This window comes from Pseudomonas sp. URMO17WK12:I9 (assembly GCF_900230165.1).
Taxonomy (GTDB): Bacteria; Pseudomonadota; Gammaproteobacteria; order Pseudomonadales; family Pseudomonadaceae; genus Aquipseudomonas; species Aquipseudomonas fulva.
Map to the genome: position 1 here is coordinate 1 of NZ_OCMQ01000004.1, position 55,920 is coordinate 55,920.

55 protein-coding genes and 2 pseudogenes (1 of these 57 only partly in view) are annotated in these 55,920 nt (G+C 62.3%); 33 read left to right on the forward strand and 24 right to left on the reverse strand.

From position 1 onward, the window contains the following. The 3 genes and pseudogenes from CRP40_RS22100 to CRP40_RS10215 all read left to right on the forward strand — a co-directional run. Positions 1-268 (forward strand): annotated as a pseudogene (locus CRP40_RS22100) (hypothetical protein); the annotation flags it as partial. Between the two features lie 183 nt (positions 269-451). Beyond that, positions 452-1,348, forward strand: a complete 897-nt coding sequence (locus CRP40_RS10210) for a formate/nitrite transporter family protein (RefSeq protein ID WP_027915309.1) — start codon at positions 452-454, stop codon at positions 1,346-1,348. A 238-nt stretch (positions 1,349-1,586) separates the two neighbouring features. Beyond that, positions 1,587-2,684, forward strand: a complete 1,098-nt coding sequence (locus CRP40_RS10215) for a diguanylate cyclase (protein WP_050587338.1) — start codon at positions 1,587-1,589, stop codon at positions 2,682-2,684. On the opposite strand, the gene CRP40_RS10220 is transcribed toward CRP40_RS10215, so the two are convergent. From CRP40_RS10220 to CRP40_RS10235, 5 genes and pseudogenes are all read right to left on the reverse strand, one after another. Then, positions 2,665-3,012 (reverse strand): DUF2025 family protein, encoded by a 348-nt coding sequence (locus CRP40_RS10220; RefSeq protein ID WP_027915310.1) that lies wholly within the window; start codon positions 3,010-3,012, stop codon positions 2,665-2,667. The two genes, CRP40_RS10215 and CRP40_RS10220, sit on opposite strands and share 20 nt — an antisense overlap. A 169-nt stretch (positions 3,013-3,181) precedes the next feature. Beyond that, positions 3,182-3,298: a cytochrome c oxidase subunit CcoM gene (gene ccoM / locus CRP40_RS22345; RefSeq protein WP_023535213.1), complete on the reverse strand. Its 117-nt coding sequence runs from the start codon at positions 3,296-3,298 to the stop codon at positions 3,182-3,184. Between the two features lie 135 nt (positions 3,299-3,433). Further along, entirely contained in the window at positions 3,434-3,592 is a 159-nt protein-coding gene (locus CRP40_RS22000) for a hypothetical protein (protein WP_088523537.1), read from the reverse strand. Positions 3,593-3,657: 65 nt separating this feature from the next. Then, complete coding sequence (locus CRP40_RS10230) at positions 3,658-3,993, reverse strand: hypothetical protein (RefSeq protein WP_027915311.1); 336 nt, start codon at positions 3,991-3,993, stop codon at positions 3,658-3,660. Between the two features lie 61 nt (positions 3,994-4,054). Continuing rightward, positions 4,055-4,746: pseudogene (locus CRP40_RS10235) on the reverse strand (hypothetical protein). 159 nt (positions 4,747-4,905) lie between these two features. Between CRP40_RS10235 and rapA the strand changes: the two are divergent. Beyond that, positions 4,906-7,752: an RNA polymerase-associated protein RapA gene (gene rapA, locus CRP40_RS10240; protein WP_027915312.1), complete on the forward strand. Its 2,847-nt coding sequence runs from the start codon at positions 4,906-4,908 to the stop codon at positions 7,750-7,752. A 94-nt stretch (positions 7,753-7,846) separates the two neighbouring features. On the opposite strand, the gene CRP40_RS10245 is transcribed toward rapA, so the two are convergent. Next, entirely contained in the window at positions 7,847-8,740 is an 894-nt protein-coding gene (locus CRP40_RS10245; protein ID WP_027915313.1) for an NAD(P)-dependent oxidoreductase, read from the reverse strand. Between the two features lie 197 nt (positions 8,741-8,937). Beyond that, complete coding sequence (locus CRP40_RS10250; RefSeq protein WP_027915314.1) at positions 8,938-9,237, reverse strand: DUF2288 domain-containing protein; 300 nt, start codon at positions 9,235-9,237, stop codon at positions 8,938-8,940. Between the two features lie 355 nt (positions 9,238-9,592). On the opposite strand from CRP40_RS10250, the gene CRP40_RS10260 reads away from it, so the two are divergent. The 7 genes from CRP40_RS10260 to CRP40_RS10290 all read left to right on the forward strand — a co-directional run bounded on the left by CRP40_RS10260 (position 9,593) and on the right by CRP40_RS10290 (position 17,098). Beyond that, a complete protein-coding gene (locus tag CRP40_RS10260; protein ID WP_027915315.1) occupies positions 9,593-10,708 on the forward strand; it encodes a branched-chain amino acid ABC transporter substrate-binding protein in 1,116 nt (371 codons plus the stop codon). Between the two features lie 185 nt (positions 10,709-10,893). After that, positions 10,894-11,817 (forward strand): high-affinity branched-chain amino acid ABC transporter permease LivH, encoded by a 924-nt coding sequence (livH, locus tag CRP40_RS10265; protein ID WP_023535272.1) that lies wholly within the window; start codon positions 10,894-10,896, stop codon positions 11,815-11,817. Beyond that, a complete protein-coding gene (locus CRP40_RS10270; RefSeq protein ID WP_023535261.1) occupies positions 11,814-13,070 on the forward strand; it encodes a high-affinity branched-chain amino acid ABC transporter permease LivM in 1,257 nt (418 codons plus the stop codon). Before livH ends, CRP40_RS10270 begins: the two co-directional genes overlap by 4 nt. Beyond that, a complete protein-coding gene (livG, locus tag CRP40_RS10275) occupies positions 13,067-13,834 on the forward strand; it encodes a high-affinity branched-chain amino acid ABC transporter ATP-binding protein LivG (protein ID WP_023535212.1) in 768 nt (255 codons plus the stop codon). The genes CRP40_RS10270 and livG overlap by 4 nt, the downstream gene beginning before the upstream one ends. Further along, positions 13,835-14,536, forward strand: coding sequence for an ABC transporter ATP-binding protein (locus CRP40_RS10280; RefSeq protein ID WP_023535231.1), 702 nt, complete (start codon positions 13,835-13,837; stop codon positions 14,534-14,536). Positions 14,537-14,712: 176 nt separating this feature from the next. After that, positions 14,713-15,387: a membrane protein gene (locus CRP40_RS10285; RefSeq protein ID WP_027915316.1), complete on the forward strand. Its 675-nt coding sequence runs from the start codon at positions 14,713-14,715 to the stop codon at positions 15,385-15,387. A gap of 103 nt (positions 15,388-15,490) precedes the next feature. Continuing rightward, entirely contained in the window at positions 15,491-17,098 is a 1,608-nt protein-coding gene (locus CRP40_RS10290) for an NAD(P)/FAD-dependent oxidoreductase (RefSeq protein WP_027915317.1), read from the forward strand. A gap of 72 nt (positions 17,099-17,170) precedes the next feature. Here the strand turns inward: CRP40_RS10290 and CRP40_RS10295 are convergent, their stop codons facing one another. Then, a complete protein-coding gene (locus tag CRP40_RS10295; RefSeq protein WP_027915318.1) occupies positions 17,171-17,635 on the reverse strand; it encodes a glycine zipper 2TM domain-containing protein in 465 nt (154 codons plus the stop codon). Positions 17,636-17,781: 146 nt separating this feature from the next. Here CRP40_RS10295 and CRP40_RS10300 point away from each other — a divergent pair, with 146 nt between their 5' ends. Beyond that, complete coding sequence (locus tag CRP40_RS10300; RefSeq protein WP_027915319.1) at positions 17,782-18,015, forward strand: hypothetical protein; 234 nt, start codon at positions 17,782-17,784, stop codon at positions 18,013-18,015. 38 nt (positions 18,016-18,053) lie between these two features. On the opposite strand, the gene pdxH is transcribed toward CRP40_RS10300, so the two are convergent. From pdxH to dinG, 5 genes are all read right to left on the reverse strand, one after another. Beyond that, positions 18,054-18,701 (reverse strand): pyridoxamine 5'-phosphate oxidase, encoded by a 648-nt coding sequence (pdxH, locus tag CRP40_RS10305; protein ID WP_027915320.1) that lies wholly within the window; start codon positions 18,699-18,701, stop codon positions 18,054-18,056. A gap of 18 nt (positions 18,702-18,719) precedes the next feature. Beyond that, on the reverse strand, positions 18,720-19,721 hold the full coding sequence (locus CRP40_RS10310; RefSeq protein ID WP_027915321.1) for an OmpA family protein: 1,002 nt from the start codon (positions 19,719-19,721) through the stop codon (positions 18,720-18,722). A 99-nt stretch (positions 19,722-19,820) separates the two neighbouring features. Continuing rightward, entirely contained in the window at positions 19,821-20,966 is a 1,146-nt protein-coding gene (locus CRP40_RS10315) for an EstA family serine hydrolase (protein ID WP_027915322.1), read from the reverse strand. 85 nt (positions 20,967-21,051) lie between these two features. Further along, positions 21,052-23,298 carry a beta-galactosidase gene (locus CRP40_RS10320; RefSeq protein WP_027915323.1) on the reverse strand — a complete coding sequence of 749 codons (2,247 nt, stop codon included), beginning with the start codon at positions 23,296-23,298 and terminating at the stop codon, positions 21,052-21,054. A gap of 78 nt (positions 23,299-23,376) precedes the next feature. After that, positions 23,377-25,521: an ATP-dependent DNA helicase DinG gene (gene dinG / locus CRP40_RS10325; RefSeq protein WP_027915324.1), complete on the reverse strand. Its 2,145-nt coding sequence runs from the start codon at positions 25,519-25,521 to the stop codon at positions 23,377-23,379. Between the two features lie 98 nt (positions 25,522-25,619). Here dinG and CRP40_RS10330 point away from each other — a divergent pair, with 98 nt between their 5' ends. After that, the gene (locus CRP40_RS10330; protein WP_027915325.1) at positions 25,620-26,084 is read left to right on the forward strand and encodes a CopD family protein; all 465 of its coding nucleotides are present in this window, start codon (positions 25,620-25,622) and stop codon (positions 26,082-26,084) included. A gap of 15 nt (positions 26,085-26,099) precedes the next feature. Here the strand turns inward: CRP40_RS10330 and CRP40_RS10335 are convergent, their stop codons facing one another. From CRP40_RS10335 to CRP40_RS10345, 3 genes are all read right to left on the reverse strand, one after another. Continuing rightward, complete coding sequence (locus tag CRP40_RS10335) at positions 26,100-26,858, reverse strand: hypothetical protein (protein ID WP_027915326.1); 759 nt, start codon at positions 26,856-26,858, stop codon at positions 26,100-26,102. Beyond that, positions 26,851-27,126: a DUF1145 domain-containing protein gene (locus CRP40_RS10340; protein WP_027915327.1), complete on the reverse strand. Its 276-nt coding sequence runs from the start codon at positions 27,124-27,126 to the stop codon at positions 26,851-26,853. The genes CRP40_RS10335 and CRP40_RS10340 overlap by 8 nt, the downstream gene beginning before the upstream one ends. A gap of 177 nt (positions 27,127-27,303) precedes the next feature. Further along, complete coding sequence (locus CRP40_RS10345) at positions 27,304-28,008, reverse strand: OmpA family protein (protein ID WP_027915328.1); 705 nt, start codon at positions 28,006-28,008, stop codon at positions 27,304-27,306. A gap of 158 nt (positions 28,009-28,166) precedes the next feature. Here CRP40_RS10345 and CRP40_RS10350 point away from each other — a divergent pair, with 158 nt between their 5' ends. From CRP40_RS10350 to CRP40_RS10365, 4 genes are read left to right on the forward strand one after another with little or no spacing between them, the layout of a single operon-like run. Beyond that, positions 28,167-28,661: a DUF6231 family protein gene (locus CRP40_RS10350; protein ID WP_027915329.1), complete on the forward strand. Its 495-nt coding sequence runs from the start codon at positions 28,167-28,169 to the stop codon at positions 28,659-28,661. A 2-nt stretch (positions 28,662-28,663) separates the two neighbouring features. Next, on the forward strand, positions 28,664-29,140 hold the full coding sequence (locus tag CRP40_RS10355) for a YchJ family protein (RefSeq protein ID WP_027915330.1): 477 nt from the start codon (positions 28,664-28,666) through the stop codon (positions 29,138-29,140). Positions 29,141-29,142: 2 nt separating this feature from the next. Continuing rightward, positions 29,143-29,619, forward strand: coding sequence for an LEA type 2 family protein (locus CRP40_RS10360; protein WP_027915331.1), 477 nt, complete (start codon positions 29,143-29,145; stop codon positions 29,617-29,619). A 7-nt stretch (positions 29,620-29,626) separates the two neighbouring features. Further along, positions 29,627-29,830 (forward strand): SEC-C metal-binding domain-containing protein, encoded by a 204-nt coding sequence (locus tag CRP40_RS10365; RefSeq protein ID WP_027915332.1) that lies wholly within the window; start codon positions 29,627-29,629, stop codon positions 29,828-29,830. 37 nt (positions 29,831-29,867) lie between these two features. Here the strand turns inward: CRP40_RS10365 and CRP40_RS10370 are convergent, their stop codons facing one another. Continuing rightward, positions 29,868-31,085, reverse strand: coding sequence for an MFS transporter (locus CRP40_RS10370; protein ID WP_027915333.1), 1,218 nt, complete (start codon positions 31,083-31,085; stop codon positions 29,868-29,870). A gap of 131 nt (positions 31,086-31,216) precedes the next feature. Here CRP40_RS10370 and CRP40_RS10375 point away from each other — a divergent pair, with 131 nt between their 5' ends. The 7 genes from CRP40_RS10375 (at position 31,217) to pdeM (ending at position 42,443) form a co-directional block, all read left to right on the forward strand. After that, a complete protein-coding gene (locus tag CRP40_RS10375; RefSeq protein ID WP_027915334.1) occupies positions 31,217-32,557 on the forward strand; it encodes a PLP-dependent aminotransferase family protein in 1,341 nt (446 codons plus the stop codon). A gap of 190 nt (positions 32,558-32,747) precedes the next feature. Beyond that, positions 32,748-35,189, forward strand: coding sequence for a penicillin acylase family protein (locus CRP40_RS10380; RefSeq protein WP_027915335.1), 2,442 nt, complete (start codon positions 32,748-32,750; stop codon positions 35,187-35,189). A gap of 114 nt (positions 35,190-35,303) precedes the next feature. Beyond that, positions 35,304-36,320 carry a ligase-associated DNA damage response exonuclease gene (locus CRP40_RS10385; RefSeq protein ID WP_023535285.1) on the forward strand — a complete coding sequence of 339 codons (1,017 nt, stop codon included), beginning with the start codon at positions 35,304-35,306 and terminating at the stop codon, positions 36,318-36,320. Beyond that, a complete protein-coding gene (locus CRP40_RS10390) occupies positions 36,317-37,975 on the forward strand; it encodes an ATP-dependent DNA ligase (RefSeq protein WP_027915336.1) in 1,659 nt (552 codons plus the stop codon). Before CRP40_RS10385 ends, CRP40_RS10390 begins: the two co-directional genes overlap by 4 nt. A 115-nt stretch (positions 37,976-38,090) precedes the next feature. Further along, positions 38,091-39,206 carry a succinylglutamate desuccinylase/aspartoacylase family protein gene (locus CRP40_RS10395; protein WP_027915337.1) on the forward strand — a complete coding sequence of 372 codons (1,116 nt, stop codon included), beginning with the start codon at positions 38,091-38,093 and terminating at the stop codon, positions 39,204-39,206. A gap of 65 nt (positions 39,207-39,271) precedes the next feature. Next, complete coding sequence (locus CRP40_RS10400; RefSeq protein ID WP_027915338.1) at positions 39,272-41,716, forward strand: ligase-associated DNA damage response DEXH box helicase; 2,445 nt, start codon at positions 39,272-39,274, stop codon at positions 41,714-41,716. Positions 41,717-41,789: 73 nt separating this feature from the next. After that, positions 41,790-42,443, forward strand: a complete 654-nt coding sequence (gene pdeM / locus CRP40_RS10405; RefSeq protein ID WP_027915339.1) for a ligase-associated DNA damage response endonuclease PdeM — start codon at positions 41,790-41,792, stop codon at positions 42,441-42,443. 6 nt (positions 42,444-42,449) lie between these two features. Here the strand turns inward: pdeM and CRP40_RS10410 are convergent, their stop codons facing one another. Together CRP40_RS10410 and dcd are read right to left on the reverse strand one after the other, a co-directional pair. Further along, positions 42,450-42,674 (reverse strand): hypothetical protein, encoded by a 225-nt coding sequence (locus tag CRP40_RS10410; protein WP_027915340.1) that lies wholly within the window; start codon positions 42,672-42,674, stop codon positions 42,450-42,452. 95 nt (positions 42,675-42,769) lie between these two features. Further along, positions 42,770-43,336, reverse strand: coding sequence for a dCTP deaminase (dcd, locus tag CRP40_RS10415; protein ID WP_023535255.1), 567 nt, complete (start codon positions 43,334-43,336; stop codon positions 42,770-42,772). Positions 43,337-43,684: 348 nt separating this feature from the next. On the opposite strand from dcd, the gene CRP40_RS10420 reads away from it, so the two are divergent. Continuing rightward, positions 43,685-43,894 (forward strand): cold-shock protein, encoded by a 210-nt coding sequence (locus tag CRP40_RS10420; RefSeq protein WP_016488765.1) that lies wholly within the window; start codon positions 43,685-43,687, stop codon positions 43,892-43,894. Between the two features lie 182 nt (positions 43,895-44,076). Here the strand turns inward: CRP40_RS10420 and apbC are convergent, their stop codons facing one another. Continuing rightward, positions 44,077-45,171, reverse strand: coding sequence for an iron-sulfur cluster carrier protein ApbC (apbC, locus tag CRP40_RS10425; RefSeq protein WP_027915341.1), 1,095 nt, complete (start codon positions 45,169-45,171; stop codon positions 44,077-44,079). Positions 45,172-45,328: 157 nt separating this feature from the next. On the opposite strand from apbC, the gene metG reads away from it, so the two are divergent. From metG to CRP40_RS22005, 3 genes are all read left to right on the forward strand, one after another. Further along, the gene (gene metG, locus CRP40_RS10430) at positions 45,329-47,371 is read left to right on the forward strand and encodes a methionine--tRNA ligase (protein ID WP_027915342.1); all 2,043 of its coding nucleotides are present in this window, start codon (positions 45,329-45,331) and stop codon (positions 47,369-47,371) included. A 126-nt stretch (positions 47,372-47,497) separates the two neighbouring features. Continuing rightward, a complete protein-coding gene (gene nth, locus CRP40_RS10435; protein WP_027915343.1) occupies positions 47,498-48,136 on the forward strand; it encodes an endonuclease III in 639 nt (212 codons plus the stop codon). A 102-nt stretch (positions 48,137-48,238) separates the two neighbouring features. After that, positions 48,239-48,415 (forward strand): hypothetical protein, encoded by a 177-nt coding sequence (locus CRP40_RS22005; protein ID WP_027915344.1) that lies wholly within the window; start codon positions 48,239-48,241, stop codon positions 48,413-48,415. Positions 48,416-48,523: 108 nt separating this feature from the next. Here the strand turns inward: CRP40_RS22005 and CRP40_RS10445 are convergent, their stop codons facing one another. Further along, positions 48,524-49,147 (reverse strand): response regulator transcription factor, encoded by a 624-nt coding sequence (locus CRP40_RS10445; RefSeq protein ID WP_023535252.1) that lies wholly within the window; start codon positions 49,145-49,147, stop codon positions 48,524-48,526. Between the two features lie 338 nt (positions 49,148-49,485). Between CRP40_RS10445 and CRP40_RS10450 the strand changes: the two genes are divergently transcribed. After that, complete coding sequence (locus CRP40_RS10450) at positions 49,486-49,938, forward strand: hypothetical protein (protein ID WP_027915345.1); 453 nt, start codon at positions 49,486-49,488, stop codon at positions 49,936-49,938. Positions 49,939-49,988: 50 nt separating this feature from the next. On the opposite strand, the gene CRP40_RS10455 is transcribed toward CRP40_RS10450, so the two are convergent. Both CRP40_RS10455 and CRP40_RS10460 read right to left on the reverse strand, forming a co-directional pair. Beyond that, positions 49,989-51,206, reverse strand: coding sequence for an argininosuccinate synthase (locus CRP40_RS10455; RefSeq protein ID WP_023535267.1), 1,218 nt, complete (start codon positions 51,204-51,206; stop codon positions 49,989-49,991). Between the two features lie 121 nt (positions 51,207-51,327). Further along, positions 51,328-52,302, reverse strand: coding sequence for an OmpA family protein (locus tag CRP40_RS10460; protein WP_027915346.1), 975 nt, complete (start codon positions 52,300-52,302; stop codon positions 51,328-51,330). A 129-nt stretch (positions 52,303-52,431) separates the two neighbouring features. On the opposite strand from CRP40_RS10460, the gene pyrC reads away from it, so the two are divergent. Together pyrC and rnt are read left to right on the forward strand one after the other, a co-directional pair. Continuing rightward, positions 52,432-53,478, forward strand: coding sequence for a dihydroorotase (gene pyrC / locus CRP40_RS10465; RefSeq protein WP_027915347.1), 1,047 nt, complete (start codon positions 52,432-52,434; stop codon positions 53,476-53,478). After that, a complete protein-coding gene (gene rnt, locus CRP40_RS10470) occupies positions 53,475-54,143 on the forward strand; it encodes a ribonuclease T (protein WP_027915348.1) in 669 nt (222 codons plus the stop codon). Before pyrC ends, rnt begins: the two co-directional genes overlap by 4 nt. A gap of 88 nt (positions 54,144-54,231) precedes the next feature. Here rnt and CRP40_RS10475 read toward each other — a convergent pair whose 3' ends face one another. After that, positions 54,232-54,834 carry a peroxiredoxin C gene (locus CRP40_RS10475; protein WP_023535284.1) on the reverse strand — a complete coding sequence of 201 codons (603 nt, stop codon included), beginning with the start codon at positions 54,832-54,834 and terminating at the stop codon, positions 54,232-54,234. A gap of 219 nt (positions 54,835-55,053) precedes the next feature. On the opposite strand from CRP40_RS10475, the gene CRP40_RS10480 reads away from it, so the two are divergent. Then, the gene (locus CRP40_RS10480; RefSeq protein ID WP_027915349.1) at positions 55,054-55,272 is read left to right on the forward strand and encodes a bacterioferritin-associated ferredoxin; all 219 of its coding nucleotides are present in this window, start codon (positions 55,054-55,056) and stop codon (positions 55,270-55,272) included. 198 nt (positions 55,273-55,470) lie between these two features. Then, positions 55,471-55,920 carry the 5' portion of a bacterioferritin gene (bfr, locus tag CRP40_RS10485; protein WP_027915350.1) on the forward strand. 24 nt of this gene lie beyond the right edge of the window, so the window shows 450 of its 474 coding nt (coding positions 1-450); it begins with the start codon at positions 55,471-55,473; its stop codon lies off the right edge, out of view.

Here is a 55,920-nt window from a genome sequence, read left to right on the forward strand (position 1 = left end):
ACTGCTTGGGTTTTTAAGAAACCCTAAACTTGGCTCAGCAATCTCAAATGACTATGTGATTTCTCGCATGGTCACTTGTGATGCTGATAATCTTTCTGACTATCAGTCCGTACTCACAAGCACCCACACGAATTGCTTGATTCGATTTGTTAAAGAGCGTTTGGCTAAGAGTGTTTCGTCTCAACCGAGGCGCGCATTCTACGCTTTCCTCACTGCCTGTCAAGCGTTTATTTTGAAGTTTTCTGAAGCGCCTTACTCGAAGACTTGAAACTTCAACCGCTGACCGACTTCCCCGCTGCGTTACTCGCTGCGAGGTGGCGAATAATACGCGCTTTGAATCTGGAGTCAACCCTTTGATTTAAAAACTTTTGCGCTCGCAGCGCCCCACTCCCCGCAACTTAATGAGGCTGCAGTGAATCTGTAGATAAACCCACCACGGAGCGTAGCGGTAATGAGCGAGGCGCAAAGCGAGAAAACCCCGGGCCTGTCGGCAGACGAACAACAGGAGGTCAGTTCCAACCAGCCGCCGCGTGCGGCGGTGTTGCACGAGACCATTCGCTTGCAGGGCGATCAGGAACTGGAACGTACATTGGCTGCGCTCTGGTGGTCAGCCCTTGCCGCAGGTTTGTCCATGGGGCTGTCACTGATGGCCATGGGTCTTCTGTACTCGCGTCTGCCGGACGGCGAGAGCGCGCAGGTCATCGCCAGTATCGGCTACAGCGCCGGCTTCCTGGCCGTCATCATCGCGCGGCAGCAATTGTTCACCGAGAACACCCTGACCGCTGTCCTACCAGTGATGACGACGCCAACGCTGGGCAACTTCGGTCGCTTGCTGCGCCTCTGGGGCGTGGTCCTGGCCGGCAACCTGGCCGGTACTCTATTGGTGGCCTGGGTAATGCTCGAACTGCCGATCTTTGATACCAAGACAGATATCGCGTTTCTGGAGGTGGGCCGTAAGGTGATGGAAAACGACGTCAGCCAGATGTTTGCCAAAGGCATCGTGTCCGGCTGGATGATCGCCACCATGGTCTGGATGATCCCCTCCATGGAGCACGCCAAGATCTGGATCATCCTAGTCATCACCTACCTCATGGCATTGGGCGACTTCACCCACATCGTGGTGGGGTCGGTAGAGGTCTCGTATCTGGTCTGGGCGGGTGAAGAAACCTGGAGCAACTTCTTGCTGCACTTTGCCCTGCCTACGCTGGCCGGCAACATCATCGGCGGCAGTCTCATCTTTGGTCTGATCAGCCATGCACAGGTGCGCAGCGACAGCGGCAAATCGCCGTCCCAGTTACTCAAAGATGAACAGCCCTCGCGAAAGCACCAGGACGATCAGCAAAAGTGAAACGTTGCCTTTAAGGCGTGCGAGTAACATCCCCTCTTCTTCTATAAGGAAGCTGGGCCGAGGCGTTGCGACAACGCTGCCCAGCTTTGCCCTCTTCTTCCACAGCCCAGTCAGGCATACTCGCCCCACTGCTCGCATCACCCGTAATTTGGCTTGCAAGGCCATGTCTCGTGCGCCTGCCATGGCCCAGAATACTCGCGCACGTCAAGCGATAAGCGCCCCGATAGAGATCACACCCATGGACACACGCACCGGCAAAGGCCTTTCGTTTGCCAAACGGATTTATCTGCCTCGGGTACTGGGCAAGGGTGTGGGGCTTTTCGCGGTAATGGCTGCGGTGGAACCCCTGTCTCCCCCCGCTTGGGTTTGGGCATTCATGCTTTTCAACGGCTTGCTGTGGCCACACTTGGCCTATCAGTGGGCGGCCCGGTCCAAAGCGCCCTACCAGGCCGAGCAGCGCAACTTTTTCCTTGATTCGCTGATGGGTGGGTTCTGGGCCGGTGCCATGCAGTTCAACCCGCTGCCGACGGTTACCGTCCTGTCGATGGTCACCATGAACAACGTCGCAGCCGGCGGCAAGGGGTTGGCTATTCGCGCAGGGATGGCGCAATTGGCAGGCATGCTTGCGGCTTGCGCCCTGCTGGGGCCGGGATTTCAACCCAATGCCACCGCCTTTCAGGTCTACGCCTGCCTGCCGATGCTGACGCTGTATCCAGCGGCGCTTGGGTGGGTGTGCTATCGACTGGCGATCAAGCTGGCCGAACACAAACGTCGGCTCAACACCCTCAGCCTGACCGATAGCCTGACTGGGCTACTCAACCATGGCGCCTGGAAAGACCTCCTGGCAAGGCGTTTTAGCGGGTGCAGGAAACAGCGCGGTGAGGCTGTAGTCGCTCTGATCGACATCGACCATTTCAAGACCATCAATGACACTTTCGGCCATGTGGTCGGCGATCAGGTATTGCGCCAGGTCAGCATCGAGTTGCGCGGCGCCCTGCGCGAAGGCGACAAGGCCGGACGCTACGGGGGTGATGAGTTTTGCGTGATACTGCCCAGCACCACCGAAGCCCAGGCGTGTCAGGCCATGGAACGCCTGCGTGAGCGTGTGGCGAGCTACCGCGACCCGCAGACGCCTCAATTGCGCATCAGCTTGAGCATTGGCCTGTGCCCGTTCGACCCCTCCCTGGAGACTCCGGACGGCTGGTTACGCCAGGCGGACACCGCCTTGTATGTCGCCAAGCGCAATGGCCGGGATCGGGTCATGGTCACTCATCGGGCCAATGCCAGCGTGACGCCTTCTGCCGAATCCTCTGCCTTCATATCGCTGGCGCGATGACACCTGCCGGGTGCAAGTGTCGCTCGGCCACAATCTCAGGCAGGTCATGCCGGCGAAGGTAAGCCTTCAACGGCTCACTCACATTCAGCCGCTCATCCATGTGTTGCTCTATCAGCAAGCCCAGTCGCTCGCGACACAAGGCCATGCGATGCCCCTGCTCAGGTCGCCATACGAACTCGTTGCACGGGATGATGCTGTCGTCGGCGATATCCATACCGAAGGCATCCTCGGAGAAACGCACGATATAGATGCCACGTTTACCGTGAAAGCCCACGAAGCCCTTGAGCTGCTCGGCCGCCTTGCAGATATCCTGGGATGTAATGGTCATGCCCCACCTCATGGTCAATGGAACGCGCTGCGCAGCCGTCACACGGGAACGCTTGCCACTGCAGGCCACGCCCGTGCCCAACGGGCCACGTCGCCGGAACAGATGCCAGGCAAAAAAATGGGCGACCGAAGTCGCCCTAAATGCCTTGCGTGCTCATGAATCAGGAAGGTCAAGGGCGCTTGCGCTTGCTCGAGTCTTTCCAGATGAAAATGCCTAGACCGGCGAAGAAAGCCACCATCAACCCCACCGTTACCACCCCTGCGATAACCACGTTGTCGAAGAACATGCCGACCTCTCCATTTGTTCGCCGTTGTCCGATGGGGAAACAGTAACCAATGTCGGGCGCAAGGAAATTGACCAGGGTCAATGACGCCCGGGGACGGGCGCACGGGGCGGGCGCAGGGTTGACCTGCGTCAAGCGTCAGCGCTTCTTGGGCTTGCGCTTGGACTTCTTCTTGGCAGCGTTCAAGGGCAATGCCTGTTCGAACGCATCGCGCATCTCGTTCAGGCGCTTTTCCTTGATGTCATGCACGCGGCGGGCACGTTCGGCATCGAAATCAATGAGATTGTCTTGGCTCATACTGGGCTCTACACGCTACGGATGCTGCATGATGGGGCTAGAACCAGACACTTGCCAGCCCTGCTTCATACCTCGATGTCCACCAGCAGCCCCTGACGCACGGGCTCGCCCATCAGCGGCACCACTGGCACGGTATTGTCGGCGTTGACCTCATGGCCTGGCAACGCATCGAACCGTTCATCAATACCTTTGCCTTTACCCTGGCGTTGCTGCTGCCGGCGCTGCTCCTCGCGCAGCAGCAACTGCTGTTCCTGCGGGTCACGCTGGCGCTTGAGGTCGATCGCACTTTCACCGGACGCAGGCTGCGCCGGCACTACCGGCTTTATATCCGGGGTCGGTTTGACCGGGTCCTGCTGCGAGGTGACCGGGGCAGCGCTGAGCGGAATGATCGGTGGCAGCATGGCGTTCTCCTGTACCCCTGTATCGGCAACCACACAGCTGCCTTGAAGTCATGGACAACATTCAGCCCGGTTCGTCCTGCGCCTCGTCCTGGTCCTGCAAGGCAGTTTCGCTCCAGGGACGCTGGTAGACCTGCTGCCACACTGCATCCATATGGCTCGAACCCAGGCCGGGGCAGCCTTGAGCGAGGCACTGTCCTGGCGCTCGCCGCCGATCGGGTCTTCGCCTGCCGGGGTGATCAGCGACTGACCCGTGATGCTGTAGACCGTTTGCCCGTCACGCATCTCGATGGCGATGTCATGGGGCTCGACACCTCCTCCGCAGAAGGCATGACTGACCACCGTCACCTCGGCCTCACCGTTCTGATCGAGGTCGGCCACGCCGCTGACATCGGTGTAGAAATCCACGTCCAGATCCAGGCCCGGACACGTGGTTTGCTGATCGATCTGCCAGCGCGCCTGGAAAGCTTCTTGCGCTTTGCGGCGGCCGTACAAGGTTGCCTTGAGCACGACCTTGTCCACTTCCTGTTCACTTTCCGGGTCGCTGGCCTGGCCATCGACACGGCTCAAGACCAACAGGCCTTCGCCGTTCCTGTCACGGTAGTGCACGCTCTTGAGCGGTGCCTGCACACCCAGCACCTCCAACTGCTCCATGGGGATGGGCGGCAAGGTTTCGAAGGTCTTGGGCTCGCAGCCTGCCAGGAGCAGACCGCCGGCCGTAAGGCTCAAGACAACGCAAAGGGGCTTGGCAGGCATGGGATGCAGAACCCTCGTCGGCACGGCATGAAACGACGAAACGGCTAGACTGATGCACCGGCCGATACCGTTCGGCACCCTCAGGTGCACTCGGCACTTTGGTCTGCCCGGCCGATCCGTTAACATAATCGGCTTTTTCATCGCGGGAGTGCAGGCAGTATGGCGCAGCAGTATCAACCGGGGCAACGCTGGATCAGCGACAGCGAGGCAGAGCTCGGCCTGGGTACCATCCTGGCGCAGGATGGCCGCCTCCTGACCGTCCTCTACCCGGCCACTGGCGATACCCGCCAATATTCCCTGCGCAATGCGCCGCTGACACGCGTGCGCTTCTCGCCAGGTGATCAGATCACGCACTTCGAAGGCTGGAAGCTGACCGTGCGCGAAGTCGAGGACATCGACGGCTTGATGGTCTATCACGGGCTCGACGGGCAGAATCAGCCCCGCACGATGCCAGAGACCCAGCTGTCGAACTTCATCCAGTTCCGCCTGGCCAGCGACCGCCTGTTCGCCGGCCAGATCGACCCGCTGTCGTGGTTCAGCCTGCGCTACAACACCCTTCAGCACACCAGCAAGCAGATGCAGTCCACGCTGTGGGGCCTGGGCGGCTGCCGCGCCCAGCCCATCGCTCACCAGTTGCACATCGCCCGCGAAGTGGCCGACCGCAGCGCACCTCGCGTACTGCTCGCCGACGAAGTGGGCCTGGGCAAGACCATCGAGGCAGGCCTGGTGATTCATCGCCAGCTGCTGACCGGCCGCGCCAGCCGGGTGCTGATCCTGGTGCCTGAGAACCTCCAGCATCAATGGCTGGTAGAGATGCGCCGGCGCTTCAACCTGCAGGTCGCCCTGTTCGATGCCGAGCGGTTTATCGAAAGCGATGCCAGCAACCCCTTCGAGGATGCCCAGCTTGCGCTGGTCGCGCTGGAGTGGCTGGTCGACGACGAGAAGGCCCAGGATGCGCTGTTCGCGGCAGGCTGGGACCTGATGGTGGTCGATGAAGCGCACCACCTGGTCTGGCACGAGGAACACGCCAGTGCCGAATATGCGCTGGTCGAACAGCTGGCCCAGGTCATTCCCGGCGTGTTGCTGCTCACCGCAACCCCTGAGCAACTGGGCCAGGACAGCCATTTCGCGCGGCTGCGCCTGCTCGATCCCAACCGTTTCCATGACCTGGCGGCCTTCCGCGCCGAAAGCGAGCACTACCGGCCGGTGGCCGAGGCGGTGCAGGAGCTGCTGGACGAGGGGCGCTTGTCGCCGAAGGCACACGCCACCATCCAGGGTTTCCTCGGGGCCGAGGGCGATGCACTGCTCGCTGCGGTCAACGACGGGGACAGCCAGGCCAGTGCCCGACTGATCCGCGAACTGCTCGATCGTCATGGCACCGGGCGAGTGCTGTTCCGCAACACCCGTGCCGCCATCCAGGGGTTCCCTGAGCGTCAGTTGCACCCTCACTCACTGCCCAATCCGGAGCAATACGCCAGCTTGCCCGAGGGTGAACACGCCGAGCTCTACCCTGAGGTGGCGTTCCAGTCCCAGGCGGACCAGGCGCAAGAAGAGCGTTGGTGGCGCTTCGACCCGCGGGTCGACTGGCTGATCGACACCTTGAAAATGCTCAAGCGCACCAAGGTGCTGGTCATTTGCGCCCATGCCGAGACCGCCATGGACCTGGAAGACGCCCTGCGCGTGCGTTCCGGTATTCCGGCTTCTGTCTTCCACGAAGGCATGAGCATCCTGGAGCGCGACCGCGCGGCGGCTTACTTCGCCGACGAAGAATTCGGCGCCCAGGTGCTGATCTGTTCGGAAATCGGCAGTGAGGGGCGCAACTTCCAGTTCGCCCATCACCTGGTGATGTTCGACTTGCCTGCTCACCCCGACCTGCTCGAACAACGTATCGGGCGTCTGGACCGTATCGGCCAGAAGCACACCATCGAGTTGCACGTGCCGTACCTGCAAGGCACGCCGCAAGCGCACCTGTTCCAGTGGTACCACGAGGGGCTCAACGCGTTCCTGAACACCTGCCCCACCGGTAACGCCCTGCAGCACCAATTCGGCCCACGCCTGCTGGCACTGCTCGACAGCGATGACAGCAAGGCCTGGGATAGCCTGGTCAACGAAGCGAGAAGCGAACGTGAGCGGCTTGAAGCCGAACTGCATACCGGCCGTGACCGCTTGCTCGAACTCAATTCCGGCGGTGCTGGCGAAGGTGAAGCGCTGGTCGAGGCCATCCTCGAGCAGGACGATCAGTTCGCCCTGCCGATCTACATGGAAACCCTGTTCGATGCGTTCGGTATCGACAGTGAAGACCATTCGGAAAACGCACTGATCCTGAAGCCCAGCGAGAAGATGCTCGATGCCAGCTTCCCCCTGGGCGATGACGAAGGTGTGACCATCACCTACGACCGCGGCCAGGCGCTGTCGCGTGAAGACATGCAGTTCCTGACCTGGGAGCACCCGATGGTGCAAGGCGGCATGGACCTCGTGCTGTCCGGCTCGATGGGCAATACCGCCGTGGCACTGATCAAGAACAAGGCGCTCAAGCCTGGGACCGTGCTGCTGGAGCTGCTGTTCGTCAGCGAGGTGGTCGCGCCGCGCAGCTTGCAACTGGGCCGGTACCTGCCGCCCGCCGCCCTGCGCTGCCTGCTTGATGCCAACGGCAATGACCTGGCCTCGCGGGTCGCATTCGAGACCCTGAACGATCAGCTCGAGAGCGTGCCGCGTGCCAGTGCCAACAAGTTCGTCCAGGCCCAGCGTGACGTGCTTGCAAAGCGCATCGGCAGCGGCGAAGAAAAGATCGTCCCGCTCCACGAGCAACGGGTGGCCGACGCCCAACGTCGCCTGGCCGCCGAAGCCGACGAAGAGCTCGCACGCCTGGTGGCACTGCAAGCGGTCAACCCGAGCGTGAGGGACAGTGAAATCGACGCGTTGCGCAAGCAGCGCGAAGAGGGCCTGGCCATGTTGGCCAAAGCAGCACTGCGTCTTGAAGCGATACGGGTGCTGGTCGCAGGCTGACCCCGGCGAGCCTACCTGACCTGCAGCGGCCTCATCGTTTCTGGGATGAGGTCGCCCCTGGGCAGAACGTACCCACCACGCGCCGGGTCAGCACCTAGTCCTGGCGTTTGATTCGATACTGCTCGACCAACGTCGAAGGATCCTGGTCCAGGTAACCCTGACTGCCGTGCAACCGCATCAACTGGGCAGCCAGGCCCGTAAGCGGCGTCGCTGCGCCCTGTTCGCGTGAAAACTTCACGGCACCGTCCAGATCCTTGAGCAGGGTCCGCACGTGCCACTTGATGGGAGCGAAACGGCTCTCTGCCATCTGTGGGGCCAGTATCTGCAAAGGCTTGGAGTCGGCAAAGCCGCCTGCCAGGGCTTGGGCGATCAACCCGGCGTCCACCCCGGAACGCTCGGCCAGCGCGATGACCTCGGCGATGACCAGGGCGTTGCACGCCACGATCATCTGGTTGCAGGCCTTGGTCACCTGGCCTGCGCCAACGCCCCCCATGTGTGTCACCCGCTGGCCGAGCACCTCCAACACTGGGCGAGCACGCGCCAGGTCAGCCACCTCCCCGCCCACCATGATCGCCAGGGTACCTGCCTGCGCACCTGCCGTGCCGCCGGACACCGGGGCATCCAGCCACCCCATCCCACACAAGGCGCCCAGCTGGGCTGCCATTTCCCGGGTAGCGCCAGGCTCCAGGCTGGAAAAATCCACCAGCAGCTGGCCCTGCCGCCCGCCTGTGGCAACGCCCTGATCGCCAAATACCACGTCGCGCACCACGGCGGTATCGGCCAGGCACAGCAATACCATGTCTACCTGCTGCGCAAGCTCGGCAGGGCTCGCGGCCAGTCGCGCGCCTGCGTCAACCAGCGCCTGGCATTTTTCCGGGCTGCGGTTCCACACCCACAGCCCATAGCCGGCCGCCAGCAGGCGCTGGCACATCGGCAGGCCCATCAGACCGACACCAGCGAAACCTAGGGAGGGTAATGCGTTGCTCATCAGGAACTCCTGGCTGAAAAAGGGTGGCTGGGGCAATGCTGCGCTGCATGACTGCGGCGATGGCCACCTTTACGCATGCCGTAAACTGTTACCGCCACGCCGAATTGTTACTTACCTCTACCTCGATTGAGCAATCACAAGCACCCAAAAGAGGCGCCTGCGCGTTTTCGCGCACCAAAAACGCACAAGGCTGTCATTCACCGCCTGACTTGAATGACGATGAACGGCGACACGACTACCGCCCATATCTCTGGATCGCGGGTTTGCAGGTCACTGGCCTGTTCTGCCGTAACCGGGCCGACAGTGCCATCAGAGCGCCACTTATCGAAGAGGTCACTGCGGTTTTCGGCCATTGCCGTGGCCACGGTGATTAAATCCAGGGCGGGATCGACCCAAATCAGGTCACCCTTTGCCCAGAACCTTTCCAAGGCTTTCCACTCGATGGTGGCGGTTTCTCCGAGCAGTTTGGCATAGAGGGTGCTTGTTCGATCAGTCATGGGAATATCCGCTGGAAATCTGGCTTTTGAAAAAGCCGGCATTTTTGCAGAAAAACCCGGTTTCAAATATGCATTTGGGTATCAGGCCCCGTATTTTCGGGGTACGACCGCCAGGATAAGCCATTTGATGGCGCCTTTCTGTACTTTTGTGTCAAGCAAGCGACAACCGTTAAACCAGGCGCTTTTTGCCCGCTTTTCAAGCGCGCTGACAGCGCTCTACACTGTACCGGTACAGTTCCGGGACATGTTCCGGGGAAGGTGGGCTTGCGCGTTGGCATGGCCACGCCGCAACCCGCCTGGTCTGTAGCCCTGGCCGCCAGGACTATAAGAATTACAACAGAATGAGTGGAGCATTATGATCAAGATTTCCAAGCTGTTCGCCGCAATGGTTCTGGCCGGGGTAGCCAGCCATTCGTTTGCCGCCGATACCATCAAGATCGGGATCGCCGGGCCCAAGACTGGCCCCGTGACCCAATATGGCGACATGCAGTTCATCGGCGCCAAGCAAGCCATCAAGGACATCAACGCAGCAGGCGGTGTCGATGGCAAGATGCTAGAAGCCAAGGAATACGACGACGCCTGCGACCCTAAACAGGCCGTGGCCGTCGCCAACAAAGTGGTCAACGATGGCGTCAAGTTCGTCATCGGCCACTTGTGCTCCAGCTCCACCCAGCCAGCGTCCGACATCTACGAAGACGAAGGCGTGATCATGATCACCCCGGCGGCAACATCCCCGGAAATCACCTCCCGCGGCTACAAGCTGATCTTCCGCACCATCGGCCTGGACAGCGCCCAGGGCCCTGCCGCAGGCAACTACATCGCCGATCACGTCAAGCCCAAGGTGGTCGCAGTGCTGCACGACAAGCAGCAGTACGGTGAAGGCATCGCCACGGCCGTCAAACAGACTCTGGAGCAAAAAGGCACCAAGGTTGCCGTGTTCGAGGGCCTCAACGCCGGCGACAAGGACTTCTCGTCCATCATTCAGAAGCTCAAGCAGAACAACGTCGATTTCGTCTACTACGGCGGCTACCACCCAGAGCTGGGTCTGATCCTGCGTCAAGCACAGGAAAAAGGCCTCAAAGCCAAGTTCATGGGTCCGGAAGGTGTGGGTAACGACTCCATCTCGCAAATCGCCCAGAATGCCTCCGAAGGGCTGCTGGTCACCCTGCCGAAGTCGTTCGATGCCGACCCTGAGAACAAGAAGATCGTCGACGCGATCAAGGCTGACGGCAAGGACCCAAGCGGCCCGTTCGTCTTCCCTGCCTACTCGGCCGTCGAGCTGATCGCCCAGGGCATCAAGGCCGCAGGCTCCGAGGACACCGACAAGGTGGCCGAGGCCATCCACCAAGGTTCGTTCAAAACCCCTACCGGCACCCTGACCTATGACGACAAGGGTGACCTCAAAGACTTCAAGTTCGTGGTCTACGAATGGCACTTCGGCAAGCCGAAGACCGAAGTCTCCCCTCAGTAACAAGCGTGACTAATAGCTGACCGAGAAGCCCACTGTGCGAGCAGTGGGCTTTGTTTTACGAGGTTCATGGGCACGCCCCCGCGATCCGGGGACGGGCTCACCTGAAAATCTTAAAACCGTCACCCGCGGTTTCCTGGCCGTACCCCGGCCAGCGAAATGCAAATCAGGTTTTTAGGAGCGCTGTAATGCCTGAGATCTACCATTTCTTCCAACAACTGGTTAATGGATTGACCATCGGCAGCACCTATGCCTTGATCGCCATCGGCTACACGATGGTGTACGGCATCATTGGCATGATCAACTTCGCCCATGGCGAGGTCTACATGATCGGCTCGTACGTGGCGTTCATCGCCCTGGCGGGTCTGGCCATGATGGGTATTCATTCGCTGCCGATCCTGATGACCGTTGCCTTCGTCGCGACCATTTTCGTGACCAGTGCCTATGGCTACAGCATCGAACGGGTTGCCTACCGACCACTGCGCAACAGTAACCGGCTGATTCCGCTGATTTCTGCCATCGGCATGTCGATTTTCCTGCAGAACACCGTGCTGTTGTCCCAAGACTCCAAGGACAAGTCCATTCCCAACCTGATTCCGGGCAGCTTCTCGTTCGGACCAGGCGGCGCAGAAGAAGTCCTGGTGTCCTACATGCAAGTGCTGGTGTTCGTGGTGACACTCGTGGCCATGACCCTGCTGACCCTGTTCATCTCCCGTTCGCGACTGGGCCGCGCGTGTCGCGCCTGCGCCGAGGACATCAAGATGGCCAACCTGCTGGGCATCAACACCAACAACATCATCGCCCTCACCTTCGTCATCGGCGCTGCCCTGGCGGCCGTCGCGGCCGTGCTGCTGAGCATGCAATACGGGGTCATCAACCCCAATGCCGGTTTCCTGGTAGGCCTGAAGGCGTTTACCGCCGCAGTGCTGGGGGGTATCGGCAGCATTCCGGGCGCCATGCTCGGTGGGCTGGTGCTGGGTGTGGCCGAAGCGTTCGGCGCCGACATCTTCGGTGATCAGTACAAGGACGTCGTGGCATTCGGCTTGTTGGTTCTCGTCCTGTTGTTCCGGCCGACCGGCATTCTGGGCCGCCCGGAGGTTGAAAAAGTATGAACAAGAATCTCAAACCGGCGTTTTTCAGCGCCTTGCTGGTCTGGGCCGTGGCCTTCCCGGTGCTGGGCCTGAAACTGAGCATCGACGGCATCAGCCTGGTGGTGCATAGCCAGGGCTCGTTCACCATCAGCATCATCGCCGTGTGCTCGGTGCTGATGTTCCTGCGCGTGCTGTTCGACCGGCAGTGGAGCTCGGTGATGGGCCGACGCTCGGACCGCAAGCTGATTCCACCTGCGCTGAGCAACTACCTGACCCTTCCCAAAACCCAGCGCTGGGTGATTCTGGGGCTGGTCGTGGTAGCCCTGATCTGGCCGTTCTTCGGCTCGCGCGGCGCTGTCGACATCGCCACCCTGATCCTGATCTATGTGTTGCTCGGCCTTGGCCTGAACATCGTGGTCGGCCTGGCCGGGTTGCTGGACCTGGGTTATGTGGGCTTCTACGCCGTGGGCGCTTACAGCTACGCCATGCTCTCGCACTACCTGGGGTGGAGTTTCTGGGTCTGCCTGCCGATTGCCGGCCTGATGGCCGCCACCTTCGGCTTCCTGCTCGGTTTCCCGGTGTTGCGCCTGCGCGGCGACTACCTGGCGATCGTGACGCTGGGCTTCGGCGAGATCATTCGCCTGTTCCTGCGTAACCTCACCGACTGGACCGGTGGCCCTAACGGCATCAGCAACATTCCCAAGCCCGAATTCTTCGGCCTTACCTTCGAACGCCGCGCCGCCGAAGGCATGCAGACCTTCCACGAGTATTTCGGCCTGCCTTACAACTCGATCAACAAGGTCATCTTCCTGTACCTGGTTGCACTGTTGCTGGCACTGCTTGCGCTGTTCGTGATCAACCGCCTGTTGCGCATGCCCATCGGCCGTGCCTGGGAAGCGTTGCGTGAAGACGAGATCGCCTGCCGCGCCCTGGGCCTGAACCCGACCGTGATCAAGCTCTCGGCCTTCACCCTGGGTGCCTGCTTCGCAGGGTTTGCCGGCAGCTTCTTTGCCGCTCGCCAAGGGTTGGTCACGCCGGAATCGTTCACGTTCATCGAGTCGGCCATCATCCTGGCCATCGTGGTGCTCGGCGGCATGGGCTCTCAGTTGGGCGTGATCCTCGCTGCCATTGTCATGATCCTGCTGCCTGAGCTGATGCGCGAATTCAGTGAATACCGGATGCTCATGTTCGGTGCGCTGATGGTGCTGATGATGATCTGGCGTCCGCAAGGTCTGCTGCCAATGCAACGTCCCCACATGGAGCTGCGTCGATGAGCCGCGAAATTCTGCAAGTCAGCGGCCTTAGCATGCGCTTCGGCGGCTTGTTGGCGGTCAACGGCGTGGGCCTGACCGTCAAGGAAAAACAAGTGGTGGCGCTGATCGGTCCGAACGGCGCCGGCAAGACCACGGTGTTCAACTGCCTGACCGGTTTCTACCGGCCCAGCGGCGGCACCATCCTGCTCGATGGCGAACCCATCCAAGGGCTGGCCGGCCATCAGATCGCGCGCAAAGGGGTGGTACGCACCTTCCAGAACGTGCGCCTGTTCAAGGAAATGACAGCGCTCGAGAACCTGCTGATCGCCCAGCACCGGCACTTGAACACCAACTTCTTCGCCGGGCTGTTCAAGACCCCAGGGTTCCGCCGCAGTGAAAAGGAAGCCATGGAGCGTGCGCAGTACTGGCTGGACAAGGTCAACCTGACCGAGTTCGCCAACCGCACTGCCGGCACCCTCGCCTACGGCCAACAACGTCGCCTGGAAATCGCTCGCTGCATGATGACCCGCCCGCGGATCATCATGCTCGACGAGCCGGCTGCGGGGTTGAACCCGAAAGAGACCGAGGACCTGAAGGCATTGATTGCCTATTTGCGTGAATCGCACAACGTGACCGTGCTGCTGATCGAGCATGACATGAAGCTGGTGATGAGCATTTCCGATCACATCGTGGTCATCAACCAGGGCACACCCCTGGCCCACGGTACGCCCCAGGAAATCCGCGACAATCCTGAAGTGATCAAAGCCTACCTGGGGGAAGCGTAAATGCTGAAGTTCGAGAACGTTTCCACTTTCTACGGCAAGATCCAGGCGCTGCACAGCGTCAACGTGGAGATCAACCAGGGAGAAATCGTCACCCTGATCGGCGCCAACGGCGCCGGCAAATCCACCTTGCTCATGACCCTGTGCGGTTCACCCCAAGCCCACAGCGGCAGCATCAAGTACCTGGGCGAGGAACTGGTCGGTCAGCCTTCGTCGCACATCATGCGCAAGAGCATTGCCGTGGTGCCGGAAGGCCGCCGGGTGTTCGCCCGGCTGACCGTCGAGGAGAACCTGGCCATGGGCGGGTTCTTCACCGACAAGGGTGACTATCAGGCGCAGTTGGACAAAGTGCTGCAGCTGTTCCCGCGCCTGAAGGAGCGGTATGCCCAGCGTGGCGGCACCATGTCCGGGGGCGAGCAGCAAATGCTGGCCATCGGGCGTGCCCTGATGAGCAAACCCAAGTTGCTGCTGCTCGACGAGCCCTCCCTGGGCCTGGCACCGATCATCATCCAGCAGATCTTCGACATCATCGAACAACTGCGCCGTGACGGCGTGACGGTGTTCCTGGTAGAGCAGAATGCCAACCAGGCGCTGAAGATCGCCGACCGGGCCTATGTGCTGGAGAATGGCCATGTGGTGATGCAGGGTACGGGCGAGGGGCTGCTGACCGATCCAAAAGTGCGTGACGCCTACCTGGGCGGTTGATGCCAGCGGGGCCTGCAGGGGCCCCGTTGTCTTGAAGACGCTACGCTTGCACCCCGCTTCACGATCAAACAGGGCAGGCTGCATGCAGGTGACAGCCGTCTATTTCTCTTCGCCGGGCTTGTATTGCCCCTGCCCGCCTCAGTAACGTGACGGCCTCTCGAACACCGGAGCCCGTCATGCGCCTGACCCCTTCCCTGCTACTGACCGCCTTGTTGCCCCTGTTCGCGGGCTGCCAGCTGCTGGCCGAAAAACCCGTCGACCCTGATATCGGCAGCACTCGCATGCAAGGCCAGGTTCGCGCTGCCGGTGGGCAGTTGCTGTTCAAGCCCTGCAACGAACCCCGCAGCTTCGTCATCAACGATGCCGCCGCCACGGGCATCCTGCAGGAAGCGGCGAACCTTGCAACCGGGGCCAACGACACCCTGTTCGCCGACGTGCGTGGCCGACTTACAGGCAGCAAGCAGGCCAGCACCGATGGACAGCTGGACCTGCGCCGCCTGTACCGCCTGGAGCACGCCAGCAACGGGTGCATCGACCCCAATTTCAAGCAGCTTACCCTGCGCGCCGGTGGCCACAAGCCCGATTGGGACGTCAAGGCCAACAGCCGGGGCATGGTGCTCAACCGTGCTGATCAGCCCCCGCTTGCCCTGCCCTTTCTGGAGGAGCAGGTACCCGGTGGCGGCTTGACCCTGACCAGCGAAGCCAACGGGCAGCGCGTCGAACTCTGGCTGGCGCCACAGCGCTGCATGGACCCGGCCACGGGCGCGTTCAACCACTTGCGCGCAGAACTGCGCATCGATGGCACGACCCTTCAAGGTTGCGGTTATTACGGTGGCGCGCGCGATGACTGATGACCGGGCGGCTTAATCCTGCCAGTCGAGGCGGCTAAAGCTTTATACTTGGCGGTTTGTGTTAAGCCGCCGGCCGCCCACGGCCGGGATACTGGACCCTGCCATGCTACGAATCACCGAACTCAAGCTGCCCCTGGACCATCCCGATGAAGCACTGCGCGAGGCCATCGTCCAGCGCCTAGGCATCCGCGACGAGCAGCTGATCAGCTTCAACCTGTTCAAGCGCAGCTACGATGCGCGCAAGAAGAACACCGAACTGCTGTTCATCTACACCATCGACCTGCATGCCAGCAACGAAGAAGAGCTGCTGCGCAAGTTTGCCGACGACCATAATGTCGTGCCCGCGCCGGACGTTACCTACAGGTACGTCGCCCAAGCCCCTGAAGGCCTGGACGCACGACCAATCGTGGTGGGTCTGGGCCCGTGCGGGATTTTCGCCGGCTTGCTGCTGGCGCAGATGGGCTTCAAGCCGATCATCCTCGAGCGCGGCAAGGAAGTGCGCCAGCGTACCAAGGACACCTGGGGCCTGTGGCGCAAAAGTGTGCTCAAACCCGAGTCCAACGTGCAGTTCGGCGAAGGCGGCGCTGGGACATTCTCCGACGGAAAGCTGTACAGCCAGATCAAGGACCCGCAGCATCATGGCCGCAAGGTGTTGGAAGAGTTCGTCAAGGCCGGTGCGCCTGACGAGATCTTGTACATCAACAAGCCGCACATCGGCACCTTCCGCCTCACCGGCATGGTTGAGCAGATGCGCCAGGAAATGATCGCCCTGGGGGCCGAGGTTCGTTTCGAACAAAAGGTCACCGACCTGCTGATCGAAGAAGGCCAGGTTCAAGGCGTAGTGCTTGAAAGTGGCGAGCAACTGCTTTCACGGCATGTGGTTCTGGCATTGGGCCATAGTGCCCGGGACACCTTCCGCATGCTGCACGCGCAGGGTGTGTACATGGAAGCCAAACCGTTTTCCGTCGGTTTCCGCATCGAGCATCCGCAATCACTCATCGACAAGGCGCGCCTGGGCAAATATGCAGGCCATCCCAAACTGGGTGCGGCGGACTACAAGCTGGTGTACCACGCCAAGAACGGGCGGTCGGTCTACAGCTTCTGCATGTGCCCTGGCGGAACGGTAGTGGCCGCCACCAGTGAACCGGGCCGCGTCGTCACCAATGGCATGAGCCAGTACTCACGCAACGAACGCAACGCCAACTCCGGCATCGTCGTCGGCATCGACCCGGAACGGGACTATCCCGGTGGCCCGCTGGCGGGCATCGAGTTGCAGGAACGCCTGGAAGCGCACGCCTACGTCATGGGCGGGAGCAACTACCAGGCGCCGGCTCAGCTGGTGGGCGATTTCGTGGCTGGCAAGCCTTCGACCGCGCTGGGCAGTGTCGAGCCGTCCTACAAGCCTGGCGTGACCCTGGGGGACCTGGCGCCAAGCCTGCCGGCCTTCGCCATCGAGGCGATACGCGAGGCCCTGCCCGCCTTCGATCGGCAGATCAAGGGCTACAACCTGCATGACGCGGTGTTGACCGGGATCGAGACACGCACCTCCTCGCCGCTGCGCATCACGCGGGGTGAGGACTTCCAGAGCCTGAACGTGAAGGGCCTGTTCCCTGCCGGCGAAGGGGCTGGCTATGCAGGCGGCATTCTGTCTGCAGGGGTTGATGGCATTCGGGTTGCCGAAGCGGTGGCCAAGGCCATGCTAGCCCAGTAACAAGCCCTGAATTGCCGGTACAAAAAAACCCGACCAGGCCAGAAGCCTGATCGGGTTTTTTCAGGGCTGCGATCAGTGCGAGACGCGGCTGGTACCATCGACCGTCATGATGCGCACGCGGTCGCCCACCCGGAAAATCTCGTTTTCCTGCACGGACTGCACATAGGCACGCATGCTGCCATCGTCTTCGCGCACCGTGATCTCCACACCCTGGGTACGGGTAATACCCTCTTCGGCGGCCGAACCGGCCAAGCCACCGGCAACGGCACCAATCACGGCAGCGACGATGCTGCCACGCCCGCCGCCAACGGCGCTGCCCGCCAAGCCACCTACCACGGCACCGGCGCCTCCGCCAATCGGCGTCTTGGTGCCTTCGATCTTCACAGGGCGCAGCGATTCGATGGTGCCCATGCGCACGGTTTGCACACGGCGGGCCTCATCGCGCGAATAGCTGTCGCCGCTCAAGTTTGACGCACAGCCACCGAGTAGCAACGTGGTGGCTGTGAAGGTCGCGACCAGCAAAGCGGATTTACGCATGGGTAGAATCTCCATAAGTCAGGTATTCATTAGACGCTGCACATTGACGGCTGTCACGGTACTCACTGCATAAAATTGCTTTCATTCAGCCAGCGTACAGCCAACGCGATCAGGCAGGGCGCGTACCGATCAGACCAAGGATAACCATGGATTACTTCATCGTCGTGGTCGCCACCCTCGCAGGGTTGGGGTTTCACGCCTGGCTCTACATGCTCATGCGGCAGTGGATGGACCGCGACCTGGCGCTGTCACTGGCAGGTGGCGACCCGCACATGCAGGCGTACATGCTGCAGCGGTTGCAGCATGCGCGTCAGTTGAAGATGGGGCGCAAGGCACGGGTTCAGTGGCTTGCGCAGGAGGCGGCGGCGTATTCGCGCTGAGCGCCAGGGCGAATGGGGCTATCTGGTAGCCCCGCCTATCAAGGCGCCAGGCGCTCGCGGTGCCAGCCTTGGGCCGCCTTGCGGTAATTCAGGCGGTCATGCAGGCGACTGGCGCGTCCTTGCCAGAACTCGATGCGCTCTGGCAGCAGGCGGTAGCCACCCCAATGCTCGGGGCAGTGAGGCTGCGTGTCGGAGAAACGCGCCTCGGTCGCCTTGACCAGGGCTTCGAGCGCCTCGCGCCCAGCGATCACCTGGCTCTGGGGCGATGCCCAGGCGCCCAGGCGGCTGCCCAACGGCCTGACCTGGTAGTAATCGTCGGACTCCTTGGCCGAGACCTTCTCGACACGGCCCTCGATACGCACTTGCCGCTCGAGCGCCGGCCAGAAAAAGGTCATGGCGGCGAACGGGTTAACCTGCAGTTGCCTACCCTTGGCGCTGTCATAGTTGGTGAAGAACGTGAAGCCCTGCTCATCCAGCCCCTTGAGCAACAGCACACGGCAGTGTGGTCGCCCATCGGCATCGACCGTGGCCAGGGTCATGGCGTTGGCTTCCACCGGCGCCTGCTCTGTTTTCACGGCATCGCCGAACCATTGGTGAAACAAAGCGAACGGCTCGGCCGGAGCCTGAGCTTCGGCCAGGCCGTCCCGGGTGTAATCGCGGCGCATATCGGCCAGGGATTGGGTCATTACTGCGTTCCTTGACGATCAGTTGGTCTTCGCAGGGCTGTTGGAGGCTACCTTCTTGTCAGTGGCAGCTTTCTTGGCGACAGGCTTGGCGGTCGCCGCTTTCTTGGTCGCCGTCTTGGCCGGGGTCTTGGCTTTGGCGGCAGGTTTCTTGGCAGCGGTTTTGACGGCTGGCTTGGCTGCAGCCTTGCTTGGCTGGGCTTTGGCGGCTGGAGCCTTGGACACAGGCGCCTTGGCATCCTGCACGGCCACCATGGTGGCTGGCGACGGCGTTGGTGTGGCCTGTTGATACTTGCTCAGCAGCGCGACCATGGTGTTCTGTGGGGTCAGCAGCATTTCCACGCGGCGGTTCAGCGCACGGCCTTCGGCACTGTCATTGGCGGCGCGAGGCATCACCGAGCCCATGCCCTTGAGGATCAGGCGGTCACGTTGCAACCCGCTCAGGCGGAAAATGGCCGACACCGAGGCAGCACGCTCAAGGCTCAGCTTCTGGTTGGCAGCCACCACGCCGCTGGTGTCGGCGTGGCCCAGGACCAGTACGGCCGTCTTGGGGTCGCCTTCTACCGTCTTGGCCACGCGGGTGATAGGGCCCAGGGTGACGGGCAACAACATGTTCGGACGGTCAGGGTTGTACGCACCGTCCACTGGCAAGGTGACTGCCAGCACGTTGTCGCGCCGCTCGAGCTCCAGCTTGCTGTCCTTGATGGCCTCGCGCAGCTTGGGCTCGTACTCGTCCAACCAGGCCTGGGTGGCCTGCTGGTCGATCTTCGGCACCACCGGCCCTTGGGCCTGCTTCTGCTCACCGCCAAATGGCCACCACCAGCGGCTGGTGCTTTCGGATTTGGCGTCGGCCTTGGCGACCTTTTCCGTGACTGCTGCCTTCACTTCCTGTTCGGCGACCTTGTCCGAGCCGAATGGCCACCAGCTTGAACTGGCGCTCTTGGCAGAACCCTCGGGATGGCTGGCGCAGCCGGTGACAGCGGTCAGGCACAGGGCGAGTGCTAAGGTTTTATGTGAAGACATCAGCGATACACCATGAATTAGAAAGGAATTTTGCCCACACTCTTGAGGCGTCGGCATTGAGGATAGTCAAAGAGGCTGGTCAATACCCGCACTAACCGATCAAAGGCATTGCCCAAGCACGCGCACCAGTTTCTGGGCACGAGGGTCCATCAGCACATAGGGCCCCAAGGTATTGACGACAAAGCCAAAAGCCACATCTCGCTCCGGATCGGCAAATCCGACCGAGCCCCCGGCACCGGGGTGACCGAATGCGCGAGCGCCCAGGCCGAAGGTGGCATTGGCCACATCGGGCTGGTCGAGCATGCACCCTAGGCCAAAGCGCGTCTGGGTCAGCAAGGTCCGGTCCTGGCCCAGGCTGTGTTGGCGGGTGAACGCCTCCAGCAGGTCCGACTCCAGCAGGCTGCCATCGAGCAGGCCTGCATAGAACCCAGCCAGGCTCCGGGCATTGCCATGGCCATTGGCAGCAGGTTGTTGCATGCGCCGCCATTCCGGTTTATTGGTACTGGTCAGAATGGCGGGCGGGTTGGTAAACGCCCTTGTGGACAATGCCTCGGGCTCGCGCAGCGTGACCTGCAGCAAGCGCTGGGCAGCGGCGTCACCGGGGTTGCCTTTGCCACGCGCGATATGGGCTACCCGATAGAACTCCTCGTCAGCCAGCCCGACATGGAAGTCCAGCCCCAGCGGCCGCGCCGTACGCGCCACGATCGAGTCGCCTGGACCGCGCCCATCGGCGCGACGAATCAACTCGCCGATCAGCCAGCCAAAGGTGATGGCGGCGTAGCCGTGCTCGCTGCCCGGTGTCCACCACGGCGTTTGCGCGGCCAGGGCATCGACCATTGCCTGCCAGTCGTAGAGGGCCTGGGCCGGCAGCAATTCGCGAATCGCAGGCAGCCCGGCACGGTGGCTAAGCAGTTGCCTCAGCGTGATGGCCTCTTTGCCCGCCTGACCGAACTCAGGCCAGTAACGCGCTACCGGGGCATCGAGTTCAAGTTTACCCTCGCCCACCAACTGCAAGGCGGTGACGGCGGCAAAGGGCTTGGTGCAGGAAAACAGATTGGCGATGGTATCGCTGTGCCATGGCTGCTGGCCATCCTTGTCGGCGGTGCCCGCCCACAGGTCCACTACCGTTTCACCACCCACCTGGATGCACAGCGCAGCCCCGCGTTCCTGGGGATCATCGAACAGCGCCGCGAAGGCCTCGCGCACTGCTTCGAATTTCAGCTCGAAATGACCCTGAATCTGCACCCTGTGTTCTCCATGCGGCATGTTGGCAAAAGGGCCTGCATTGTTTCAGTAGTTCGGCCTTTTGCCTACAGGCGCGCATCACACGTCACGGCGACGCGGGTGCTTGGCTGCGAGTGCGCAACTGGTCCAATGCCTCCAGATTGCTCTTGCGCACGGCCTGGACGAAGCCTGGGTAAGCCACGTCGGTGATGGCAACCAACCCCAGGTGTCCGTTCTCTGCGTCCAGCAAACGGCCGCTGGCAGGCTGATCGAGGTACTGGAACCAATGGGCGCCAACGATCATGGGCTGGGCGAGCGCCGCCTTGAGGAAATTGCCATAGGCAGGCCCGCGGTCTTCCTCACGCGCGACCTCCACCGGCCCCGGCCAGAAAGGCCCGCGATCGCGCGAGCCGAACTGGAACTCGGACACCAGCACCGGCTTGTCCAGCTCTGCCAGGCGCGCGAAGTCATAGCCATCCTGAGGCTTGAGGGTATAGAAGTTGAAGCTGAGCACATCGCAGAACTCGGCGCAGGCCTTGACCGCTTCGGGTGTACTCACGGCAAACCGACCGCCCAGCAAGAGGTGGTTGGGGGCATGCCACTTGAGCGAGTCGGAGAGGGTCTTGAAATAGGTCTGGGCGAACACCTGCTGGAAATACTGGTAGTCACGCTCGATTTCCGGGTGTTCCGCGCTGGGCAGTGGCGCCTCGAAACCAGGGTCTTCCATCAGCTCCCAGGCCGCCAGTTCGATGCCCCAGGCCTTGGACAAGCCCTCCTGGTTTCGGTACTTGTCACGCAACTGCTTGAGGAAAGCGCGCTTGGCCGGTACGTCGGTGGTCAGGCGCAAGGTGCCGTAGGCCAGCCCATAGCGCGCCTTCGGGTCATCGCCCGGGGCCGCCCAGGCCAGCTCGTTGTCGGCAAAGTAACCGATGAGCCAAGGGTCATCGCGGTGATCGCGGGCGGCGATGGCCACGGCCCGCTCGGTGGCCATGGCAAAGCGTGGGTCGAAGGGATCGGGCATCCGGCCCCACCAATCCATGCCGGTGCTGATGCTCGCGTAATCGCCCACGATGGACAGCGGCAAGGTATAGGGCACGCGCTGCTGCTCGACCAGGGCCGCATCGCTCCAGTTGCCCAGTGTATTGAAGCCCCAGGCCTGCAGCCGGTCGAGCGTATGGCGCTGCCAGCGGGCGCTGTCCAACTTGGCGGGCGGGCAATTGACCGGCTGCGCTGACGCCTGCGGGTCGGCCACCTGGCAAGGGGCTGCGTGGGTGCGTTCGAGATTGGCGGCGTAGAAGTCGAACCAGCGCCCCTTCTTGAAGGCGCGCCCCTGGGACGAGGCATTGCCATCATCGTTGTTGCCCTCGCCATAGAAGGCGGACAAGGGCTCGCCTTGTTGCGGCAGCGCCTTGAACATGGCCTCGCGACCCGCCACATAGGTGCGCCCGCCATCTGCGGCCACGGCATTGACGCCCAGGGAGTAGAACGGGTGGCCCAGCGGCGTGACCAGGTACCAGCGCCCCTCACGTTTTTCGGTGCGAAAGAACCCGGTCGCCTCGAAGGGCGTGCCCGCTGTCACGCCGCCATAGGTATCCAGTGGCTGCTTTTCACGCTCGGCCAGCCACCCCTTGATCTGCTGCTGTTCGCGCCCGGCGCTCGCCTTGAGTTGCTCGTCGCTGGTCACTTTCTCAGGCCACGTGCCGCGCGTGGACTGCCCGTAGGCATCGATGAGTTCGTGGTAGGCCGCTTGCCATGCCTGGTCGTCATCCTGGATGCCCATGCGTTCGATCAGCAGGCTTTGGGCTGCCTTGGGGGCAGGGATGCTCAGGCTGACCGCAGCGACCTGTGCAAGGTCCACCGCGCCCGTGCTGCTGCCGAGCAGCACGCGCTGGCCGCTAAAGCTCCACGGCATGGGCGGGCCCGCACGCAGCCCTTCCTGCAGGGGCGAACGCGCCGTCAACGGCACCATCACCGTTTGCGCAGGCCCTGCCGGCAAGTCGATGCGGCTGATCAATGTACGGCCGTCATTGCCCTGCACCGTCACATCCAAGGTCAGCGCCCAGGCCATCGCGTTCTGCAGACGCAGGGTCAGGTAGCGGCCGGAAGACCAGTCCCAAGTGCCGCTCTGTGGGCTCATGCGCAAGGTCGGACGCTCGGCAGCGTTGAACACCACGCGTCGCAACACCTCGCCCTGAGCGGTCTGCTCGGCGTTGTACTGGGGCATGCCGGCGTCCACGGTTTCGACATTGACCACTGAGGCCGGGCGCACGAAGCTGAACAACGTCTGCTGCCCCGCCAGCAACGGCGGGCTCAACAGCAAAGCGATGACAGCGGGCAAGGTACGGCGAACCATAGGGCGGAGTCTCTCCTTCAGGGCCCTCATGGCCCACGACTGAGGTTGGACAACGTGCCGGCGCAAGCGCTCCGGCCGTCAGGAAATCTCCCGCCGAAATGGCGGCAGCGCATTGAGGATAGCCTTGCCGTAGCGCTGGGTGACCAGGCGCCGGTCCAGCAAGGTGATGACACCGCGGTCCTGCTCGGTGCGCAACAGTCGGCCACACGCCTGGATCAGGCGCAACGAGGCATCGGGTACGGCAATTTCCATGAACGGATTGCCGCCTCGCGCTTCGATCCATTCTGCCAAGGCGGCCTCGACGGGGTCGTCAGGCACGGCGAACGGGATCTTGGCGATGACCACATGCTCGCAATAGGCCCCCGGCAAGTCGACGCCCTCGGCGAAGCTGGCCAGGCCGAAAAGCACGCTGTGCTGGCCGTCGTCGACGCGGGCCTTGTGCTTGTTCAGGGTTTCCTGCTTGGACAGGTTGCCCTGGATCAGCACCAGCTTGCGCCAGTCCCGGTCCAGGCCATCGAACACATCCTGCATCTGCTTGCGTGACGAGAACAACACCAGCGCACCACGGGCATCCTCGACGATGCCCGGCAGCTCGCGGATGATAGCCGCGGTGTGGCCAGCGGCGTCACGGGGGTCAGCCTTGAGGTCCGGTACCCGCAGCAGGCCTGCATCACCGTGCACGAACGGGCTGGGCACCACGCAGGAAACTGCATCGCGGGGCAATCCCGAGCGCATGCGAAAGCGGTCGAACTTGCCCAGCGCGGTCAGGGTCGCCGAGGTGACCAAGGCGCCGTGTGCCACGTTCCACAAGCTGCGCCGCAGCATCTCGGCCGCCAAAATGGGGCTGGCATTGACCTCGATATCGAACAGGGCCCCGCTCTCGGCCAAGGTAAGCCAGCGGGCCATGGGCGGGCTGTCCTCGGGGTCTTCGGCGGTGAACGCCGTCCACAACTCCCAGTTGCCCTGGGCACGGGTCTGCAGGCTACCGAACAGCGGGTACCACTCCTCGGCCTGGTGGCTGGCGATGCCAATGCTGACCTCGCCGCCCATGCCTTCCTTGAGCAGGTCGGTCAGGCGGGTGAACACATCGTTCAGGCGGGCGAAGCCTTTTTTCAGCTCGACGCCAACCTCGCGGATTTCATCGGGCACCACGCCACCTGGAAAACGATAGCGAGGGCGTTCTCGGCCTTCGTTGTCCTCTCCTGGACGAAAATCGGCCACCTGCTCGCACAGCGTGAACATGAACTGCTGCTGGGTGCGGATTTCGCGGGCAAGCTCAGGGACCTGTTCGATCAGCTTGCCCAGGTCACCCGGCAGGGGGTGCTGGGCCAGCAGCTTGGTCAGGTTCTTGGCGGTCTGCTCGAGCCAGTCGGCCGTCGAACGCAGCCGTGAATAATGAGCGAAGTGGCCGATGGCCTTGTCTGGCAGGTGATGCCCTTCGTCGAACACGTACATGGTGTCGCGGGGGGCCGGGAGCACCGCACCGCCGCCCAGCGCCAGGTCGGCCAGCACCATGTCGTGGTTGGTGACGATCACGTCTACCTTGCCCATGCCTTCACGGGCCTTGTAGAACACGCACTGCTGGAAGTTGGGGCAGTGGCGGCCGGTGCACTGGCTGTGGTCGGTGGTCAGCCGTGCCCAGTCCTCGTCTTCGAGGCTCTCTGGCCAACTGTCGCGATCACCGTCCCAGCGGTTGCCGGCCAGCTTTTCGATCATGCTGTTGAACAGCTTCAGGCTGCGCTCGTCCACGTCGATGCGAAAGCCTTCTTCCTCCAGCAGCTGCGCCTGGGACGTCTGGGCATGACCTTCCTGGACCAGGATGTCGAGCTTGGACAGGCACAGGTAGCGGCCCCGTCCCTTGGCCAGGGCAAAGCTGAAATTCAGCCCGCTGTTGCGCATCAGGTCAGGCAGGTCCTTGAAGACGATCTGCTCCTGCAGCGCCACGGTCGCGGTGGCGATGACCAGGCGCTTGCCTGCCGCCTTGGCCGCCGGAATGGCCGCCAGGCTGTAGGCGACCGTCTTGCCGGTACCGGTGCCCGCCTCCACCGCCACGACGGCGGGCTCGCCGGCACGGCGGCCTTCGTCGTCGCAGGGAATATCCCCGAGGACCTTGGCCACCTCGGCGATCATCAGGCGCTGGCCGTAACGCGGCTTGAGGCTCTTGGCTTCGAGAAATCGCGTGTAGGCGCCCTGGATGGTGGCTTTGAGTTCAGTGCTGATCATGGTGTGCAGGCGCCCGAAGGGCTGGATATATTTTCAGTATCGCGCATAGGGCGGCTATCATACCCCGCTCACGCTGTTTATGCCGCATGGAGATCCGGATGACTGCCTTTGCCCTGCCCTACACCCTGCACGTTCTGGCCGCCCTGGTGTGGGTGGGTGGCATGTTCTTCGCCTGGATGGTGCTGCGCCCGGCAACGGTTGCAGCGCTGGACGGGCCTGCCAGGCTGCGGTTGTGGGTGGAAGTTTTCCGACGCTTCTTCGGCTGGGTCTGGGTGGCCGTGGCGATTCTGGCGATAAGCGGCGTGGGCATGATTCACCTGCGCTTCAATGGCTTCGAAACCGCGCCGCGGTATGTCCAGGTGATGATCGGGGGCGGTATCGTCATGTTCGCCCTGTTCATGCGCATCCAGGCGTTGCTGCTGCCAGAAATGAAAACGGCGGTCCAGGCCGAGGACTGGCCAGGCGCGGCGGCCGTGCTGGGGCGCATCCGCCGGATGGTGGGGGTGAACCTGCTGCTGGGCCTGGCCGTGGTCGCCGTGGCCAGTGCCCGCCTGATGTTCTGAGCGTACCCGCAGCGATCAGAGTCGCTGCAGGATCAGCTCGCCGGCAGCCCCGGCAAGGCCTGGCTGACCGGGTTGCCCGGCGCGGCCACTGTTGCCCGGCGAGGTGCGGTAGACCAGGCAACCCTTGCTCGCACCGCCCTTGCCCGCCTGGCCTGCTGCCCCAGGCTTGCCCGGCGCGCCACCGTCCAGGCGCACCCTGATGCGCTCGGCAGGGAAGGCCTCGGGCACGCTCAGGCGAATTCGACCACCCGGTGCTCCGTCGTGGCCATTGCCGCCATCATCCCCGTTGAAGCCGCGGCTGGCACGGCCCCAGGTGCAGCCACCGGCCTGGCCGTTGGCACCATCGAGCCCGGCGAACCCTGGCGCACCCGCGCCGCCGCGGGCGTCGATGGACAGTTGTTCGCCCTGCACCTGGGCAAGCTTGAGGTCGAGCCCGCGCCCTGAACGCGCGGCACGTTCATAAGTCCCAGGCGCGCCCGGCGCACTGAACTCACTGCCTTCACCCAGGCTGGCACTGGCCGCTTCGATCAGGAGCGGGGTATCGGCCGGCGCCACGGCGATACGCGCATCACGGCCCAGCTCCAGCCGATCGACCGTCAGCGAGGCGAGCGTGGCGGGAAGCAGCAAGGTGGCATCGTCCGCCACCCTGAGCTGCTCCAGATGCACCTCGGCCGACTTGGTCGGCAAGCGCAGCATGGAATTGGCGGGTACTTCGAGGTTCTGTGCCTGCGCAAGCGGCGCAGCCAACAGGGCGAACAACATCAGATTACGCATTTCGTGGCGCCTCTTGCGCGCGGGGGATGGACATGATGTGGAAAATGCCCGTCAACAGGATCTGCAAACGGTCGAACCAGCGATGGCTACGGCCGCGCAGACTGGCATTGAAAAACAGCATTTCGAGCAAATGCAGCAGCACCAGCAACAGGCCCGTGGCGTTGATCAACAGGTTCAGCGGCACAGGTTGCGGCACCATCTGGTTGTACAGCACTACACCCCAGAAGACTATGGTCAGGAGCTTGCCCAGGCTCAAGATGAATTTCATGCTCTGCCCCACCGTATGGCGTACTGCCGGGATGGCCAACGCGACCATTTCACATTAACCGCTCGGTCGGGACTCACGCCAGCGCACACTGCGCTTGGCAATGTATGGGCACCGGCCATTACCGTCTATGGCGTTTGCAAAGCGCCCGCGCCGATACGCTGGGCGGGCGCTGCTGCTTCAGCGCTGGATCTTGATCTCCGTACGACGGTTCATGGCACGCCCCTCGGCGGTGGCGTTGTCAGCCACAGGTTGGGATTCGCCAGCCCCGACCACGGACACGAAGCTGTTGCGCGGGATGCCGCTTTCGACCAGATAGTCGGTGACCGAGTGGGCACGGCGCTCGGAAAGTTTCTGGTTGTAGCTGTCGGCACCCACGCTGTCGGTGTGGCCGCTCACGCTCAGGCGGGCCGACGGCGCTTCCTGCTTCAGGCGCGTAGCGATGGTATTGAGGCGCTGCTTGTCGGCGGCGGTCAGCCGTGCAGAGTCGAATTCGAAATGCACATCGCGGATGACGATCACCTCTTCTTTCTCGACCACCACTTGCTCGACGACCACGGCCTCGACCTGCGGTGCAGGCGGCGGGCAACCGTTGGCATCGACCTGGACGCCGCGCGGCGTCCCTGGGCACTTGTCACGGCTGTCGGGTACGCCATCGCCGTCTTCGTCGCCATCACCATGGGCCCAGCAATACCCCGCTGCAAGGCCGCCCCCGAGCAGTGCGCCCCAACCTGCCCAGCTCGAGCTTTCGATCGCGCCCAGCGCTGCGCCGCCCACACCGCCGACCGCCGCACACTTGGGCCAGTCGGTTTTTTGCAAACCCGCGCAACCAGTCAACACACTGGTGAGCAGAACCAGAGGTACAGCTGTGCGTACTATGCTCATCTCATCGCCTCTTTTGGGGGGATCGGCATCGTGGCCGATCAGGGCAGTAAAGACGCTGCTTGCACAGCCTGCCAGCCATTTGCCATGACCGGATGCCACGGCCCTATGCCGACAGGCTCTGGCCCGATAGTCTTGGCTGATCTTGATGAGGACTGGCAATGACCGACGGTTTTTCCCAACGCACACCGCAGCAGGCGCTTGCCGCCTTGCTCGAGCGCGTGTCCCCGCAACGCCTGTTGCTGGTGGGCACGCGGTTCCCGGCACTTGACGCCTTCCTGCAGGCCCACCCACAAGCGAGCCTGGCGTGCGCGCCGCCGGGCCCGCTGCCGGCTGAACTGGCAGCCCAGCGCTTTGACCTGGCGCTTCTGGTCGATTGCCTGGAACACCTGCCCAAGCGCAACGGGTTGGAACTGCTGGGTGGCATTCGCAATCTCAACGCCAGTCGAGTCGCAGTGCTGGCCGACCTGGCCGCCTGCGGCTGGCAAGACACGGACTTCTTCGCCCTGGCCCTGTCGGCCAGTGAGAAGTTTCAACGCGACCAGCAGGTGCTGAGCCTGTTCACCTATGATCTACATGACTACAAGCAGGTCCCTGACTGGCTGAATGCGCGGTTCTGGGCCAACCCTGAAAACTTCGGCAAATACTGGTGGTGATGATGAGTGTTTCGGTCTGTCCATGCGGCAGTGGCAACTTGCTCGACGCCTGCTGCGGGCATTACCACGCCGGCACGCCTGCACCGGACGCCCAAGCCCTGATGCGCTCACGCTACAGCGCCTATGTGCTGGGGCTGGTCGATTACCTGGTGGCGACCACCTTGCCAGCCCAACAGGCCGGCCTCGATCGCGCCGCCATGGCCGCCTGGAGTGCCCAGAGCACCTGGCTGGGCCTGGAAGTGGAAGACGCCGAGCTGATCGGTGGCCAGCCTGAACACGGCTTCGTCACCTTCACTGCCCGCTGGCACGACCAGGACGGTGATCACCAGCACCGCGAGCGCTCAGCCTTCGTGCAGCACGATGGCCGCTGGTACTTCATCGACCCCACCGTTGGCCTGAACGCCACGCGCAACGATCCCTGCCCTTGCCAAAGCGGGCAGAAATTCAAGAAATGCTGCGCCAGCTATGTGGGTGGCTGAGCATGATGACCCGCCTGCGTGTCCTGCTGCCTGCCTTGTTGGTGATGCTCCTGGCCGGCTGCGTCAGCTGGGGTGGTGAGCCATGGCGGCAACCGGAGATCCACCTGGTCAGGGTGGAAACGGTCAAGGCCCGCCTGCTGCAACAGGAATTCGTGCTCCACGTGCGGGTGGAAAACCCCAACGACAGCCGCCTGTTCATCCGCAACCTGTCCTATGCCCTGCGGTTGAACGATGTGCTGCTGGCAGAAGACGAAGCCAGCCTGTGGCGCAGTGTTGGCGGGCACGACCAGCGCACCTTCAAGATCACCGCCCGAACCAACCTGTGGCAGCGCCTCAAGCCCTTGGCCAAGATGCTCAAGAGTCACCAGCCTTTGAAGTACACGCTCAAGGCCGAACTGGGCACCGGCCTGTTGATCCATCGGAACCTGCACTTGTTGCGCGGTGGTGAGATAATGCCCGGCGATCATTACCTGGAGTAACCCTGCAATGTCCCAACAGCCTCACGTTCACGGCCCTGACTGCGACCACGACCACGATCATCACCATGATCACGGCCACGGCCACGTCCACGGGCCGCACTGCAACCACGGTCACCAGGAGCCGGTGCGCAACGCCCTCAAGGATGTTGGCCGCAACGACCCGTGCCCCTGCGGCAGCGAAAAGAAATTCAAGAAGTGCCACGGCGCCTGATAGCCGCCCCGCCGTTTGACAGCACTGCGCCTGTCCGTTAGCGCGGGCGCGGTGCGGTCTGCAGCCCGGGCGCCGAGGTGCCTGGCTTGGCTGGCAACCGAAGCGCGGTGGCCAGCAACAGCCCCAGGCACAGCACCATGCATAGACCGTTGGTGCCCGTCCAGCCTGCGGTGTCCAGCAACAAGGATGGCGTAAAGGCGCCGAGGGTGGCACACACGGCGATGGCCAGGTCATTCTTGCCCTGCAGGCGCATCGCCCCCGGGCTATCTTGCAATGCCTGCGCCAGCAGCGCCCCCCCGCCCACGTAGGTCAGGTTCCAGCCCAGGCCCAGGGCTATCAGTGCCGCCGTCATCACGGCATAACTGCTAGACCCCATGTTCAAGGCCGTGCTCACCACGAACAGGCCCAACCCGCCACAGATCGTCACCTTGATGCCCAACCGTTGAATGATGCTGCCAGTGAAGAACGAAGGCGCAAACATCGCCACGACATGCCACTGGATGGCCATGCGCACGTCGGAGAAGTCCTGGTGCATACCTTTCATGTGCAGCGAAGCCTGGATCATCAACAGGTTCATGATGCCGTACCCCAGCGCTGCCACGCTCATCGCCATCACCAGCACCCTGCGTGACGCAAGCTGCCCTACCTCGCACGCTCGCAGGTCCTGCTGCGGGCGATTGACCGGTTTCTCTTTAGGCAAGCAAAGGGCTATCAACCACGACACGAGCGCCAGGCCGACAAAGGCGGCGTAGCACAGCGAGAACAGCGGATACCCACCCACATCCCTGAGCCAACCGGTCAAGGCCGGCCCCACCACTGCCGCGATCACTCCGCCTGCCACCACCAGTGAGAGCGCCCGCGCTTTGAGGTGTTGCGTCAGGTTGTCGGTAGCGGCAAACCGGTTGAAGTTGGCGAACGCGATATACACCCCCAATGCGCAGTGGCTGAGTATCAGGGCAACAAAGTGCTGGTGCTGCACGGCCAGGAACCCGCTGACGCCGGACAGGGCCAAGGGTAGAGCACCCAGCATGAACGCGCGCCGACGACCGATGCGCCCCATCAGCCACGACACCGGGTAGGTCGCCAGCATCACGCAGAGAAACTGAAACCCGTAGGGCACCGTTGACCACGCAGGATCGGGCGCCAGAGCAGCACCGACCAGGGCCGCCATGGTCACGGACATCACAGCCGTGGTGAGGTTGACCGACTGCGCAATGAAATACAGGTAGATGCGTGCTGGCAGGGTTTCGGTCATGGCGTGCTCGCTGATGATGCAGGAATGGAATGCGCCGAAGCTTCTCACTGATCGGCCGAGCACGGGCGAACAGTCGACGCGGTTTCCAGCTAACTGTTAGGCTGTTTTTTCTAACACTGGCGGACCCGTCGATGCGTGCTGACACTCTGCTTCATCAACTCCGGCAGCGTCTGGCTGCCAGCGAATGGCTGCCAGGGCAACGCATGCCGTCGATTCGCAAGCTCACGGCCAGCATGGGTGCGACCTACCACGAGGTCGTGTCCAGCTATGGGCGCCTGGTCAGCGAAGGGCTGTTGACGGCCGTGCCAGGGCGTGGCTATTTCGTGGCCGGCACCGCTCGGCCGCCAGCCAGAGACGAGGCACCTGGGCATATGGCCGGGGACGCGCTGTTCAAACTGCTGCAAGGCGGCCAGCACTACACCAAGCTCGGCTGCGGTTGGCTGCCCCCTGCCTGGCGCGACACCGAGCTGCTGGCCAAGGCTGTGCGTCGCACGGCGCGCCTGGAACAAAGCTCGCTGGCCGATTACGGCGACATCCAGGGTTACCTGCCCATGCGCAAGCAGCTGTGCGTGCACCTGCGGCGCATGACCCAGATCGATGTAGGTCCACAGCAATTACTCAGCACATTGGGCGCCACCCAGGCCCTGGACCTGGTGGCCCGTCTGCTGATCGCCCCTGGCGACCACGTGTTCGTCGACGAGCCCTGCAACGGTAACCTGATCAAGCTGATCCAGCTGGCCGGCGGGCACGTGATCGGCATCCGTCGGCTGCAAGACGGCCCGGACCTTGAGGACATGCAGCGGCACCTGGTCCAGCACAAGGTCAAGGCATTCTTCTGCAACAGCACATTCCACAACCCCACCGGCAGCAACGTCAGCCCGCACAACGCCTTCGGCGTGCTGAGACTGGCGATCGAACACGGCTTCTACATCGTCGAAGACGATGTCTATGGCGACTTCAGCCCGGGTGTACGCCAGACCTTCGCCGGCTTGGACAACCTGCAGCAGGTCATCTATATCGGCAGTTTCTCCAAATGCCTGTCCGCCTCGCTACGCGTGGGCTACATCGCTTGCCCGGCTGCACTGGTCGAACCGCTCATGCGCCTGAAACTGCTCACCTGCGTGGCGGTGCCTGCGTTCTGCGAGCGCTTCGTCAACACCATCCTCACCGACGGCACCTACGCCAGGCACATGAGCGATCTGCAGCAACGCCTGATTCGACAGCAGGTTCAGACCCAGCGCACGCTGACAGACCGCGGTTGGCGCTTCGATATCACGCCCCAAGGCGGCATGTTTCTGTGGGTCCATCACCCCGATATCGCCGACCTGCATCCGTTCGTGCGCCAACTCGAACAGCACGATGTGCTGCTCATGCCTGGCGAATCCTTTGCGATCACACGTAACTATGTGCAGTACACCCGCATCAACTGCACGCACTTTTCCGACGCCATGGCTGAGCATTTCGAGGTTTGACCCACTGCAAGGCGCGCTTGGGTACCCCAGCGTCATGGCCACGGATTGGCAAATTGCCGACAGAGTCCTGCCACTCATCCACCGCTGGGGCAGTGTGCCGAAATAAAGCCGGGGCAGGCCTTGCACCCAGGCGGCCTGCTCACTACCTTAGCGCCTTTCCATACCCGCTACGCCTTGCAGGAGCCTTGCCATGGCCGCCCCCGCCCTTTTCTTTTTCCGCCCGCGCGCTGCAACGGCTGCCCTGCTGCTCGGTTCACTTGGCCTGGCCGGTTGCCAGACCACCGCCCAACAGGACAGCCTGCCGCCGTCCAGCGGCGTGCAGCCGCTCAAGGGCCTGGCCCAGAACGTGTCGGTCAGGCGCAATGCCATGGGCGCTCCGCTGATCGAGAGCAGCTCGTTCCATGACGCGCTCTTCACCTTGGGGTACGTGCATGCCGGGGACCGGATCGAGCAGATGGTCGCCATGCGGTTGCTCGCCCAAGGGCGCATGGCTGAAGTGGCCGGCCGTGATGCAGTGGATATCGACCGCTTGATGCGGGCGGCCAACCTCAAGCAAAGCGCGGCGCAGCTGTACGCCGACGCATCGCCACGGCTCAAGCGCTTCTTCGACGTCTATGCGCGCGGGGTCAACGCCTACCTGTTCCGCTACCGCGACAAGCTGCCAGCGGACCTGGCCAACAGCGGCTACCGCCCCGAGTACTGGAAGCCCGAAGACTGCGCGCTGATGTTTTCGCTGTATGCCTTCAGTCAGTCGGTCAACCTGCAAGAAGAGATCAGTGCATTGACCCTGGCGCAGAAAGTCGGCAGCGACAAGCTGGCCTGGCTGCTACCCGGTGCTGCCGACGAACCGCTTCCCGAAGGCGAAGCAGCCAAGCTCAAGGGCCTGGACCTTGCCAGTCAGTTGCCGGGGTTGTCTGCCCTGGCAGCTGCCAGTCAAAAACTGGGCGACCTTGATCTGCTGGGCAGTCCCGGTTCGGCCAACCTGGCCATCGGCCCGCAACGCAGCCGCAGCGGCAAGAGCCTGCTGGCCAGCGACAGCCGTGCAGCCTGGGCGCTGAGCCCGGTGCAGATCCACTCCAGCAAGTACCAAGTGGCCGGCCTGTCGCTGCCGGGCCTGCCGATCGTGCTGGCTGGCTACAACGGCCAGCTGGCCTGGACCAGCAGCGCGGTGATGGCCGACAACCAGGACCTGTTCCTGGAAAAACTGCGCCACCAGGGCAATCAGGTCAGTTACCTGGCGGACGGCAAATGGGTTGCAGCCAGGGCGCACACCGAGACCTTCCTGGTGCGCGGCGAGCGCCCAGTGCGCGAAGTGATGCACGACACCCGCCATGGCACGCTACTTGGCCAGTCGGGCAATGCCAGCCTGGGCCTTGCACTGAACCTGCCGCAGTTCAAGGGCGATCGCAGCCTTGATGCACTGTTCGACCTGACCCGCGCCAAGACCGTGGAGCGCGCATTCGACAGCACCCGTGATGTCACGGCTGCGGCGCTGAACTTCGTCTTCGCCGAAGCATCGCACATTGGCTGGCAGGTGAGCGGGCGCTACCCCAATCGCCGAGAAGGCCAAGGCCTGTTGCCTTCGCCGGGGTGGGACGGGCGCTATGACTGGGATGGCTATGCCGACCCCATGCTGCACCCATACGATCAGGACCCGACCGCTGGCTGGATCGGCCACGCCAACCAGCGCAGCCTGCCGCGCGGCTACGGCATGCAGCTGTCGAGCAGTTGGTACTACCCGGAGCGTGCCGAGCGCCTGGGCCAGCTCGCCGGCAGTGGCCGCCTTGATAGCCGCAGCCTGATGGCGCTGCAGAACGACCAGGTCACCTTGTTGGCCGGCAAGCTCAAGCAGATGTTCGAAGCGCCAGGCATGGCAGGCCCGCTGCAGCAGGCCATCAATGCCTTGCCCGCCGATCAGCGCGAAAAGGCCCGTACGGCGCTGGCTAGGCTCAAGGCATTCGATGGTCGCTTGAGCCCAGTGTCGGCAGATGCTGCGCTGTACGCCCTGTTCCTCCAGGCTGTCGCCCGTCAGACATTCCTCGATGACTTGGGACCGGAAGCGGGAGCGGCCTGGCAGGCATTGGTCAGCAATGCACGCTTGTCGTTCTCGGCACAGGCCGATCACCTGCTGGGCCGGGATGACAGCCCGTTCTGGGACGACCGCAGTACGCCACAGAAGGAAGACAAACCCGCCATCCTGGCCCGCAGCCTGGTCGCGGCAATGGACACGGGCATCGCCCAACTGGGCACCGACCGCAGCGCCTGGCAATGGGGCAAACTGCACCAATACCAATGGCCTGCACCGGCCTACCATGGGCTGGGTGATGCCATCAGCCGCCCTGCGCAGCCTGCAGGCGGCGACTTCAGCACGCTTGCCTTCACCCCCTACGCCTGGGGAAGCGACTTCGTCACCCGCCTGCCGGCATCGGCGCGGCTGATCGTGGACTTCAGCCAGGCTGAACCCCTCCAGGTGCTGACCAGCAGCGGCCAGTCCGGCAATCCGGCCAGCCCACATTACGGGGATGGCCTTGAGGCCTGGTTCAAGGGCCGCTTCGCTGTCATGCCCCTTGCGCCTCAGCACTTCGCGCGTGCCTATGGCACCCAGCGCCTGACCCTGGTACCGGGCAAGTAGAAACGGCCGGCGGCGTGCAGCGCTTGCGGCGGTCAAGGGGTGAAGAAACCACCGGTCGAACTTCCCCTGGCCGCTGCGGCTCCTAACTGGTAACTCCCTACCAGTGCGTGTGCCATGGACCTCGTCATCGCTCGACCCGAAGGCCTGTACTGCCCGCCCGGCGATTTCTACATCGATCCCTGGCGGCCGGTAGACCGCGCCGTGATCACCCATGGCCACGGTGACCACTCGCGTTCCGGCAATCGCCACTACCTCACCGCAGACCCGGGCGCCGGCATCCTGCGCAGCCGCCTGGGCATGGACATCAATTTGCAGACCCTGCCCTACGGCGAGCGCCTGTTGCACCACGGCGTGACCTTGAGCCTGCACCCTGCCGGGCATGTGCTGGGGTCGGCGCAGGTGCGCCTCGAGTATCAAGGCGAGGTGTGGGTGGCGTCGGGCGACTACAAGGTCGAGCCCGACGGCACCTGCGCGCCGTTCGAGCCCGTACGCTGCCATACCTTCATCACCGAATCGACGTTTGGCCTGCCCATCTACCGTTGGCCGACCCAGGCGGATGTGTTCGCCGGGATCAACGCCTGGTGGCGGGCCAACAGCGAACAGGGCAAGGCCAGCGTGCTGTTCTGCTACGCCTTCGGCAAGGCGCAGCGCATCCTGCATGGCCTGGACCCCAGCATCGGCTCGATTCTGGTGCACGGCGCCGTCGAGCCGCTGAACAGGGTGTATCGCGAAGCGGGCGTGTATTTACCTGAAACCCGCTATGCCGGCGATATTGCACGCAACGACCCGCTATTGCGCACCGCCCTGGTGATGGCCCCGCCGTCCGCTGGCGGCAGCAGCTGGATGCGACGCTTCGGCGATTACAGCGACGCGTTCGCCAGTGGCTGGATGCTGCTGCGCGGCACCCGGCGCAGACGCGGTGTGGACCGGGGCTTCGTGCTCTCGGACCACGCCGATTGGCCTGGGCTGCTGTGGGCCATCGGCCAGACCGGCGCCGAACGGGTCATGGTCACCCATGGATCGGTGGGCGTGCTGGTGCGCTACCTGAATGAACAGGGGCTCGACGCCCGCGCATTCGTTACCGAATACGGTGAGGAAGATGACGCTACAGCTGGGGAGACGGGCGCATGAAAGCCTTCGCCGAACTGTACCTGCGCCTCGATGGCACCACCTCCAGCAATGCCAAGCTCCAGGCCCTGCGTGAATACTTCGCCAGCGCACCGGCCCAGGACGCCGCCTGGGCGGTGTATTTCCTGGCGGGCGGGCGGCCGCGTCAATTGGTACCCACTCGGGTACTGCGCGAACTGGCCGGCGCGATGGCAGGGCTGCCGGACTGGCTGTTCGAGGAAAGCTACCAGGCGGTAGGCGACCTGGCCGAGACCATTTCGCTGCTGCTGCCCGACACCCAGGAGGGCGATGACGAAGGCCTGGCGCACTGGGTCGAAAGCTACCTGCTGCCGTTGCGCGGCCTGCCCCCGGAAGAGCTCCAGCAACGTCTGCCACCTTTGTGGGCACGGCTGGATCGCCCCAGCCTGATGCTGTGCCTGAAGCTGATCACCGGCAGTTTCCGCGTCGGCGTATCGAAGCTGCTGGTCACGCGTGCCCTGGCCCAGTTGGCGGAGCTGGATGCCAAGCGGATAGCCCAGCGGCTGGTCGGGTATACCGACATCAGCCACCGGCCAACCGCCGAGCGCTACCTTCAACTGATCGCGCCCGAATCTGCCGACGAGCATAGCCAGCGTGGTGGGCAGCCGTATCCGTTCTTTCTCGCGCACCCACTGCAAGCCCCGGTCGAACAGTTCGATACGCTGCTCGGGCCGCCCAGCGCTTGGCAAATCGAATGGAAGTGGGATGGCATCCGGGCACAGGTGGTCAAGCGCGACGGGCAGTTGTGGGTCTGGTCGCGCGGCGAGGAGCTGGTCACCGAACGTTTTCCCGAGTTGCAGAGCCTGGCCCAGACCCTGCCCGATGGCGTGGTGCTCGATGGCGAGATCCTGGTCTGGAAAGCGAGCGATGCCAAGGCAGAGGCGTCCGTGCAGCCCTTTGCCCTGCTGCAGCAGCGCCTGGGTCGCAAGACCTTGGGCAAGAAATTGCTGAGCGATGCCCCGGTGGTGTTGCAGGCCTATGACTTGCTGGAGTGGCAAGGCGAGGACTGGCGCAGTCGCCCGCAGCATGAACGGCGCGCGCAGCTCGAGCGCGTGCTTGAGGCCTCCCCACTGGCACCTGTATTGCTCTCCCCACTGCTCGAAGGGCCCGATTGGGCGGACCTTGCCCGGCAGCGGGAGCAGTCACGCAGCCTGGGCGTGGAAGGCATGATGCTCAAGCAGCGCGAGGCCCTGTATAGCGTTGGCCGCACCAAGGACATGGGCACCTGGTGGAAGTGGAAGATCGACCCGTTCAGCGTCGATGCCGTGCTGATCTACGCCCAGCGGGGTCACGGACGGCGCGCCAGCTTGTACAGCGACTACACCTTCGCGGTCTGGGACAGCCCTGCCGGCACCCCGGACCGCACGCTGATCCCCTTCGCCAAGGCCTATTCCGGCCTGACCGACGAGGAGATGCGCAAGGTCGATGCCATCGTGCGCAAGACCACCCAGGAAACCTTCGGCCCAGTGCGCAGCGTCACGCCTACGCTGGTGTTCGAGCTGGGCTTTGAAGGCATCGCCCTGTCCAAGCGCCACAAGAGCGGCATTGCCGTGCGCTTTCCGCGCATGTTGCGCTGGCGTCTGGACAAGCCTGTCGAGGAGGCTGACGACTTGGCGACCTTGCAGGCCTTGCTGGCCTGATCGGGATCGCAGGTGGCGGCGAGGGGCTGGCGTGAGGCGCTGGCGGCGAAACTGTGCTTTCATCTGAAGGCTCAACCCGTGCCCCAGACCGTACAGCCCCGTATTCAGGACCATCATGCACCACTCGACCCACGACATTCTTTCCCCTGTTCCTGGGGTAACCCGCCAACTGCACAGTTTTCACTTCGGGCCACGCAGTGGTCGCAAGGTGTACATCCAGGCCTCGCTGCATGCCGACGAATTGCCCGGCATGCTGGTGGCCTGGCACCTCAAGCGCCAGTTGCTGGAATTGGACCAGCAAGGCCACCTGCAGTGCGAGGTTATCCTGGTGCCGGTCGCCAACCCAGTGGGCCTTGAGCAGGTGCTGCTCGACGCCCCGCTGGGCCGGTTCGAGTTGCAAAGTGGCGAGAACTTCAACCGCAATTTCGTCGACCTGTCAGACACCATCGGTGATCAGGTCGAGGCCCACCTGACCCAGGACCCGCTCCACAACCAGGCACTGATCCGCGAATACCTGCGCCGCGGCCTGGATGCCCATCCGGCACGTACCCCCCTGCAAGCGCAGCGCCTGATCCTGCAGCGCCTGGCGTGCGATGCCGACCTGGTTCTGGACCTGCACTGCGACTTCGAGGCCGTCGAACACCTCTACACCACTCCAGACGCCTGGCCGCAGTTCGAGCCCTTGGCCCGTTACCTGGGTGTCCAGGCCAGCCTATTGGCGACTGATTCGGGCGGGCAGTCATTTGACGAGTGCTTCAGCCTGCTGTGGTGGCAACTGCAACAGCGCTTTGGCAAACGCTTCCCCATCCCGGCAGGCACGTGTTCGGTCACCCTCGAACTGCGCGGTCAGGCTGATGTGAGCCATGACCTGGCGCGTCAGGACTGCCAGGCCATTCTCGACTTCCTGACCCATGCTGGCGTTATCCAGGGCAATGCCCCTGCCCTGCCGCCCTTGCGCTGGCCAGCCACGCCACTGGCTGCTGTGGAGCCGATCACGGCTGCGGCGGGCGGGTTGCTGGTGTACCACGCCAAGCCAGGGCAGTACCTGGAGGCAGGTCAACTGATTGCCGAGGTCATCGACCCGCTCAGTGATCGCGTCATGCCCCTGCGCAACAGCCAGCCTGGACTGCTGTATGCGCGCAGTGTGCGGCGCATGGCCACGGCAGGCATGGTGATCGCCCATGTGGCCGGCGAGCAGGTGTGCCGCAGCGGCAATCTGCTGGCCAACTGACAAGTAAACCAATACCTTGCAGCGGTGGTCTTTAGAAGCACAGCCTTCGAGGGACTGCCTGCCTGATGCCCACCACCACCGATCTTGCCAATGCCTGGTTCGCTCAACGCGGCTGGAAGCCGTTCGCTTTCCAGCGCAAGGTGTGGGCCGCCGTCGAGCGGGGGGAGTCAGGCCTGCTTTATGCCAATACCGGCGCTGGCAAGACGTATGCGGTCTGGCTGGCGGCCCTGCGGGCATTCAAGGCCCAGGCCCAGGGGCGTCACGCGGCGCCACTCCAGGTCATCTGGATCACCCCCATGCGCGCCCTGGCAGCCGATACGGCTCGGGCGCTGCAGGCGCCTATCGACGAGATGGGCCTGCCCTGGAGCGTTGGCGTGCGCAGCGGCGACACGGGCAGCGCCGAGCGCGCACGCCAGGCCCGGCGCATGCCCAGCGTGCTGGTCACCACACCTGAAAGCCTGACGCTGCTGCTGACCCGAGCCCAGGCCAGCAATGACTTCGCGACGCTGCGCATGGTGGTGGTCGATGAGTGGCACGAGCTGCTCGGCAATAAGCGGGGGGTTCAGCTGCAACTGGCGTTGGCCCGCCTGCGCCGTTGGCACCCTGGCCTGCCGACCTGGGGGTTGTCGGCCACCCTCGGCAACCTGCAGCATGCCCTGGACGTGTTGCTGCCCCAAGGTGGTCAGCTGGTGCGCGGGCGCCAGGACAAGGTGCTGCAGGTCGATACCCTGGTGCCCGAGCACATCGAGCGCTTCCCATGGGCGGGGCATATCGGCCTGAAAATGTTGAAGCAGGTGAGCCGGGAAATCGACGCCAGCAGCAGTTGCCTGGTCTTCACCAACACCCGGGCGCAGGCCGAACTCTGGTACCAGGCCCTGCTCGAAGAGCGCCCCGACTGGGCGGGCCTGATTGCGTTGCATCACGCCAGCCTGGCACGTGACACCCGCGACTGGGTCGAGCGCAGCCTCAAGGAAGGCACGCTCAAAGCCGTCGTCTGTACATCGAGCCTGGACCTGGGCGTGGACTTCCTGCCGGTCGAGCGCGTCCTGCAGATCGGTTCGGCAAAAGGGATCGCCCGTTTGATGCAGCGCGCAGGGCGTTCCGGGCATGCGCCTGGGCGGCGCTCGCGCATCACCCTTGTGCCTACCCACAGCCTGGAGATGGTGGAAGCCGCCGCCATGCGTCAGGCCCTGGCGGCAGGCCACCTGGAGGGCCGCCGGTCGCCGCGCCTGTGCATGGATGTACTGGTTCAGCACCTGGTCAGCATGGCCCTGGGCAGCGGGTTCGATCCGCAGCAACTGCTCGCTGAAGTGCGCAGCACCTGGGCCTTTGCCGACCTGCGCGACAGCCAGTGGCAATGGGCACTGGACTTCGTTTGCCATGGCGGCAGCTCGCTCAGCGCCTACCCCGACTATCAACGTGTTGAAATGCACCCCGACGGCTTGTACCGGGTTGCCAGTGAGCGCTTGGCGCGCCGCCATCGGATGGGCATCGGCACCATTGTCAGTGACGCTTCGCTGCACCTGAAATACTGGAGCAAAGGCGGTGGCGGCAAGAACCTAGGCAGCGTGGAAGAGGCGTTCATCTCACGCTTGAGGCCCGGGGACACCTTCGTGTTCGCCGGCCGCGTGCTGGAGCTGGTTCGCGTGGAAAACATGACCGCCTATGTACGCCGCAGCAACGCGCGAAAGGCGGCGGTGGCCCGCTGGAACGGCGGGCGCATGCCACTTTCCAGCGAACTGGCCGACGCTGTGGTGCAACAACTTGACGCCGCCGCGCACGGGCGCTTCGATAGCCCTGAAATGCGCGCAGTAAGGCCATTGCTCACGGTACAAGCCCAGTGGTCGGCACTTCCGACGACAGGGACCCTGCTTGCAGAGACGTTCAAGTCCAGGCAGGGCTGGCACCTGTTCGTGTACCCCTTTGCCGGGCGCATGGCCAACATGGGGCTGGCCAACCTGATTGCCTGGCGTGTCAGCCGCGAGCAACCGCTGTCGGTTTCCATCGCCGTCAACGACTATGGCTTCGAGCTGCTTAGCCCTGGACCGGTGGATTGGGCCAGCTACCTGCCCCGGGCGTTGAGTACCGAAGATCTATTGGAGGATGTGCTTGCCAGCCTCAATGCCGGGGAAATGGCATTGAGGCGGTTCCGGGAAATCGCCCAGATCGCAGGGCTCGTATTCGGTGGCTATCCTGCGGCGCAAAAGAGCATGCGCCAGATCCAGGCCTCAAGCGGGCTGTTCTACGAGGTCTTCCGCAAGCACGATGCAGGCAACCTGCTGCTGGGCCAGGCACGTGATGAGGTACTGAGTGAAGAATTGGAAATCGATCGGCTTCGGGGCCAGCTACTGAAGCTGACCGACCTCAGGCTGGACTTGCGCGTGATGGAGCGCACCGGGCCGCTGGCGTTCGCGCTGCTGGTCGAAGGACTGCGTGAAACCCTCAGCACGGAAAAACTGGCCGACCGCATTGCGCGGATGGTGGCGGAATTGGAGAGCATTGCAGGTTGAACCCGATAACGACCAAACGCATTCATGGGGCAGCGGTTATCTCGCTTGCCATCGACGGCCTGGCGATCCACACATGACGACACATTGCGCCATCGAACTGGCCGGGCAGAAACTCTGGCTGCTCCCGGACAAAGCCGTGTATTGGCCGGCCCGCAAGGCCTTGCTGCTGGCCGATGTGCACATCGGCAAGGCGGCGAGCTACAGGGCCTTGCACCAACCCGTTCCCAGAGGCACTACCGAAGCCACCTTGGCCCGGCTCGACACACTGCTTGCCGAACATGAGTGCGAGCAACTGATCGTGCTGGGTGATTTCCTGCATGCCCGTACTGCGCGGGCGCCGGCTACGCTGGCCCGGGTGCAAGCCTGGCGAGCACGTCACCCCGGGTTGAGCATCGTGCTGATACGCGGCAACCATGACCGCAACGCAGGGGATCCACCCGTGGAGCTGGGGATCGACGTGGTGGATGAACCTTATGTGGTGGAGCCGTTTGCCCTGCAACACGAACCCAAGGAGCATCCGACGCTCACGGTGCTTTCAGGGCACGTCCACCCGGTCTTCGTATTGCGCGGCAGGGCCCGCCAACGGCTTCGCCTACCGTGCTTTTTGATCGACGAACACGTCAGCCTGTTGCCAGCTTTCGGGGAGTTCACGGGCGGTTGGGAAATCGAGCCCGCCAGCACCAGCCAGGTCTATCTGGCGGGCGCCGGCCGGGTATGGCCGCTATGAGATGCGTCAGGCCACAGGCGCGGGAGGCGGCTCATCGGGAAGGGTAGGCTCACCGGGTTCCATGGGCGTATCACCCGGCTGGCCGGGCTGCGGCGTGTCCGGATCGGGCTGCCCTGGCACACCGCCAGCATTCATCGGCAATGGGTCAGCCAGCAGTGACCAGGACAGCAGCCCGATGTGATTGGGCTGCAAGCCAGCCAACTTCGCACTGATCGTTGGGTGGAGTTTCATTGGCACCTCCTGACAACAGCCGACCCGCTTTATGCAAATCGGCAGGGTTACAGGTTGGAGTGTCAAAAGGCAGTGAAATTCCCAACGCCTGTCGGTCAGGTACGTGGCAGGGTGACGCCACGCTGGCCCTGATACTTGCCGCCGCGGTCCCGGTAGGACACTTCACATGGCTCGTCCGACTGCAGGAACAGCATCTGCGCCACCCCTTCGTTGGCGTAGATCTTGGCCGGCAACGTGGTGGTGTTGGAGAACTCCAGCGTCACGTGGCCTTCCCATTCAGGCTCCAGCGGGGTCACGTTGACGATGATGCCGCAACGCGCATAGGTGCTCTTGCCCAGGCAGATGGTCAGCACGTCGCGCGGGATGCGGAAGTACTCCACGGTGCGTGCCAGTGCAAAGGAGTTGGGCGGGATGATGCACACGTCGCTCTTGATGTCGACGAAGCTGCCGGCATCGAAGTTCTTCGGGTCGACGGTGGCCGAGTTGATATTGGTGAAGACCTTGAATTCGTCGGCGCAGCGCACGTCGTAGCCGTAGCTCGAAACGCCGAAAGAGATGACCCGGTTATCCTGTTCGCCACGCACCTGGCGCTCGACGAACGGCTCGATCATGCCGTGTTCCTGCGCCATGCGGCGAATCCACTTGTCCGATTTGATGCTCATGGCGGGATGTCCTGAAGAGTCTGCAAGGTAAAGATAGACGCGCATCTTACCGGTCCCGGCGCGCTCTTCAAAGTTCCATCCGGCGTTTGCCGCCCGCTGCCGCTACAGTGCCCGCAAGGCGTGGCTTGCAGCTGCCGTCGATCTCTTTTCGGGTAAAGAGGCGTCTGGCCATTGGCAGCTTGGGCAAAGTGGGGTAAGGTGTTGCCACTGTGCTGCACGTGACACCGAGAATCTCTAGTTTGATGCACGATCCTGATCGGCCCATCGCTGAATTTTCTGCTCTCTTTGCGCTCAGTCCCGGGCGGGGTTTTTCCTGACCGAAATCAAATTGTCCAAGGAGACAGAAAAATGTCCAATCGTCAAAGCGGTACCGTCAAGTGGTTCAACGATGAGAAAGGCTACGGCTTCATCACCCCTCAGTCGGGCGACGACCTGTTCGTGCACTTCAAAGCCATCCAAGCTGACGGCTTCAAAACCCTGAAAGAAGGCCAGGCTGTTACTTTCGTCGCTACCCGCGGCCAGAAAGGTATGCAGGCTGAAGAAGTTCAGATCGCCTAAGTCGATCGAGCTTTCTAGCTTTCAAAAAAACCCGCTTCGGCGGGTTTTTTTATGCCTGTCATTTCGCCAGAAGGCGCCAGAGCATGCTGGCCGTGGTCAAGGCTCGCGTTAAATATGGATCGGCCTCCAACAACCACGGCCCGTCAGCACGAGCGACTCACCGAGCCGCCCTCCGATCTTGATCAGTCTTCGCTGATAGTGATGCTCGGCATCGCTGGCGCTGCCGCTTCACGCAGTACGATACGCGCCCCTACTTTGCGTGCCAGCTCCTGGTACACCATGGCGATCTGGCTCTCGGGCTCGGCGATAGCCGTAGGCTTGCCGTTGTCGGCCTGCTCGCGAATCAACATCGAAAGCGGCAACGAAGCCAGCAGATCGACGCCGTACTGGCTGGCGAGTTTCTCACCGCCACCTTCGCCGAACAGGTGCTCAGCATGGCCGCAATTGGAGCAGATGTGTACGGCCATGTTCTCGACCACGCCCAACACCGGTATGTTGACCTTGCGGAACATTTCCACGCCTTTTCTGGCATCGAGCAGCGCCAGGTCCTGCGGCGTGGTCACGATGACCGAACCTGCAACCGGCACTTTCTGCGCCAGCGTCAGCTGGATGTCGCCAGTGCCAGGCGGCATGTCGATGACCAGGTAATCGAGATCATTCCACGCCGTCTGGGTTACCAACTGCAGCAGCGCACCCGAAACCATGGGGCCGCGCCAGACCATGGGGGTATTGTCATCGGTCAGGAATGCCATCGACATCACTTCGACCCCATGGGCCTGGATAGGCACGAACCATTTCTGATCACGAATCTGCGGCCGAGTACCTTCGGGGATGCCGAACATCACACCTTGGCTGGGGCCATAGATATCCGCATCGAGAATGCCAACGCGCGCACCCTCGCGGGCCAGTGCCAGCGCCAGATTGGCGGCAGTGGTGGATTTGCCTACACCGCCCTTGCCCGATGCCACGGCGATGACGTTCTTGACGTTGGCCATGCCGGGCACCTGAGCCTGGCCCTTATGGGCCGCAATCACGCACTCGATGTTCACCTGGGCGTGGGTCACCCCCTCAAGGTTACCGATCGCAGTTTCCAGCACCTGCGCCCAGCCTTGCTTGAACAGGCCTGCGGCGTAGCCGAGCTGCATCTGTACACTGACACGCCCATTCTGGATTTCGATGGCACTCACGCAACCGGCAGTGACCGGATCCTGCTCGAGATAGGGGTCGGTGTACTGGCGAAGCACGGCTTCGATGGCGGCGCGATTGAGGGCACTCATGGACACTCCCGTTGGCAAACTGAATGTAAAACAAGCGCCTATCCTAACCCGTCAATCGTCAGCAGATGCGTACGCGGGGTGAAATATATTCGTCAGCCCTTTATAGTGGCCGATCATCCTTATTTTCACCCGTCGCCAGATAAGTAGCCGAGCCACCATGTCCGAGCCACGTCAGATTCTCGTCACCAGCGCCTTGCCCTATGCCAATGGATCGATCCATCTTGGCCATATGCTCGAGTACATCCAGACAGACATGTGGGTCCGCTTTCAAAAGCTGCGCGGCAATCAGTGCATCTATGTCTGCGCCGATGATGCACACGGCTCGGCCATCATGCTGCGGGCCGAGAAGGAAGGAATCACGCCAGAGCAACTGATCGCCAACGTACAAGCTGAGCACAGCGCCGACTTTGCTGACTTCCTGGTGGACTTCGATAATTTCCACTCCACCCACAGCGAAGAAAACCGTGAGCTGTCGGGCATGATCTATACCCGACTGCGCGAGGCGGGGCACATCTCTACCCGCTCGGTGACCCAATACTTCGACCCTGAAAAGGGCATGTTCCTGGCAGACCGCTTCATCAAAGGCACCTGCCCGAAGTGCGCGGCCGAAGACCAGTATGGCGATAACTGCGAAAAATGCGGCGCGACCTATGCACCGACCGAATTGAAAGACCCCAAGTCTGCCATTTCAGGTGCTACACCGGTGCTGCGCGACTCCCAGCACTTCTTCTTCAAACTGCCCGACTTCCAGGCCATGCTCCAGCAGTGGACGCGCAGCGGCACGTTGCAGGACGCCGTGGCCAACAAGCTCGCCGAATGGCTGGATGCCGGTCTGCAGGAGTGGGATATCTCCCGCGACGCGCCCTACTTCGGTTTCGAGATCCCTGGCGAGCCTGGCAAGTACTTCTACGTCTGGCTGGACGCGCCAATCGGTTACATGGCGAGCTTCAAGAACCTGTGCGCGCGCCGCCCGGACCTGGACTTCGACGCCTTCTGGAACCAAGGCTCCACCGCCGAGCTTTACCACTTCATCGGCAAGGACATCGTCAACTTCCACGCCCTGTTCTGGCCCGCCATGCTCGAAGGTGCGGGCTTGCGCAAGCCGACCGCGGTCAACGTGCACGGCTACCTAACCGTCAACGGTGCGAAGATGTCCAAGTCGCGGGGCACGTTCATCAAGGCCCGTACCTATCTCGACCATCTGCAACCCGAATACCTGCGCTACTACTACGCAGCCAAGCTTGGTCGCGGGGTCGATGACCTGGACCTGAATCTCGAAGACTTCGTGCAGAAGGTCAACTCCGACCTGGTGGGCAAGGTGGTCAACATCGCCAGCCGGTGTGCCGGGTTCATCCACAAAGGCAATGGCGGCGTGATGGTGGCCGGTGATGCGGCGCCAGAGCTGACAGAAGCCTTCCAGGCAGCTGCGCCGTCCATCGCCGAGGCCTACGAGGGCCGCGACTTCGCACGCGCCATGCGCGAGATCATGGCACTGGCCGACCGTGCCAATGCCTGGATCGCCGACAAGGCGCCCTGGTCGCTGGCCAAGCAGGAGGGCAAGCAGGATGAAGTGCAAGCCATTTGCGCTCAGGGCATCAACCTGTTCCGCCAACTGGTGATTTTCCTCAAGCCTGTGCTGCCCGTGCTGGCGGCCGATGCCGAGGCCTTCCTGAATGTCGCACCGTTGACCTGGGACGATCACCGCTCTCGCCTGGAAAATCACACGCTCAACCCGTTCAAGGCCCTGCTCAGCCGCATCGAGCCTGCCAAGGTGCAAGACATGATCGCGGCCAGCAAGGAAGACCTGCTGGCCGCCGAGGAGCCCAAGGCACCTGTGGGTAATGGCGAGCTGCACAAGGACCCGCTGTCGGCGGAAGTCGACTTCGATACCTTTGCCGCTGTCGACCTGCGCGTGGCATTGATCGTCAAGGCCGAAGCCGTACCGGGTGCTGACAAGCTGCTGCAATTGACCCTGGACATCGGTGATGAACGCCGTAACGTTTTCTCCGGCATCAAGTCTGCCTACCCTGATCCCGCCCAGCTCGAAGGCCGGCTGACCATGATGGTCGCCAACCTCAAGCCACGCAAAATGCGTTTTGGCGTCTCTGAAGGGATGGTGATGGCCGCTGGCCCTGGCGGTGAAGAAATCTACTTGCTCAGCCCCGACAGCGGCGCCAAGCCCGGTCAGCGCATCAAGTGACCCACAAGCGGAGCCTGCATTGGGCTCCGCCTTGCGACAATGGCGCGCAGCCACGGGCTGCTGCGCTTTGCCTAGAGCAGGCGCGTCCAAGTGACTGCTCACGTTCTCCAGGAACGCTGCCAATTCATGAATGCCGTCAAACGTCGAGAAATCTTCCGTCGACTGCACGAAGATAACCCGACACCCAAAACCGAGCTGGCTTACACCACACCCTTCGAGCTGCTGGTAGCCGTGACCCTCTCCGCGCAGTCCACCGATGTCGGTGTGAACAAGGCGACAGCGCGACTTTTTCCAGTCGCCAATACCCCTGAGGCTATCTACGCGCTGGGTGTCGACGGACTGATCCAGTACATCAAGACCATTGGGCTCTACAACAGCAAGGCCAAGAACGTCATCGCGGCCTGTCGTCTGCTCATTGAGCGGCACGGCGGCCAGGTGCCGGACACGCGCGAGGCCCTCGAAGCCTTGCCGGGCGTGGGCCGCAAGACAGCCAACGTAGTGCTCAATACGGCGTTTGGCCAACCGGCGATGGCTGTGGATACCCATATCTTCCGCGTCAGCAATCGCACAGGCATCGCCCCGGGCAAGACGGTGCTGGAGGTGGAAAAAAAACTGCTCAAGTTCGTCCCCAAGGATTACTTGCTCGACGCACACCATTGGCTGATCTTGCATGGCCGCTATGTCTGTCAGGCCCGTAAGCCCAGATGCGGCAGTTGCCGAATCGAGGACCTGTGCGAATACAAGCACAAGACCACTGATGATTGAAGCAATAGTAAAAACACTGCGCTTCGATTGAAAAAATCTTTTTTACCAGCGCTCACTTTATGGTTATAAGGTCGGCCATTGGCCCTTGCCGTGGAGCGACTCATGAGCACTGATAAAGACGACCTCGCGATTGAAGATGATTTTGTGACAGCTGAAGAAGAGGTCGAGCCGCACGTGGAACCGGCGAAAACCAATTTGAGCAAGCGTCGCACCATCGACAATCTGCTGGAAGAACGTCGATTGCAAAAGCAACTGGCCGATTTCGATTACGACCTCTAGGGAGGTGGTCGCTGGCGGGCCTTCGATGGCCCCGTTCCCTCCCCTGACTGCGCCGTTCAGGGCCTCGAATTCGGCGCAGAGCTCCCCTGGAGGAGGCTCTGCATACCATCAGTTCAACCCCTGTCGCTGCGCCAGCTCGATCAGGTCCACCAATGACCGAGCGTTTAGCTTGAGCAGCAGCCGAGACTTGTAGGTACTGACCGTCTTGTTGCTCAAGTACATGCTGTCGGCGATTTCCTTGTTCGAACGGCCCCGCGCCAATTGCTGAAGCACCGTCATCTCCCTTGCCGAAAGGCGATTGACCATTTCCGCTTCACTGCCGCCGCTGCGCCCTCGCGAGGCGTGCAGCGCCTGGTTGGGAAAGTAGCTATAGCCCGATAGCACGGCTTTGATCGCGCTGAGCAGTTCGGTCAGTTCCTGTTGCTTGCACACGTACCCTGCCGCCCCTGCCTGCATGCACCGCATCGAGAAGTTGCCGGGTGCCTGGGAGGTCAGTACGAGCACTTTGCTGCAGGGGCTGGAACTGGCCATGCGGCCGATGACTTCGAGGCCGTCGAGCTTGGGTATGCCGATGTCCAGCACGACGATATCGGGAAGATGTTGCCGAGTCAGTTGCAGCGCGGCCACTCCGTTGTCCGTTTCAGCGACGACATCGTACCCATGCCGCTCCATCAGCATGCGTACGGCCAGACGTATCACAGGGTGATCATCCACGATAAGCACTTTGTTCATGCGATATCCATTCATTGCTATTGCATTGGCAGGCTACGATAACCGAGAGAAGAACTCATGGCGCGGCGTTTTCGCCTAGAAACGGACGTACAGACACGGATTACTAAACTTACGGAAGTTTCCTACACACAATATGAAGAGTTGTTACAAGCTAATTATAAAAAAGCGGATAACACTCCCCGGGATGACAACTCCCGAAACTTTCACATCAACCGCGGACAACGGTTTTCATTAAGCTTCGAACGCTAGCCAGGCGCAGCCGCGGCATGGAAATAGTGCAGGGTTTAGCTGAGCAAGATCCTAGGCTATAGATGTAACGAAAGCGCAGGAGAAGGCCCATGAATCAAGCACAACCCGTTGCTCCGCTGACAATTGTCGCCATCTTTGCTGGGATAATCGAAGCCTCCGCCCTGGCTACCTTGCCTTTTCTCAGCGAAGCCAGCCAGACGCTTTACACGTGGTTCCTGGTTGGTTTTCCCTTCTTTCTGACCGCTTTGTTCTTCCTGACGCTGAACTTCAATTACAAGTCCTTCTATACGCCTGCTGGATCGCGCACTGAAGCTGTGGACAGTGCGCAGAGTGCCCGCAAGATCACCTCCACGACCACGCCAAGCGCAATCGCGCATGGGGAGCCGATGACCTTCATGTTCAGCGGGCCAGAGGCAAGTCAGTTGATGGAAAAGGAGTTGTTGCAAGCGCTCGCACAAGCGCCTGAGCCGGCTCGCACCTGGCAGTTCTGCAATGTGCCGAGGGGCCAGTGTGTCCGGCTTTCAGTCAGCCCGCTGGAGTAAAGACAAAAAACCCGGCACTAGGCCGGGTTCTTGCAGAGCGGCTTGCTGCATCAGAGCAACGAACGGCCCTTGTTCGCAGCGATGCGCATACGCAGCGCATTGAGCTTGATGAAGCCCGCCGCGTCTTCCTGGTTGTAGGCACCGCCGTCTTCTTCGAAGGTGGCGATGTTGGCATCGAACAGCGAGTCGTCGGACTTGCGGCCGACTACGGTAACGTTGCCCTTGTAGAGCTTCAGACGCACGACACCGTTCACATTGACCTGGGAGGCGTCGATCATCTGCTGGAGCATGACGCGCTCCGGGCTCCACCAGTAACCGGTGTAGATCAGGCTGGCGTACTTGGGCATCAGCTCGTCTTTGAGGTGAGCGACTTCGCGGTCCAGGGTGATCGACTCGATGGCGCGGTGCGCCCTGAGCATGATGGTGCCGCCAGGGGTTTCGTAGCAGCCACGCGATTTCATGCCCACGTAGCGGTTTTCGACGATGTCCAGTCGACCGATGCCGTTGGCGCCGCCGATGCGGTTCAAATCAGCCAGGACAGTGGCCGGGCTCTTCTCTACACCGTCGATCGCGACGATGTCGCCGTTGCGGTAGGTCAGTTCCAGGTAGGTTGCCTGGTCCGGGGCGTTTTCGGGCGAAACGCTCCAGCGCCACATGTCTTCTTCGTGCTCGGTCCAGGTATCTTCCAGCACACCGCCTTCATAGGAGATGTGCAGCAGGTTGGCGTCCATCGAGTAAGGGGACTTCTTCTTGCCATGACGCTCGATCGGGATACCGTGCTTCTCGGCGTAGTCCATCAGCTTCTCGCGCGAGAGCAGGTCCCATTCACGCCATGGCGCGATGACCTTGACGCCAGGCTTGAGGGCATAAGCGCCCAGTTCGAACCGAACCTGGTCGTTGCCTTTGCCGGTAGCGCCGTGGGAGATGGCGTCGGCACCGGTTTCGTTGGCGATTTCGATCAGACGCTTGGCAATCAGCGGACGGGCGATGGAAGTACCCAGCAGGTACTCGCCTTCATATACGGTGTTGGCGCGGAACATCGGGAACACGAAATCACGCACGAATTCTTCGCGCAGGTCGTCGATGTAGATCTCTTTGACGCCCATTGCCTGAGCCTTGGCGCGCGCCGGCTCGACCTCTTCGCCCTGCCCCAGGTCGGCGGTGAACGTCACCACTTCGCAGTTGTAGGTATCTTGCAGCCACTTGAGAATCACCGAAGTATCAAGGCCGCCGGAATACGCCAGTACGACCTTTTTTACGTCCGCCATGCCATCACTCCACGGGGTTGTACGGAAAAGGCCCGATTCTAACGGCGTTGAGGCTCAATTTATAGAGGCGCGACAGCTTCTGACGACAAAGCGACAAGAATTGTCGATGGCGCGACGGCCGCTACTTGGCCATGGCGGGTTTGCCTTGGGCCGGCGTCGTGGTACCCGCAGCCTGCGCGGGAGCAGCGGGAGCAGCGGGAGCAGCGGGCGCCTCGGCGACCTTTTGTGTGGGCTGCGCCTGGACAGGGCCTCGCTCTAGCTCGATGTTGACCCGCCGGTTACGGGCCCGATTGCCGGCGTTGTTGTTCTTGGCCAGCGGGTAACGCTCGCCGTGGAAACGCACGGTTATCTGACTTTCAGGCACGCCGTGGGCCATGAGGTAATCGGCGACCGCCAGGGCTCGCCGGCGGGACACGTCGCGGTTGGTCAACCGGTTGCCGCTGTTGTCGGAATGCCCGTCCAAGGCCACCTGATTGACGCTGGGGTCGGCCTTCATGTACTCGAGCAGCACATCCAGTCGGGCCTTGGCAGCCTGATCCAGCACAATGCCGCCACCCGGGAAGCCCACCTGGGTCTGGCGTACCTGGTCGTAGTTCATGGGCAGCAGCTTGCTGGCGCAGGCCTGGTAGTCGCTGTAGGCCTTGGCGAAACTGACCGGCAGTACGCGCACTTCCATTGCCCTGCCCCCCTCCCCGGTGTAATTGCGCACCACGGCGCTGCGGCCATCGAGCAGGCCATTGATCAACCGACTGGCCTGGCCTTGGGATGAGTTGAAGAGCACGCCGGTGCGCGCCATGCGCACATTGCCCAGGTTGATGTCCCCGCGCCCAGGTTGCCAGGGTGCTGCTGCCGCCAGCAAGGTGGCACCGCCGGCGCCGAGCGCATTGGTCTGTGAGCGCAGGCGAAACACCGGTTGCTCACCGGCACGACGCACGAATTCGCCGCTTCCGAAACCGTCTATCGGCTGGGTCAGCCGGCATTCGAACGCGTCGCCCTCCACCGTCCAGGCAATGCTTTCCATGCGCGTCTGAAACGTCAACGCGCCGGCCGGCAAGCTGGCAAACACGATAAACAAGGCTAGGTAACGCTGGCGCACGGCGGGCTCCACATAATTCGACACTCACCTTTACGCTATCGGGCAGTCGCGGGAAAACTTGATACCTGTGCTCTGGAGGGGCTTTTCCGGTAGCATTGCGGCTTGAGTTCGACCCGCCTGGAATCCTCAATGTCCGATCGCCTGACCCTCCTGCGCCCCGACGACTGGCACATCCATCTGCGTGATGGTGCCGTCCTGCCCCACACCGTTGGTGATGTGGCGCGCACTTTCGCCCGTGCCATCATCATGCCCAACCTGGTGCCGCCGGTGCGCAATGCCGCCGAAGCCGGGGCCTATCGTGACCGTATCCTGGCTGCTCGCCCGGCTGGCAGTCGGTTTGAGCCGTTGATGGTGCTGTATCTCACCGACCGCACCAGCGCGCAAGACATCCGAGATGCCAAGGCCAGCGGTATCGTGCATGCCGCCAAGCTCTACCCGGCAGGCGCCACCACCAATTCCGATTCTGGTGTGACCAGCATCGACAACATCTTCCCCGCTATCGAGGCGCTGGCTGAAGTCGGCATGCCGTTGCTGGTGCACGGCGAAGTCACGCGCAGCGAGATCGACGTGTTCGACCGTGAAAAGCGCTTCATCGATGAGCACATGCGCCGCCTGGTCGAGCGTTTCCCCACGCTCAAGGTAGTCTTCGAGCACATTACCACCAGCGATGCGGCCCAGTTCGTGACCGAAGCTTCGGCCAACGTTGGCGCCACCATCACGGCGCAGCACTTGCTGTACAACCGCAACCATATGCTGGTGGGCGGAATACGACCCCATTTCTATTGCCTGCCCATTCTCAAGCGCAACACGCATCAGGTGGCGTTGCTCGACGCCGCCACCAGCGGTAACCCGAAATTCTTCCTCGGCACCGACTCGGCTCCCCACGCCCGCCACGCCAAGGAAGCGGCGTGTGGGTGCGCTGGCTGCTATACCGCGTACGCGGCCATCGAACTCTATGCAGAGGCGTTCGAACAACGCAACGCGCTGGACAAGCTCGAAGGCTTTGCCAGCCTGCACGGCCCTGCGTTCTACGGCCTGCCGGCCAACACCGACACCATCACCCTGGTTCGTGATCAGTGGACGGCCCCAGAGAGCCTGCCCTTCGGTGAGCAAACCGTGATCCCGCTGCGCGCCGGGGAAACACTGCGCTGGCGCCTGCTGGAGGAACACGCGTGAGCGAAGACCTGTACGAAGACGAACTTGAATCCTCCGGCAGCGGTGGTCACCGCCATCCGATGGCAGAACGCTTCCGGGGTTACCTGCCAGTGGTGGTGGATGTGGAGACTGGCGGCTTCAACAGCGCCACTGACGCCTTGCTGGAAATTGCTGCCGTCACCATTGGCATGGACGAAAAGGGTTTCCTGTTCCCCGAACATACCTATTTTCACCGGGTGGAGCCCTTCGAAGGCGCCAACATCGAGGCTGCCGCGCTGGAGTTCACCGGCATCAAGCTCGACCATCCGTTGCGCATGGCAGTAAGCGAGGAAACGGCCCTGACGGATATCTTCCGAGGCATCCGCAAGGCGCTCAAGGCCAATGGCTGCAAGCGCGCCATTCTGGTGGGCCACAACAGCAGTTTCGATTTGGGTTTCCTCAACGCGGCGGTAGCGCGCAACGACCTCAAGCGTAACCCGTTCCACCCGTTCTCAAGCTTCGACACGGCCACCCTGGCAGGGCTCGCTTATGGGCAAACCGTACTGGCTCGCGCCTGCCAGAGCGCCGACATCGATTTCGATGGTCGCGAGGCCCACTCGGCGCGCTACGACACCGAAAAAACGGCTGAGCTGTTCTGCGGTATCGTCAATCGCTGGAAAGACATGGGCGGCTGGCGCCAGGATTGATCCGCGCGTTCCAGGTTCAGGTCAGCCCCATGCGGTTGGCCAAAAAAAACCGGCCATGAGGGCCGGTTTTTTTGTGCGCGACGCGGGCTTACAGCTTGCCGGCGTTCTCGCTCAGGTAGGCAGCAACGCCTTCTGGCGATGCGTTCATGCCCTTGTCGCCTTTTTTCCAGTTGGCAGGGCAGACTTCGCCGTGCTCTTCGTGGAACTGCAGGGCGTCGACCAGGCGCAGCAGCTCGTCCATGTTACGGCCCAGCGGCAGGTCGTTGATGATCTGCGAGCGCACGACACCGTTGGTGTCGATCAGGAAGGCGCCACGGAAGGCCACGCCGCCTTCGGACTCCACGTCGTAGGCCTTGCAGATTTCATGGGTCATGTCGGCAGCCAGGGTGTACTTGACCGGGCCGATGCCGCCATTGTTGACGGGGGTGTTGCGCCATGCGTTGTGGGTGAAGTGCGAGTCGATCGATACGCCGATCACTTCTACGTTGCGCGCCTGGAAGTCAGGAATGCGGTTGTCCAGGGCAATCAGCTCGGACGGGCAAACGAAGGTGAAGTCCAGCGGGTAGAAGAACACCAGGCCGTACTTGCCCTTGATGGCCGAGGCCAGGTTGAAGCTGTCGACGATCTCGCCGCTACCCAGTACGGCAGGTACGGTGAAATCGGGGGCTTTCTTGCCAACGAGTACGCTCATTGTTATCTCCTGATGTGAGTGAAGAACCATTGCCAGGCCGAGTCGCCGACCCGACATGCAGCAAAGGTTGACCATCATACACAGGTTACGATGGCAGGCCGAATGCTGAGCGCACGACCGCTGGTCAGCCGGGCCGAATGCCTTCTGAAACCACTTTGACAAGCATTCTCATTCACATTAAGCTCCAACCCATCGAACCCGCCAGCGATGGTCAGCCCTATGTATGTGTGTCTTTGTGTCGGCGTCACCGACGGACAGATCCGCGATGCGATCTATGAAGGATGCTGCAGCTACAAGGAAGTCCGAGCCGCCACCAATGTCGCCAGCCAGTGTGGCAAGTGCGCTTGCCTGGCCAAGGAAGTGGTGCGCGAGACACTGACCAAACTTCAGGTCAGCCAGGCCGCCCTGCCCTATCCGGTAGAATTCACCACTGCCTGATACCCAGATTGACAAAAACCGGACCCTGTGTCCGGTTTTTTTTCGCTTTAATTCAACAAGTTAGCGCGCCAACGCGGTTCACAAACATTCTTATTCCTATTAATTTTCATTTATTATTCAATTACTTAGGTTTGACAGGCCTGAGCATCAGGCTCAAACTTCCCTGCATTGGCACACTTCGACAGGGCAGGAACCCCAATGAAAGGCGACATCAGCGTCATCCAGCATCTCAACAAGATCCTCGGAAACGAGCTGGTCGCAATCAACCAGTACTTCCTGCATGCCCGCATGTACGAAGATTGGGGCCTGAACAAGCTCGGCAAGCACGAGTACAAAGAATCCATCGACGAAATGAAGCACGCTGACAAATTGATCAAGCGTATTCTGTTTCTCGAAGGTATCCCTAACGTTCAGGACCTGGGCAAGCTGCTGATTGGCGAGCACACCAAGGAGATGCTTGAATGCGACCTGCGAATCGAGCAGAAAGGCCTGATCGACCTGAAGGCGGCCATTGCCCACTGCGAAACAGTGGGTGACTTTGGTTCGCGTGACGTCCTCGAAGATATTCTGGAGTCCGAAGAAGAGCATATCGACTGGCTGGAAACCCAGCTGGGCTTGATCGACAAGATCGGTATCGAAAATTACCTG

Coding starts and splice junctions, on each gene's coding strand:
- pdeM (WP_027915339.1), top strand. CDS start 41,790: ATGACGACACATTGCGCCATCGAACTGGCCGGGCAGAAACTCTGGCTG.
- ccoM (WP_023535213.1), bottom strand. CDS start 3,298: ATGTTCTTCGACAACGTGGTTATCGCAGGGGTGGTAACGGTGGGGTTG.
- CRP40_RS10455 (WP_023535267.1), bottom strand. CDS start 51,206: ATGGCGGACGTAAAAAAGGTCGTACTGGCGTATTCCGGCGGCCTTGAT.
- dinG (WP_027915324.1), bottom strand. CDS start 25,521: ATGATCAGCACTGAACTCAAAGCCACCATCCAGGGCGCCTACACGCGA.
- CRP40_RS10370 (WP_027915333.1), bottom strand. CDS start 31,085: ATGACCGAAACCCTGCCAGCACGCATCTACCTGTATTTCATTGCGCAG.
- CRP40_RS10475 (WP_023535284.1), bottom strand. CDS start 54,834: ATGAGCGTACTCGTTGGCAAGAAAGCCCCCGATTTCACCGTACCTGCC.
- CRP40_RS10280 (WP_023535231.1), top strand. CDS start 13,835: ATGCTGAAGTTCGAGAACGTTTCCACTTTCTACGGCAAGATCCAGGCG.
- CRP40_RS10380 (WP_027915335.1), top strand. CDS start 32,748: ATGGCCGCCCCCGCCCTTTTCTTTTTCCGCCCGCGCGCTGCAACGGCT.
- CRP40_RS10335 (WP_027915326.1), bottom strand. CDS start 26,858: ATGCGTAATCTGATGTTGTTCGCCCTGTTGGCTGCGCCGCTTGCGCAG.
- CRP40_RS10215 (WP_050587338.1), top strand. CDS start 1,587: ATGGACACACGCACCGGCAAAGGCCTTTCGTTTGCCAAACGGATTTAT.
- CRP40_RS10320 (WP_027915323.1), bottom strand. CDS start 23,298: ATGGTTCGCCGTACCTTGCCCGCTGTCATCGCTTTGCTGTTGAGCCCG.
- CRP40_RS10295 (WP_027915318.1), bottom strand. CDS start 17,635: ATGCGTAAATCCGCTTTGCTGGTCGCGACCTTCACAGCCACCACGTTG.
- CRP40_RS10385 (WP_023535285.1), top strand. CDS start 35,304: ATGGACCTCGTCATCGCTCGACCCGAAGGCCTGTACTGCCCGCCCGGC.
- CRP40_RS10310 (WP_027915321.1), bottom strand. CDS start 19,721: ATGTCTTCACATAAAACCTTAGCACTCGCCCTGTGCCTGACCGCTGTC.
- CRP40_RS10340 (WP_027915327.1), bottom strand. CDS start 27,126: ATGAAATTCATCTTGAGCCTGGGCAAGCTCCTGACCATAGTCTTCTGG.
- CRP40_RS10330 (WP_027915325.1), top strand. CDS start 25,620: ATGACTGCCTTTGCCCTGCCCTACACCCTGCACGTTCTGGCCGCCCTG.
- CRP40_RS10390 (WP_027915336.1), top strand. CDS start 36,317: ATGAAAGCCTTCGCCGAACTGTACCTGCGCCTCGATGGCACCACCTCC.
- CRP40_RS10480 (WP_027915349.1), top strand. CDS start 55,054: ATGTATGTGTGTCTTTGTGTCGGCGTCACCGACGGACAGATCCGCGAT.
- apbC (WP_027915341.1), bottom strand. CDS start 45,171: ATGAGTGCCCTCAATCGCGCCGCCATCGAAGCCGTGCTTCGCCAGTAC.
- CRP40_RS10285 (WP_027915316.1), top strand. CDS start 14,713: ATGCGCCTGACCCCTTCCCTGCTACTGACCGCCTTGTTGCCCCTGTTC.
- CRP40_RS10450 (WP_027915345.1), top strand. CDS start 49,486: ATGAATCAAGCACAACCCGTTGCTCCGCTGACAATTGTCGCCATCTTT.
- CRP40_RS22005 (WP_027915344.1), top strand. CDS start 48,239: ATGAGCACTGATAAAGACGACCTCGCGATTGAAGATGATTTTGTGACA.
- CRP40_RS10445 (WP_023535252.1), bottom strand. CDS start 49,147: ATGAACAAAGTGCTTATCGTGGATGATCACCCTGTGATACGTCTGGCC.
- CRP40_RS10400 (WP_027915338.1), top strand. CDS start 39,272: ATGCCCACCACCACCGATCTTGCCAATGCCTGGTTCGCTCAACGCGGC.
- livH (WP_023535272.1), top strand. CDS start 10,894: ATGCCTGAGATCTACCATTTCTTCCAACAACTGGTTAATGGATTGACC.
- pyrC (WP_027915347.1), top strand. CDS start 52,432: ATGTCCGATCGCCTGACCCTCCTGCGCCCCGACGACTGGCACATCCAT.
- dcd (WP_023535255.1), bottom strand. CDS start 43,336: ATGAGCATCAAATCGGACAAGTGGATTCGCCGCATGGCGCAGGAACAC.
- CRP40_RS10220 (WP_027915310.1), bottom strand. CDS start 3,012: ATGACCATTACATCCCAGGATATCTGCAAGGCGGCCGAGCAGCTCAAG.
- CRP40_RS10230 (WP_027915311.1), bottom strand. CDS start 3,993: ATGCTGCCACCGATCATTCCGCTCAGCGCTGCCCCGGTCACCTCGCAG.
- metG (WP_027915342.1), top strand. CDS start 45,329: ATGTCCGAGCCACGTCAGATTCTCGTCACCAGCGCCTTGCCCTATGCC.
- CRP40_RS22000 (WP_088523537.1), bottom strand. CDS start 3,592: ATGAGCCAAGACAATCTCATTGATTTCGATGCCGAACGTGCCCGCCGC.
- rapA (WP_027915312.1), top strand. CDS start 4,906: ATGGCGCAGCAGTATCAACCGGGGCAACGCTGGATCAGCGACAGCGAG.
- CRP40_RS10375 (WP_027915334.1), top strand. CDS start 31,217: ATGCGTGCTGACACTCTGCTTCATCAACTCCGGCAGCGTCTGGCTGCC.
- CRP40_RS10420 (WP_016488765.1), top strand. CDS start 43,685: ATGTCCAATCGTCAAAGCGGTACCGTCAAGTGGTTCAACGATGAGAAA.
- CRP40_RS10395 (WP_027915337.1), top strand. CDS start 38,091: ATGCACCACTCGACCCACGACATTCTTTCCCCTGTTCCTGGGGTAACC.
- nth (WP_027915343.1), top strand. CDS start 47,498: ATGAATGCCGTCAAACGTCGAGAAATCTTCCGTCGACTGCACGAAGAT.
- CRP40_RS10270 (WP_023535261.1), top strand. CDS start 11,814: ATGAACAAGAATCTCAAACCGGCGTTTTTCAGCGCCTTGCTGGTCTGG.
- CRP40_RS10355 (WP_027915330.1), top strand. CDS start 28,664: ATGAGTGTTTCGGTCTGTCCATGCGGCAGTGGCAACTTGCTCGACGCC.
- CRP40_RS10410 (WP_027915340.1), bottom strand. CDS start 42,674: ATGAAACTCCACCCAACGATCAGTGCGAAGTTGGCTGGCTTGCAGCCC.
- CRP40_RS10350 (WP_027915329.1), top strand. CDS start 28,167: ATGACCGACGGTTTTTCCCAACGCACACCGCAGCAGGCGCTTGCCGCC.
- livG (WP_023535212.1), top strand. CDS start 13,067: ATGAGCCGCGAAATTCTGCAAGTCAGCGGCCTTAGCATGCGCTTCGGC.
- CRP40_RS10365 (WP_027915332.1), top strand. CDS start 29,627: ATGTCCCAACAGCCTCACGTTCACGGCCCTGACTGCGACCACGACCAC.
- CRP40_RS10360 (WP_027915331.1), top strand. CDS start 29,143: ATGATGACCCGCCTGCGTGTCCTGCTGCCTGCCTTGTTGGTGATGCTC.
- CRP40_RS10290 (WP_027915317.1), top strand. CDS start 15,491: ATGCTACGAATCACCGAACTCAAGCTGCCCCTGGACCATCCCGATGAA.
- CRP40_RS10245 (WP_027915313.1), bottom strand. CDS start 8,740: ATGAGCAACGCATTACCCTCCCTAGGTTTCGCTGGTGTCGGTCTGATG.
- CRP40_RS10300 (WP_027915319.1), top strand. CDS start 17,782: ATGGATTACTTCATCGTCGTGGTCGCCACCCTCGCAGGGTTGGGGTTT.
- CRP40_RS10345 (WP_027915328.1), bottom strand. CDS start 28,008: ATGAGCATAGTACGCACAGCTGTACCTCTGGTTCTGCTCACCAGTGTG.
- pdxH (WP_027915320.1), bottom strand. CDS start 18,701: ATGACCCAATCCCTGGCCGATATGCGCCGCGATTACACCCGGGACGGC.
- CRP40_RS10210 (WP_027915309.1), top strand. CDS start 452: ATGAGCGAGGCGCAAAGCGAGAAAACCCCGGGCCTGTCGGCAGACGAA.
- CRP40_RS10260 (WP_027915315.1), top strand. CDS start 9,593: ATGATCAAGATTTCCAAGCTGTTCGCCGCAATGGTTCTGGCCGGGGTA.
- CRP40_RS10250 (WP_027915314.1), bottom strand. CDS start 9,237: ATGACTGATCGAACAAGCACCCTCTATGCCAAACTGCTCGGAGAAACC.